The sequence below is a fragment of the Sphingomonas sp. PP-CE-1G-424 genome, assembly GCF_004341085.1.
Lineage (GTDB): Bacteria > Pseudomonadota > Alphaproteobacteria > Sphingomonadales > Sphingomonadaceae > Sphingomonas.
In genome coordinates this window covers 1,081,814-1,124,674 of the sequence record NZ_SLXW01000002.1, presented here as the reverse complement: position 1 = coordinate 1,124,674, position 42,861 = coordinate 1,081,814, and the positions used below count along the sequence as shown (strand labels likewise).

At 65.6% G+C, this 42,861-nt stretch carries 36 protein-coding genes, 1 tRNA gene and 1 pseudogene; 9 read left to right on the top strand and 29 right to left on the bottom strand.

Annotated features, from left to right (window positions below):
- Window positions 1-242: 242 nt before the first annotated feature.
- The 4 genes from C8J43_RS10345 to C8J43_RS10330 form a co-directional block, all read right to left on the bottom strand.
- The gene (locus C8J43_RS10345; protein ID WP_133030763.1) at window positions 243-632 is read right to left on the bottom strand and encodes a reverse transcriptase-like protein; all 390 of its coding nucleotides are present in this window, start codon (window positions 630-632) and stop codon (window positions 243-245) included.
- Window positions 632-1,807, bottom strand: a complete 1,176-nt coding sequence (locus C8J43_RS10340; RefSeq protein WP_243645498.1) for a YihY/virulence factor BrkB family protein — start codon at window positions 1,805-1,807, stop codon at window positions 632-634. Before C8J43_RS10340 ends, C8J43_RS10345 begins: the two co-directional genes overlap by 1 nt.
- Window positions 1,808-1,924: 117 nt before the next feature.
- Entirely contained in the window at window positions 1,925-4,423 is a 2,499-nt protein-coding gene (locus tag C8J43_RS10335; RefSeq protein ID WP_207893355.1) for an FtsX-like permease family protein, read from the bottom strand.
- Window positions 4,420-5,094: an ATP-binding cassette domain-containing protein gene (locus C8J43_RS10330; RefSeq protein WP_133030843.1), complete on the bottom strand. Its 675-nt coding sequence runs from the start codon at window positions 5,092-5,094 to the stop codon at window positions 4,420-4,422. Before C8J43_RS10330 ends, C8J43_RS10335 begins: the two co-directional genes overlap by 4 nt.
- Before the next feature lie 255 nt (window positions 5,095-5,349).
- Between C8J43_RS10330 and C8J43_RS10325 the strand changes: the two genes are divergently transcribed.
- A complete protein-coding gene (locus C8J43_RS10325; RefSeq protein ID WP_347812505.1) occupies window positions 5,350-5,907 on the top strand; it encodes an arylesterase in 558 nt (185 codons plus the stop codon).
- Here the strand turns inward: C8J43_RS10325 and C8J43_RS10320 are convergent.
- From C8J43_RS10320 to C8J43_RS10300, 5 genes are all read right to left on the bottom strand, one after another.
- Window positions 5,904-6,353, bottom strand: a complete 450-nt coding sequence (locus tag C8J43_RS10320) for a MaoC family dehydratase (protein ID WP_133030760.1) — start codon at window positions 6,351-6,353, stop codon at window positions 5,904-5,906. The genes C8J43_RS10325 and C8J43_RS10320 overlap by 4 nt on opposite strands.
- Window positions 6,353-8,191 (bottom strand): acetyl/propionyl/methylcrotonyl-CoA carboxylase subunit alpha, encoded by a 1,839-nt coding sequence (locus C8J43_RS10315; protein WP_133030759.1) that lies wholly within the window; start codon window positions 8,189-8,191, stop codon window positions 6,353-6,355. Before C8J43_RS10315 ends, C8J43_RS10320 begins: the two co-directional genes overlap by 1 nt.
- Window positions 8,192-8,350: 159 nt before the next feature.
- Window positions 8,351-8,833 carry a nuclear transport factor 2 family protein gene (locus C8J43_RS10310; protein WP_133030758.1) on the bottom strand — a complete coding sequence of 161 codons (483 nt, stop codon included), beginning with the start codon at window positions 8,831-8,833 and terminating at the stop codon, window positions 8,351-8,353.
- A 4-nt stretch (window positions 8,834-8,837) separates the two neighbouring features.
- Window positions 8,838-10,439 carry a carboxyl transferase domain-containing protein gene (locus C8J43_RS10305; protein WP_133030757.1) on the bottom strand — a complete coding sequence of 534 codons (1,602 nt, stop codon included), beginning with the start codon at window positions 10,437-10,439 and terminating at the stop codon, window positions 8,838-8,840.
- A gap of 148 nt (window positions 10,440-10,587) precedes the next feature.
- Window positions 10,588-11,754: an isovaleryl-CoA dehydrogenase gene (locus C8J43_RS10300; RefSeq protein WP_133030756.1), complete on the bottom strand. Its 1,167-nt coding sequence runs from the start codon at window positions 11,752-11,754 to the stop codon at window positions 10,588-10,590.
- Between the two features lie 166 nt (window positions 11,755-11,920).
- On the opposite strand from C8J43_RS10300, the gene C8J43_RS10295 reads away from it, so the two are divergent.
- A complete protein-coding gene (locus tag C8J43_RS10295) occupies window positions 11,921-12,649 on the top strand; it encodes a Crp/Fnr family transcriptional regulator (RefSeq protein WP_162237258.1) in 729 nt (242 codons plus the stop codon).
- Window positions 12,650-12,652: 3 nt separating this feature from the next.
- On the opposite strand, the gene C8J43_RS10290 is transcribed toward C8J43_RS10295, so the two are convergent.
- From C8J43_RS10290 to C8J43_RS10280, 3 genes are all read right to left on the bottom strand, one after another.
- Entirely contained in the window at window positions 12,653-12,988 is a 336-nt protein-coding gene (locus C8J43_RS10290; RefSeq protein WP_121904609.1) for a hypothetical protein, read from the bottom strand.
- A gap of 90 nt (window positions 12,989-13,078) precedes the next feature.
- On the bottom strand, window positions 13,079-13,894 hold the full coding sequence (locus C8J43_RS10285; protein ID WP_133030755.1) for a transglutaminase family protein: 816 nt from the start codon (window positions 13,892-13,894) through the stop codon (window positions 13,079-13,081).
- A gap of 26 nt (window positions 13,895-13,920) precedes the next feature.
- Window positions 13,921-14,838 carry a transglutaminase family protein gene (locus C8J43_RS10280; RefSeq protein WP_133030754.1) on the bottom strand — a complete coding sequence of 306 codons (918 nt, stop codon included), beginning with the start codon at window positions 14,836-14,838 and terminating at the stop codon, window positions 13,921-13,923.
- Between the two features lie 16 nt (window positions 14,839-14,854).
- Between C8J43_RS10280 and C8J43_RS10275 the strand changes: the two genes are divergently transcribed.
- A complete protein-coding gene (locus C8J43_RS10275; protein ID WP_133030753.1) occupies window positions 14,855-15,682 on the top strand; it encodes an N-formylglutamate amidohydrolase in 828 nt (275 codons plus the stop codon).
- Between the two features lie 271 nt (window positions 15,683-15,953).
- Window positions 15,954-18,119, top strand: coding sequence for a TonB-dependent receptor (locus C8J43_RS10270; protein ID WP_133030752.1), 2,166 nt, complete (start codon window positions 15,954-15,956; stop codon window positions 18,117-18,119).
- A 64-nt stretch (window positions 18,120-18,183) separates the two neighbouring features.
- On the opposite strand, the gene treY is transcribed toward C8J43_RS10270, so the two are convergent.
- Genes treY through glgX form a run of 4 tightly spaced genes read right to left on the bottom strand, consistent with a single transcriptional unit; the run spans window position 18,184 to window position 26,397 of the window.
- On the bottom strand, window positions 18,184-20,625 hold the full coding sequence (treY, locus tag C8J43_RS10265; RefSeq protein ID WP_133030751.1) for a malto-oligosyltrehalose synthase: 2,442 nt from the start codon (window positions 20,623-20,625) through the stop codon (window positions 18,184-18,186).
- Window positions 20,622-22,598 carry a 4-alpha-glucanotransferase gene (gene malQ / locus C8J43_RS10260; protein WP_133030750.1) on the bottom strand — a complete coding sequence of 659 codons (1,977 nt, stop codon included), beginning with the start codon at window positions 22,596-22,598 and terminating at the stop codon, window positions 20,622-20,624. The genes treY and malQ overlap by 4 nt, the downstream gene beginning before the upstream one ends.
- Complete coding sequence (gene treZ / locus C8J43_RS10255) at window positions 22,595-24,298, bottom strand: malto-oligosyltrehalose trehalohydrolase (protein WP_133030749.1); 1,704 nt, start codon at window positions 24,296-24,298, stop codon at window positions 22,595-22,597. Before treZ ends, malQ begins: the two co-directional genes overlap by 4 nt.
- Entirely contained in the window at window positions 24,295-26,397 is a 2,103-nt protein-coding gene (gene glgX / locus C8J43_RS10250; protein WP_133030748.1) for a glycogen debranching protein GlgX, read from the bottom strand. Before glgX ends, treZ begins: the two co-directional genes overlap by 4 nt.
- 181 nt (window positions 26,398-26,578) lie before the next feature.
- Between glgX and C8J43_RS10245 the strand changes: the two genes are divergently transcribed.
- Window positions 26,579-27,682, top strand: a complete 1,104-nt coding sequence (locus tag C8J43_RS10245; RefSeq protein ID WP_133030747.1) for an NADH:flavin oxidoreductase/NADH oxidase — start codon at window positions 26,579-26,581, stop codon at window positions 27,680-27,682.
- A 96-nt stretch (window positions 27,683-27,778) separates the two neighbouring features.
- Here C8J43_RS10245 and C8J43_RS10240 read toward each other — a convergent pair whose 3' ends face one another.
- On the bottom strand, window positions 27,779-29,683 hold the full coding sequence (locus C8J43_RS10240) for a glycoside hydrolase family 15 protein (RefSeq protein WP_133030746.1): 1,905 nt from the start codon (window positions 29,681-29,683) through the stop codon (window positions 27,779-27,781).
- Window positions 29,676-30,467: an SDR family oxidoreductase gene (locus C8J43_RS10235; protein ID WP_133030745.1), complete on the bottom strand. Its 792-nt coding sequence runs from the start codon at window positions 30,465-30,467 to the stop codon at window positions 29,676-29,678. Before C8J43_RS10235 ends, C8J43_RS10240 begins: the two co-directional genes overlap by 8 nt.
- Before the next feature lie 263 nt (window positions 30,468-30,730).
- On the opposite strand from C8J43_RS10235, the pseudogene C8J43_RS22310 reads away from it, so the two are divergent.
- Window positions 30,731-31,159: pseudogene (locus C8J43_RS22310) on the top strand (glycosyltransferase); the annotation flags it as partial.
- A gap of 501 nt (window positions 31,160-31,660) precedes the next feature.
- On the opposite strand, the gene C8J43_RS10225 reads toward C8J43_RS22310, so the two are convergent.
- Genes C8J43_RS10225 through C8J43_RS10215 form a run of 3 tightly spaced genes read right to left on the bottom strand, consistent with a single transcriptional unit; the run spans window position 31,661 to window position 34,078 of the window.
- A complete protein-coding gene (locus C8J43_RS10225) occupies window positions 31,661-32,251 on the bottom strand; it encodes an SAM-dependent methyltransferase (RefSeq protein ID WP_133030743.1) in 591 nt (196 codons plus the stop codon).
- Entirely contained in the window at window positions 32,241-32,993 is a 753-nt protein-coding gene (locus tag C8J43_RS10220; RefSeq protein WP_243645496.1) for a PIG-L family deacetylase, read from the bottom strand. The genes C8J43_RS10225 and C8J43_RS10220 overlap by 11 nt, the downstream gene beginning before the upstream one ends.
- Entirely contained in the window at window positions 32,984-34,078 is a 1,095-nt protein-coding gene (locus C8J43_RS10215; protein WP_133030742.1) for an acyl-CoA dehydrogenase family protein, read from the bottom strand. The genes C8J43_RS10220 and C8J43_RS10215 overlap by 10 nt, the downstream gene beginning before the upstream one ends.
- Window positions 34,079-34,253: 175 nt before the next feature.
- Between C8J43_RS10215 and C8J43_RS21895 the strand changes: the two genes are divergently transcribed.
- Complete coding sequence (locus C8J43_RS21895; RefSeq protein ID WP_165899589.1) at window positions 34,254-34,409, top strand: hypothetical protein; 156 nt, start codon at window positions 34,254-34,256, stop codon at window positions 34,407-34,409.
- 7 nt (window positions 34,410-34,416) lie between these two features.
- Here the strand turns inward: C8J43_RS21895 and C8J43_RS10210 are convergent, their stop codons facing one another.
- The gene (locus C8J43_RS10210) at window positions 34,417-34,680 is read right to left on the bottom strand and encodes a hypothetical protein (RefSeq protein WP_121903916.1); all 264 of its coding nucleotides are present in this window, start codon (window positions 34,678-34,680) and stop codon (window positions 34,417-34,419) included.
- A 118-nt stretch (window positions 34,681-34,798) separates the two neighbouring features.
- Here C8J43_RS10210 and C8J43_RS10205 point away from each other — a divergent pair.
- A tRNA-Ser gene (locus C8J43_RS10205) sits at window positions 34,799-34,888 on the top strand.
- A gap of 39 nt (window positions 34,889-34,927) precedes the next feature.
- On the opposite strand, the gene C8J43_RS10200 is transcribed toward C8J43_RS10205, so the two are convergent.
- The 4 genes from C8J43_RS10200 to C8J43_RS10185 form a co-directional block, all read right to left on the bottom strand.
- Complete coding sequence (locus C8J43_RS10200) at window positions 34,928-35,359, bottom strand: DUF1178 family protein (protein ID WP_133030741.1); 432 nt, start codon at window positions 35,357-35,359, stop codon at window positions 34,928-34,930.
- A complete protein-coding gene (locus C8J43_RS10195) occupies window positions 35,356-36,183 on the bottom strand; it encodes a carbon-nitrogen hydrolase family protein (protein WP_133030740.1) in 828 nt (275 codons plus the stop codon). The genes C8J43_RS10200 and C8J43_RS10195 overlap by 4 nt, the downstream gene beginning before the upstream one ends.
- On the bottom strand, window positions 36,183-36,437 hold the full coding sequence (gene grxC, locus C8J43_RS10190; RefSeq protein WP_056050631.1) for a glutaredoxin 3: 255 nt from the start codon (window positions 36,435-36,437) through the stop codon (window positions 36,183-36,185). Before grxC ends, C8J43_RS10195 begins: the two co-directional genes overlap by 1 nt.
- Window positions 36,438-36,510: 73 nt before the next feature.
- A complete protein-coding gene (locus C8J43_RS10185) occupies window positions 36,511-37,230 on the bottom strand; it encodes a ComF family protein (RefSeq protein WP_133030739.1) in 720 nt (239 codons plus the stop codon).
- A gap of 90 nt (window positions 37,231-37,320) precedes the next feature.
- On the opposite strand from C8J43_RS10185, the gene C8J43_RS10180 reads away from it, so the two are divergent.
- Entirely contained in the window at window positions 37,321-38,157 is an 837-nt protein-coding gene (locus C8J43_RS10180) for a class I SAM-dependent methyltransferase (protein ID WP_243645495.1), read from the top strand.
- Here the strand turns inward: C8J43_RS10180 and C8J43_RS10175 are convergent.
- The 3 genes from C8J43_RS10175 to C8J43_RS10165 all read right to left on the bottom strand — a co-directional run bounded on the left by C8J43_RS10175 (window position 38,154) and on the right by C8J43_RS10165 (window position 42,440).
- Window positions 38,154-38,546, bottom strand: coding sequence for a response regulator (locus C8J43_RS10175; RefSeq protein ID WP_133030737.1), 393 nt, complete (start codon window positions 38,544-38,546; stop codon window positions 38,154-38,156). The two genes, C8J43_RS10180 and C8J43_RS10175, sit on opposite strands and share 4 nt — an antisense overlap.
- Window positions 38,547-38,610: 64 nt before the next feature.
- Window positions 38,611-40,941 (bottom strand): ATP-binding protein, encoded by a 2,331-nt coding sequence (locus C8J43_RS10170; RefSeq protein WP_165899588.1) that lies wholly within the window; start codon window positions 40,939-40,941, stop codon window positions 38,611-38,613.
- Window positions 40,942-41,087: 146 nt separating this feature from the next.
- Complete coding sequence (locus C8J43_RS10165; RefSeq protein WP_207893354.1) at window positions 41,088-42,440, bottom strand: EAL domain-containing protein; 1,353 nt, start codon at window positions 42,438-42,440, stop codon at window positions 41,088-41,090.
- Window positions 42,441-42,861: the final 421 nt, after the last annotated feature.

Here is a 42,861-nt window from a genome sequence, read left to right as displayed (position 1 = left end):
TCTTAACCTACAATGTCAAAGAGCCGACAAAAATACCGACACTCGCATAACCCTCCTCTCGGAAAGCTTGGAGCATCTGGTTTTTTGCGACCGCTGCGTCCAGACCGTGTGGCCGTTCGCTGCGGTGACACCCCTCTAGGGCCAGCCCACAAACCCGTCAAACACTATTTTACAGTTTTTGGTCGGTTTCCGGAAAAACGGTGCTTGAGGCCCCTGTGACGCTTGGCGGGGCGGTATCAGCCTCACCGGGGGTGCAGCTTGGCCAACGCTATGCCTGCGAGGTTCTGGGCTCGACCGATATGCCGGATGCGGAGCTGCTCGAACCCGACGGCTAGCTCCGTGAACCGAGCCCGGTGTGCTTCGAGCTCAGCCGAGCGACACCGCGCCGTTCGATTGGCTTGGGTCACGACCAGCGTGGAATCGCCGAGCAGCGTGATATCGCGGTCGCCGTTTCGTGCTGCGATCTCCAATGCCTGGATCGCAGCCAGCCATTCGGCGTCGCTGTTACTGCCGTTACCGAGATCGTGCTGGTAGTGCGCTACCCCCTTCCGGACTACCGCGCATTCGATGGGGCCAGGGTTTGGCCGGCAACCGCCATCGAAGAACAGCTTGATCGACCGCCCATATGTCATCAGGCCTTGGCTCGCGTTTTCGCTGCCACCTCGTCAGACGCACGTCGCTTCGAGTGCGCCAGCGCTGCGCCAACAGCGATCAGACAAAGACCCGCAACCGGCGAACCGCGACGGATCGACCTCAGACCGCCGAACGCCAGAAGCGATGCTGGTAGCCCTGCCTGCACGCCACTGAAATGGACTGCGGCCAAGGCCCCTACCCTGTCCCGCTCCTCGGGCTGAACAACTGGCTTCGGGTCAATGTCTGTCGCAGCCGTATCTGCGACGGTCGCACCTCGCGTTCCCATCGGTGTAGCCTCACCGGTCGTCGTGTCGCTCGTCGTTTGGTGCTCCAGTTCCGAATTCAGCTCTGCGCCGAGCAGGAAAACATAGGCCGAGAGCCACAGCCATGTGAGGAGCACGATGACCGCGCTCAGTGAGCCATAGGTCGCGCCGTAATTTCCAAAGCGCGAGACATAGATGCCGAACCCGATCGTCGCGCCCAGCCATATGACCGTCGCAGCCAAAGATCCGGGCGTCAGCCACGCCCATTTGGCTTTGTGACGATTGGGGCCGAACCGATACAGGCACGCCGCCGCCGTCACGCCCAGCGAGGCGAGCACGCCGTAACTGACAAGGCGGATCGCCAGCAGCAGGATTTCCGGCGCGCCAGGTATCAGGCTGTCGAGTAGCGCAAAAGCCGCGGTCGACAGGGCGGCAACCAATGCCAGCATCACCGCCCCACCAGTGATCGCGAAGGCCAGCAGGTTCAACACGATGAACCCCCGCGTTTCCTTCTCTTCATAGGCGATGTTGAGCGCGGTGACGATCGACGAGGCACCCTTGGTGCCGCCGTACAAGGCGATCCCCAGCGCGATGACGAGGCCGAACCCCTTCTTGCCTTCCGACGTGCCGACGACGGTCGCCAGCTGATCGCCGATCACGCGGGCCGCATCATCGGGGAGGACGTTGAAAAGAGCACGGATGTTGGCGACGACGGTCGCGGTATCGGCAACCAAGCCATAGATCAGGACGACCGACGCCAGCAACGGGACGATCGCCGCGAACCCGTAGAACGCGGTCCCCGCGGCGATGAGCCCGATATTATCGTCCGCTGCCTCGGCCCAGGTGCGCTTCAGGACCTTCCACCATTCGCCTGCCGACATCGACCAGGGGCTGGTGGCAGTATTCGGCAAAGCGGTCGTATCGGCCAGAGTCTTGGTCCTCGGAAAGAATGGTGATGCGAGGATCACCCCGCATCAGCCCAACGCCACGGGTCTGGAAACGTGCCGCATGTCCGTACGCATTCATTTCTAAAGCTCGCGAAGCGCGCGTGCGGGGCGCGCGCCGAGAATTGGCCACGTGCCGATCAGTCCGATCGCCATCGTCAGCCCGGCACCCCCGACCAGCGTCGCAAAGACCGTTGCGTGATCTGGCAGCCATTCGAACGTGAACAGCTGGGTCACGACATACCACGCGCCGCCGAGCCCCAGCAGCAAAGCAAGCAGCGACAGCACGATGCTCAAAAACGCGTATTCGAGCGCCTGGACCGCGAGCACCTGCCGCCGCGTGGCGCCGAGGGTGCGCAGGATCACGCCGTCGTAGGTGCGCGCCTCGCGTGCGGCGGCGATCGCACCGATCAGCACGGCGATACCGGCCAGGATCGCGACCGATGCCGCCGCGGTGATCGCAGTCGCCATCTGCGAGACGATCGCGCGAACCTGCCCCAGCACACCGCGCACCTCGATCACCGAGACCGACGGGAAGCGGGGCAGCAACGCACGCATCACCCTCGCCTCCTGCCCGGGCGCGAGATCGATCGTCGCCGCGAGATTGTGCGGAGCGTCCTCGATCGCGTTGGGCGAGAAGACCATCACGAAGTTGAAGCCAAGCGTATCCCAGCTGATCCTCCGGAACGATGCGATCGTCGCGGTTCGCTCCACCCCGAGCAACGTATAGCTGAGCGGATCGCCGATCTTCAGGTCGAGCACTTTCGCCAGCCGCTCGTCGATCGAGACGAGCGGCGGCCCGTGGTAGGTTCGCGGCCACCACCGACCCGCAGTTAGTTCGCTCCCTTCAGGAAGCGTCTCGGAATAGGTCAGACCGCGCTCGCCGCGCAGCGCCCAGGCGCCCTCGGGCAACGTCTTGAGATCCGCAACCCGCGTCGTGCCATAGCCGGTGATCGTGCCGCGCATCGCCGGCACCGTTCGGATCACCGGGTGGGTGGCGATAGCTTCGACAACCCGGCGAAACTCGGCCTCGCGATCGGGCGGGACGTCGAGCGCGAACAGCGCGGGCGCGCGCTGCGGCACGGTCCGCTCTATGTTCGCATCGATGCTGGTGCGGATTCCGGCCAGCAGGACGAACAGCGTCAACCCCAGACCGAGCGCGACGACCAACGTCCCGGTCCTCGCACCGGGCCGGTGCAGACCGGCAACCGCCAAGCGGAGTAACGGGCGCCGCGATCGAGGCAGCAGCGCGGCGCCGCGACGGATGCTCCGCCCGAACAACGCCAGAATAGCGAGCACGCCCGCCACCGCAGCGAGGAAGCCGGCACTCAAACCGGGCTGTTCAGCGGTCAGCAGCGCAAGCGCGACGATCGCCGCACCGGCGCCGAGCACCCAGGGAAGTGTCCGACGAAGTGGTACGCGGCGCTCGCCGGGAAGCCCGCGCAGCAACCCGGCGGCAGGGATACGCCCCGCCTCGATCAAGGGCGGTGCGGTAAAGGCCAGCGCGATCAGCATGCCGTACGCCGCAGCAAGCGCGAGCGGCGCGACCTGAACGGCGAACCGTGGCGCGACGGGCAGGACGTCGCCGGCAAGCCAGACGATCAACGGCACGGTCACGATCCCGGCGACCAGCCCCGCGGCGATCCCCATCGCCGCGACTACCGCGACCTGCAGGATATAGATCCGCGCGATGATCCCCGAGGTGGCGCCGAGCACTTTCAGCGCGGCGATGCTGCTGCGACGCGCGGTCAGGTAGGACGACACGCCGTTGCCGACGCCGATCCCGGCGATGACCAGCGCGGAGAGACCGACGAGCAGCAGGAACTGGCCCATCCGGTCGACGAAGCGCTCGGCGCCGGGTGCGGCGCGGTCGCGAGTCTTGGTTTCCCAGCCGCCGGTCGCGAACGCCGCCTTGAAGCGGTCGGTGACGGTTTGCGGCGACGCGCCTTCGGGCAACCGGACGCGGTACTTGCTTTCGTACAGACTGCCGGGCTGGACGAGACCGGTCCGTGTGATCCCCGCGAGCGAGACGATCGCCACTGGGCCGAGCGTGAACCCCTCCCCCAACCGGTCCGGCTCGCTCGTGACGATCCCACCGACGGTGAACGCTGCGGTGCCGAGCCTGACTTTGGCGCCGGGCGCTATCCCGAGGCGCTCCGCCAGCGCGGGCACGACGAGTACGGTCGTCGCGTCGAGCGGTTTAGCCGATCGGCCACCGTGCAAAGCCAGCGTGCCATAGAGCGGATACGCGGTGTCGACACCTTTCAGCTCGATCGGCACGCTGTTGGTGCCGCGCACCGCCATCGCCTGCATCCGCACCGTTTCCGACACGACACCGAGCCGCGCCATCCCTGCGCGTTCGGCCGGCGTCGCGGCGCGCTGCGAGGCCGCGAATTCCACGTCGCCGCCGAGAATCGCGCTACCGCGGGAGGCGAGTTCGGCGTCGATCGCCTGGGTCAGGCTGCCGATCGCGGCGAGCGCCCCGACGCCGAGAAACAGGCACGCGAGCAACAGCCGCAGCCCGCGAAACCGCAGGTCGAGTTCGCGCTGCGCAAGCCGCCACGCCAGCCGCCAGTCGTTCACCGCAAGCGATCCGCGACGATACGCCCGTCGCCCAGCTCGACGATCCGGTCGCAGCGCGCCGCGAGCGCGGGATCATGCGTGATGACGATCAGCGTCGCGCCGGTCGCCGCACGACGATCGAACAACAGGTCCATGATCGACGCCCCGGTCGCGGTGTCGAGATTGCCGGTCGGCTCGTCGGCGAACACGATATCGGGCCTCGGCCCGAGCGCGCGGGCGATCGCTACGCGCTGCTGCTCCCCGCCCGACAATTGAGTCGGATAATGGCCGATACGGTGTGATAGGCCGACCGCGGTCAGTTCGGCTTCCGCGCGCGCGAACGCGTCGGGCATGCCGGCCAGTTCCATTGGCACCGCGACGTTTTCCAGCGCGGTCATCGTCGGCAGCAGATGGAAGGCCTGGAGGACGATGCCGATCCGCCCGCGTCTCGCGCGCGACAACGCATCCTCGTCGAGCGCCCCGAAATCGAGCCCCGCGACCCGCACGCTGCCGCCGCTCGCCTGTTCGAGTCCGGACAGGATCGCCATCAGCGACGACTTGCCCGATCCCGACGGTCCGAGCAGCGCGATGCTGGTCCCGCGCGCGATATCGAGGTCGATGCCCTTCAAGATCGTCGTCGCCGCAGTTGCCGCGCCGAGCGTCAGGGTGACATCGCGAATGGTGATCACCATGTCGTCTGCGGCGTCGTCTGCGGCATGATCGGGCACGGCGTCGTGCGCATTGTGAGTCATGGGTGGTTGGAGATCTTCAAATTGGAGCGAAATCGAAAAAGCAGGCGTCGGACACTGTATGGGGTCAGCGCGGTCCTTCTCCAAGCCGGGCTGCTTGCCGGATGCGATCGAAGCGACACGACACCCGCCCCCTCACCTCCCACCAATGCCGTCGCGCCAGCCGTTGCAACGCCAGCGCCGAAAGGTCCGCCGAAGTTGATCCTTGCATTCGGGGACAGCCTGTACGCGGGGTATGGGCTCGATCGCGGGCAGAGTTTGCCGGATGCAGTACAAGAGCGACTGCGGCGTGACGGGATCAATGCGACGATCGTCAACGCGGGCGTGTCGGGGGATACGAGCGCAGCGGGGCGTCAGCGGTTCGCGTTCGCGCTCGACAATATGGCGCGCAAACCCGATCTCGTGCTGATCGGGCTGGGCGGGAACGACGTGCTGCGCCAGATCTCGCCTGCCGAGACGCGGGCGAACATGACCGCGATGCTCGACGAGGCAAAGCGTCGCAGTATCCCCGTGATGCTGACGGGAATGATGGCGCCGCCCAATCTCGGCCCGGACTTCGCCAGTCAGTTCAACGCGATCTGGCCGGACTTGGCCAAGCGGTACGATGTTGCGCTCTATCCGTTCATTCTGGACGGGGTGATCGGCAATGCGCAGTTGATGCAGGTCGATCATGTTCATCCCAATCCGGGTGGGGTCGCCAAGATCGCAGCAAAGGTAACGCCGGTGGTCGAGACTGCGCTCGGGAAAGCCAGTTAACCCTCGCGTTTGAGTAGCGCTGTTCGCAAGCATTGGCAGACGATCTCGTCGCGCTGGTTGATCAGGCGGTGGGTGAAGGTGACGATGCCCGCCTCGGGACGCGACTTGCTCGGCTTAAGCTCTGTAACCTCCGTCTCGGCACGCATCGTGTCGCCGATGAAGACGGGTTTCGGATGTATCAGCTTGTCGTAGCCGAGGTTCGCGACGAGCGTGCCGAGCGTCGTCTCGCCGACCGACAGCCCGACCATCAGCGCGAAGGTGAAAGTGCCGTTGACGAGGATCCGGCCGAACTCGCTCGCCTTGGCCGCCTCGATATCGAGGTGGAGCGGCTGCGGGTTGTGAGTCATCGTCGAGAACAGGAGGTTGTCCGTCTCGGTCACGGTGCGGCGGATCTCGTGCTCGATCCGGTCGCCGATGCTCCACTCGTCGTAATAGCGTCCGGCCATCAGCTATCCTTCTCGATGCGGACGAGCATGGTGCCCTCGGTCACCTGCCCGCCCTCGATTGCGTTGAGGTCCGCGACGATGCCGTCGAACGGCGCGGTCAGGGAGTGTTCCATCTTCATCGCCTCAAGCGTGACGAGCTTCTGGCCCTTCGCGACGGTATCGCCGGCCGCGACGTCGACCGCGATGATGCGGCCGGGCATCGGCGACAGGATCGCACCATCGGCCGCTCCGCCTGCAACGACTCCGGATGCGCGCCAAGGCTTGAGCTGCCAGGTCTGGCCGGCTTCGGAGATCAGAACGTCTTCGAACACCGACGTCGTTCCGGCCTGTCCGTCGAGATCGACCTCGACCGGTTCGCCGTCCAGCAGGAACGTCGCGCTACGACGCGGCGCGGCGTTGAGACGGAAGCCGGCGATCGGATCGGCGGAGACGAGCGCGCCTGCGGCATCGGCCAACGCCTCTTCGGTCGGGTGCGTCGGCGGCATGAGCGCGTCGCCTTCGCGGGCGATCAGCCCGGTGTCGAGCGTGCCCGCGACGAAGTCGGGATGGTCTAGCGCCTCGACGAGGAACCCTGCGTTGGAGCGGACCGGCCAGACGACCGCGCCGTCGAGCGCATACGCGAGGGCTTCGCGGGCAGTCTCGCGGTCTTCGCCCCAGGCGATGACCTTGGCGATCATCGGGTCGTAGAAGGGCGAGATTTCAGCGCCCTCCTCTACCCCCGTATCGACGCGGGCCGAGGTGCCGAGATCGAAGCGTTCGAGCGTTCCGATCGACGGCAGGAACCCCTTGGCTGGATCCTCGGCATAGAGCCGCGCTTCCATCGCCCAGCCGTCGATCGCCAGCTCGTCTTGGCGCTTGGGCAAGGGCTGGCCAGACGCGACGCGGAGTTGCCATTCGACGAGGTCCTGGCCGGTGATCTCTTCGGTCACCGGGTGCTCGACCTGCAACCGCGTGTTCATTTCCATGAACCAGATGCGGTCGGCGCGGAGGCCTTCGCTGGCGTCGGCGATGAACTCGATCGTGCCGGCGCCGACGTAATCGACTGCCTTGGCGGCTTTGACCGCGGCGGCGCAGATCGCTTCGCGCGTGGCGGCGTCCATGCCGGGTGCGGGCGCTTCCTCGATCACCTTCTGGTGGCGGCGCTGGAGCGAGCAGTCGCGTTCGAACAGGTGGACGACGTTGCCGTGGCTGTCGCCGAAAACTTGCACCTCGATATGGCGCGGCGAGAGGATGTATTTCTCGATCAGCACGTCGGTGTTGCCGAACAACGAGGCCGCCTCGCGCTGGCAGGAGACGAGGGAGTCGGCGAAGTCGGCGGCGGTGTCGACGCGGCGCATGCCCTTGCCGCCGCCGCCGGCGACTGCCTTGATCAGTACGGGATAGCCGATCGCGTCGGCCTCCGTCTTCAGACGGTCGGGGGACTGGTCCTCACCGAGATAGCCCGGCGTAACGGGCACGCCGGCGGCGATCATGCGCTGTTTGGCCGCGTCCTTCAGGCCCATCGCGCGGATGCTGTCGGGGTTGGGGCCGACCCAGATCAGGCCGGCGTCGAGCACGGCCTGGGCGAAGTCGGCATTCTCGGACAGGAAGCCGTAGCCGGGGTGGATAGCCTGCGCGCCGGTCGCCTTCGCGGCGGCGATGAAGCGGTCGCCGACGAGGTAGCTTTCGCGCGCCGGGGAGGCGCCGATGTGCACGGCTTCGTCGGCCTGGCGGACGTGGAGCGCGTTCGCGTCGGCGTCCGAATAGACCGCGATCGTGCGGATGCCGAGCGCCCTTGCGGTACGGATGATGCGGCAGGCGATCTCGCCGCGGTTGGCGATCAGGAGCGATTCGATCATCGGTTTAGCCGAGTGAAGTATAGAAAGTGTAGACGCCCACGCGATGTGCACTTCGCGTTCGAAACGGCGGCGCGGGGTCGGGTTTCGGCGGACGGGATCGGCTGTTTCAGCATGGCGATCCCGGCATAGGCCGATGCGGGCGGTGTAGGACAGAGCATGTCAGTTCGCGCAGCCGGTGGTGCGCTTCGACCAGGTGAGGTTGGCGATCTTCCAGCGGCCGGCTTCGCGGACCATGTCGAAATGGTCGATGCCACAATGCGAGACCTTGCCGTCGATCGTGAAGACGTAGGGCGACCAGACCATCGCGATATCGCCGTCGATGTCGACCGCGGGATCGGTCAGCCGTTCGGCGTAGCGTTCGGGGCCGGGCTTGATCATGGCCGCGAACTCGGGCCAGCCCATGCGACGGACGGTGCGCGTGCCGTCGGGCTTTTCCTCGGCGACGGTGGCGCCGCCGTCGGGGCGGACCTGGGCGAGGATCGCCTGGCCGTCACGCGCGGCCAGCGCGGCGAAAAGCGCATCGATCGGGACCATGACGCCGGCGTCTTCGGTCAGGGGCGCCGGCGGCAGTCCGGTGCCCTTGACGATTGGCTGGACCGGGGTGACCTGACCGGCGGCGAGGAGAAGTGACAGCAGGATCATCGGGTTACATCCTGAACACGCCGAACGCGGGGCGTTCGGGGATGGGAGCGTTGAGCGTCGCGGCGAAGGCCAGGCCCAGCACGTCTCGCGTTTGGGCGGGATCGATGATGCCGTCGTCCCACAGGCGCGCGGTGGCGTACCAGGGGTTGCCCTCGTCCTCGTATTTCTGACGGACGGGCGCCTTGAAAGCTTCGGCCTGCTCGGGCGTCCAGCTGTCCGCGTCGCGGTGGACGGTGGCGAGGACGGAGGCCGCCTGTTCGCCGCCCATCACGCTGATCCGGCTATTGGGCCAGGTAAATAGGAAGCGCGGCGAATAGGCGCGGCCGCACATGCCGTAATTGCCCGCGCCGAAGCTGCCGCCGATCAATACCGTGATCTTCGGGACAGTCGCGGTGGCAACGGCGGTGACAAGCTTTGCGCCATGTTTTGCAATGCCTTCCGCCTCGTACTTGCCGCCGACCATGAAGCCGGAGATGTTCTGAAGGAACAGCAGCGGGACCTTCCGCTGGCAAGCGAGTTCGATGAAGTGCGCGCCCTTCTGCGCGCTCTCGCTGAACAGCACGCCGTTGTTGGCGAGGATCGCGACCGGGATGCCCCAGATGTGCGCGAACCCGCAGACGAGCGAGGTGCCGTAGAGTGCCTTGAACTCGTGGAACTCGCTGCCGTCGACGAGGCGCGCAATGACTTCGTGGACGTCGTAGGGCGCGCGGACGTCGCTGGGGACGATGCCGTACAGCTCTTCGGGGGCGAACTTCGGCGGCCGGGACTGCTGGAGGTTCACCGCGGTCTGCGCCTGCGGTTGCAGCGTGGAGACGATGTCGCGGACGATCGTCAACGCGTGCTCGTCGTTCTCGGCAACGTGATCGACCACGCCCGAGCGGCGGCCATGCGTGTCGGCGCCCCCCAGTTCCTCGGCGGAGATGACCTCGCCGGTCGCGGCCTTCACCAGCGGTGGGCCGGCGAGGAAGATCGTCCCCTGCCCGCGAACGATGATCGTCTCGTCGGACATCGCGGGCACGTACGCGCCACCCGCGGTGCAGCTGCCCATGACGCAGGCGATCTGCGGGATGCCGAGCGCGGACATGGTCGCCTGGTTGAAGAATATCCGGCCGAAGTGATCGCGGTCGGGAAATACCTCGGCCTGGTGCGGCAGGTTGGCGCCGCCGCTGTCGACGAGGTAGATGCAGGGGAGCCGGTTTTCCTGCGCGATCTCCTGCGCGCGGAGGTGTTTCTTGACGGTGAGCGGGTAGTAGGTGCCGCCCTTCACCGTCGCGTCGTTGCAGACGATCATGCACTGGCGACCGGAGACGCGGCCGATGCCGATGATCAGGCCGGCGCCGGGGACTTCATCATCGTATAGGCCGTTGGCGACGAGTTGGCCGATCTCGAGGAACGGCGAGCCGGGGTCGAGCAGGCGTTCGACGCGGTCGCGTGGGAGAAGCTTGCCTCGCGCGGTGTGGCGCTCGCGGGACTTGGCGTTACCGCCTAGCGCGGTTCGGGCGACGTCCTCGCGGAGGGTCTCGGCAAGCGCGCGGTTGTGGGTCGCGTTGGCGCAGAAGGTCTCGCTGTCGGGGGACAGGGCGGAGGTGAGGACGGGGGCGGTCATGCCAATCCTCCCCGGCACGGGGAGGGGGACCGTTCGTCCGCTTGGACGAAGGGTGGAGGGGGGCTTCCGCCAGCGTTACGTGCGGGGTGAGCCCCCCCCACCGCTACGCGGTCCCCCTCCCCGTGCCGGGGAGGATTTGCGGTGGCCATTACTGTGCCACCTTGGGAGCAGCCCCGATAAGTTCTCTGCCGATCAGCATGCGGCGAATCTCGTTCGTCCCCGCGCCGATGTCGAGCAACTTCGCGTCGCGCATGAACCGCTCGACCGGCCAGTCCTTGGTGTAGCCGGCCCCGCCGAGCGCCTGGATCGACTCGAGCGACACCTTCACCGCGCTCTCACTCGCCAACAGGATCGCGCCCGCCGCGTCGAACCGAGTCGTCTTGCCGGCATCGCACGATTTGGCGACCGCATAGACGTACGCGCGCGCCGAACTGAGCGCGACGTACATGTCGGCGACCTTCGCCTGGATCAGCTGGAACTGGCCGATCGGCGTGCCGAACTGCTTCCGCTCGCGGACGTACGGGATCACGACGTCGAGGCACGCCTGCATGATGCCGAGCTGGATACCCGCGAGCACCGCGCGCTCGTAGTCGAGGCCCGACATCAAGACGCTGACGCCGCCATTCTCGGGGCCCATGACGTTCTCGGCCGGGACCTCGCAATCGGTAAAGACGAGTTCGGCGGTGGGCGACCCGCGCATACCCATCTTGTCGATCTTCTGGCCGATCGCGAAGCCCGGCATATCCTTCTCGATCAGGAACGCGGTGATCCCGCGCGAACCTTCGCCGGTCTTCGCATAGACTACGAGGGTATCGGCGTACGTCGCGTTGGTGATCCAGAATTTCGTGCCGTTGAGGACGTACCCCGCGTCGGTCTTGACCGCCTTGAGCTTCATCGAGACGACGTCGGAGCCGGCCCCCGCCTCGGACATGGCGAGGCTGCCGACATGCTCGCCCGACACTAGCTTGGGCAGGTACTTCGCCTTTTGCTCGGGATTGCCCCAGCGGCGGATCTGGTTGACGCACAGATTCGAATGCGCGCCGTAGCTGAGCCCGATCGACGCGGATGCGCGGCTGACTTCCTCGACCGCGACGACATGCTCGAGATAGCCGAGGCCGAGGCCGCCAAACTCCTCCTCGACGGTGATGCCGTGCAGCCCGAGTTCGCCCATCGCAGGCCACAGTTCGCGCGGGAACCAGTCGTCCGCGTCGATCTTCGCCGCCAGCGGCGCGATCTTGTCCGCGGCGAACCGCTGCGTGGACTCGCGGATCATGTCCGCAGATTCGCCCAGCGCGAAATCGAAATCGTTCAGCATGCCATCTCCGTGTCGCCTCACTTGCCGAGGCTTGTTGCGCGGCGACTAGCACAGCGTTTCCTTGCGCGAAACCAGCGGTGAAACGGTCATCCCCCCTTCCCGCTGGGCGATGTTCGTGCGAACGATATTTGCTCATGGGGCGTGGACGTAAGGCACGAAGATGCAATTGAGCGGTTTGATCGCGCGGCTGGGTCGACATCTCGACCTGACCGAGGCGGAGCGGGACGCGATCCTGCAGGCTGAAAAGGGCGAGCGACGCCTGAAGGCCGGCGATGTGCTGATGGCGGAGGGTGGCGAAAGCCATGCTCTGTACGTCGTGCGTCAGGGCTGGCTGCATTCGTCGACCAAGCTGATCACCGGCGGGCGGCAGATCCTGCGGTTCCATTATGCAGGCGATCTGATCGGGACATCCAGCATGGCGTGGTCGCAGGCGGCGGCGACGCTGACCGCGATCTCCGACTGTATCGTCATCGAGATGCCGAAGAATGCCCTGGGCCAGCTGTTCCGAGCACAACCGCGGATCGCCGGGCTGCTCTATGCGATCGCCGCGGCCGAGAACGTCGCGATGAGCGACCGGCTGACAACGATCGGCCGGATGGGGGCTAGCGAGCGGCTGTCGACGCTGCTGCTCGATATCATGGCGCGGCTGCGGGTGACCGCCGGGGGAATCGTCGACTCGTTCGACCTGCCGCTGACGCAGACCGATATCGGCGATGCGCTCGGGTTGACCAAGGTCCACGTCAACCGCACGATCCGCGCGCTGGAGAAGTCCGGCGTGATCGAGCGGACCGGCCGGCGGGTCAAGATCGTCGACGAGAAGGCGCTCGTCGCAGCGACCGGGTTCGTCGATCGCTACGGCGAGATCGAGACGGCGTGGTTGCCCGCCGCCGCTTGAAATTCAGGTGCGATCGACCACGAACAGCGTGACCCGGTCGTACTTGATGTCGCCAGGATTGAAGATCGCATCGGGGACGAACGGGCGATCGATGACCTCGATATCCTTCAACCCGGCGAGCTTGAACGTGCCGAGCTTGATCTCCTTGGGCGGCTGACCGTCGCGCTCGAGCGTGATCGCATCGACGAACACGTCGTCATGCTTGGTGTAGAGGATGTGCGGGGCGAGCGTGCAGACCATCCGGTTATACGTCGCGGTAATGCACTGGCGCAGCGCGATCGCCTGCAACAGCAGGGCGTTCGCGTTGGCGGGCGAGGACTGGTCAGGGGTCGAGGTCATGTTGTGCATCGCAGCATAAGTTTGGGGGATCGGAGCCGTTAGGCCGAACGCGGCGCTCGCGACAAGACCTAACTTGCCGCAAGCGCCGGTTTAGCCCGCCGCTTCGACCTCGTCGGTGTGCACGTCGAAGCCGACCAGACGCGCCGGACCGAAGCTGGTGGTGAGCGCGGTATCGGTCGCATCCCTGCCCCGTGCCATCAGTATCCGGCCTATCCGCGGACGGTTGTGGCGCGCGTCGAGCGTGTGCCAGGTGCCACCGAGATACACGTCGAACCAAGCCGAGAAATCCATCGGCGCGTCCACCGGCGGGATGCCGATATCGCCGAGATAGCCGGTGCAGTAGCGTGCGGGGATGTTCATGCAGCGGCACAGCGTGATCGCAAGATGCGCGAAATCGCGGCACACGCCCTGACGCTCCTGATACACGTCCCAGGCGGTCTTGGTCGGGCGCGCGAAGTGATAGCCGAACTCGACATGGTCGTGCGCGAAGTCGACGATCGCCTGCACGCGTTGCCAGCCGGCGGGGACGTGGCCGAACAGCGACCACGCGGTCTCGGACAGCCGGTCGGTCTCGCAGTATCGGCTGCCAAGCAGGTAGATGAGGACGTCGTCGGGCAGATCCTCGACCGCGTGCTGGACTGCATCGGGGGAGACGGGGTCCGGCAGGCCGCTGTCCTCGATCGTGAAGTCGCACGACAGCGTCAGACCGCCCTTGGGGACGGTAAAGCGCGAGCAAACGTTGCCGAACGCATCGAGATAATCATAGGTCGGCACGTCGGGATCGGCCGCGAGCCGGTGCGGCGTCACCAGATCATTGTTGCGCGACGGATGCAGGCTCAGCATCGCCATCATCGGCGTCGCGACGTCGGTTTCGAAACGAATGTCGTAGCCGGCTCTGATCAGCATCGATGTCCCCCTTGGATGCCCTGGTGTCATGCGGATTGCGATGATGGATGCTGGTGACGCGCGACCTCCGCGTCCTCGTCGACGGTGATGTCGACCGACACGCTCATGTCGAGGAAGCTGCCGGGAAAGCCGCTCCAGGTCCCCGAGACCGGAACCGCCTGGTAGATGTCGCGGGCGATCGCGACACGGACTAGGCCGCGATTGCCAACGATGCCGTTGGTCGGATCGAACTCGACCCAGCCCGAGCCAGGCAGATACACGCGGACCCAGGCATGCGTGTTGCCGCCGCCGGTGCGATGCTCCCGACGTGTAGGGTTGTAGACATAGCCCGACACGAACCGCGCCGCGAAACCGAGCGCGCGGACCGCCTCGATCATCAGCATCGCATAGTCGCGGCACGTACCCTTGCGCGTCGTCAGCGTCTCGATCGGCGACTGCGTGCCCTTCTCCGGACGCTGGACATAGGTGAATTCGCGTTTGATCGCGGCGGTCATCTCCGACAGCATCGCCAGCGTATCGGTCTTCCCGCCGGTGCCGACGAAACGCCGCGCCCAGCTGTCGATCTGGCGTTGCGGGTCGTGATGCTGGCGCTCGATCGAGCGCAGCAAATCGGGCATTTCCTCCGACGAATAGGTGAACGGATACTGTCGGGCATAGCGCTCGATATCGACCCGCTGCAGTTCCGCCGGGCTGTGGTCAAGGCGGACGGTGCTGTCGATCACAAGATCCTTCGCGCGCTTGGCGAAGGTGGCGATCGCGACCGAATTGCCGAACACATCGTGCAGCCAGCGCACATCGGAAGGCTCGGGGATGATCGTCAGCGTGGCGTCGATCAGGTGCTGATCGTAGCTTTCGCGCGGTCGGACCATGATCCGGTGCTCACCGAACGCAACCGGTTGGCGATACGAGTATTTGGTTACATGAGAGAGCGTTAGAGATGGCATCGAGGATCCACGTCGCATGAACAGCACTGCCAGCCAAACGCTGCTTGGGACCGAAGATGCCGCACCGGTTATGGTGGTCAACCCCAAAGGTGCGTCATCGTTCCTGTTGATCGGCGATCACGCCGGAAATGCCGTGCCGAAGCGGTTGAACGCGCTGGGCCTGACCGATGTAGATCTGGCGCGGCATATAGGCTGGGACATCGGCATCGGCGAACTCGGCGCGATGTTGGCGGAAAAGCTCGACGCGGTGTTCGTCCGCCAGACCTATTCGCGGCTGGTGATCGACTGCAACCGCAACGAGACCCAGCCTGACCTGATCGCGGACATCAGCGACGCGACGGTCGTTCCGGGCAATGCCGGCCTGCGCGACGCGGACCGTGCGGCGCGGCTGGCGGAGATTCATGCGCCGTATCAGGCGGCGATCGCGGCCGAGCTGGCGCGGCGCGATGCGGCGGGGATGCGGACGATACTGGTCGCGCTCCATAGCTTCACGCCCGCGATGCGCGGTGCATTGCGCGACCAGGCACGACCATGGCAGATCGGTATCCTCTACGACGACGGCGACACGTGTTTCGCACAGGCGCTGCTCGATGTGTTGCGCGCCGAGGCCGACCTGACGGTGGGCGACAACGAGCCGTACCGGATGGATCTGATCGATTACACCATCCCACGCCACGCCTATCCGGCGCGACGGCCTTATGCGGAGATTGAGATCCGGCAGGACCTGCTCGGCTCGACCGAGGGCTGCGTGGCATGGGCGGATCGACTGGCGCGGTTGCTCTTGGTCGCGGCCGATGCGAGTGCGGCGAGTCGACATCCCGCAAGTGTTATTGGCGTTCGCTGAATGAACCAGTGGCGAAGCAGAAACGCCCGCCACCCCGTCATCCTGACGAAAGTCAGGACCCAGGGTCACGCGAGATCCGCTGCTTGATTCTGGATTCTGACGTTCCTCAGCAGGACGTCGGGTGAGCGCTCCCCCGCTTTCACGGCGGGTCCGTGTTGCATTGCGGTAACAGCCAGTCACCGATGTACCGGCCTTCCCCAATTCCAACTTGATATGATGTATCATATAGTTTTAATCGTCGGTTCATTCAGGGACGACACGGGGAAATTTAATGAAGACGATGCTGTTCGGCGCCACCGCCCTGGCCGCCCTCCTAGCCGCACAGGCGCACGCGCAGACGACCGCCGCGGATCCTGCGACGCCAGCCCCCGCCCCGGCATCGGTCGGATCGACCAACCAGCGCGACATCATCGTCACCGCGCCGATCCAGACCAGCGAGCGCGACGTGTTGCAGGGCACCACCGTCCTCACCGGCCAGGAACTCACGCGCCAGCTGCGCCCGTCGATCGGCGAGACGCTCGCGCGCCAGCCCGGCGTGTCGGCCTCTTCGTTCGGCCCGAGCGCCTCACGGCCGATCCTGCGTGGCTTCCAGGGTGACCGGATCCGCGTGCTGACCGACGGGATCGGCTCGATCGACGTCTCGAACACCTCGGTCGATCACGCGGTCATCATCGACCCGCTGCTCGCCGAGCGCATCGAGATTCTCCGCGGCCCCAGCGCGCTGCTGTACGGCACGTCGGCGGTCGGCGGCGTCGTCAACGTCATCGACACGCGCATCCCGCGGTCGGTGCCCGAGAACGGCTACCGCGTGAACGGCATCGCCAACTATGGTTCGGCCGCCAACGAGCGCTCCGGAGGGATGGCCGGCGACGTCGCAGTCGGCTCGCATCTCGTGCTCCACGCCGATGGCTCGTACCTGAAGTCGGGCGACCTGCGGACCGGCGGCTACATCCTGTCGCGCGACGCCCGCGCACAAGCCTTGGCGACGGCGGCCACCACACCCGTTGATCCCAACGACGCCGAGTCGATCGACTATGCCGCATCGGCACGGTTGAAGGGCAAGCTGCCCAACACGCAGGCCGAGACGTGGACCGCGGGCGCCGGCGCGTCGATCATTACCGACAACGGCAATCTCGGCATTTCGTACAGCCACTATGACAGCCTGTACGGCGTGCCGGTCCGCTACGCCACGCAACCCGGCCAGGAGCAGGAGGCGCCCCGCCTCGACGTCGTCCAGAACCGCGTCGACCTGCGCGGCGAGATCGATACCGGCGGCGACGTCATCAGCAAGATCCGCATCCGCGCCGGACAGGCGAGCTATCGCCATTTCGAGCTGGAAGAGGACAACTCCGTCGGCACCGCCTTCTACAACAAGGGCCTCGAAGGACGACTGGAGGTCATCCAGGCGAACCGTGGCGGCTGGCAGGGCGCGTCTGGCGTGCAGTTCTACAACCGCATCTTCAACGTGGTCGGCGACGAGGCCTTCCTGCCGAAGAACGAGACCAACCAGACCGGACTCTTCACGCTGCAACAGTATGAGTCCGGCAAGTTCCGCGCCGAGGGCGGCGTACGCTACGAGATCACCGATCTCGCTGCGCGCACGCCCGAGGACGATCTGCGCTTCTTCCGTGGCAGCCAGAGCTATCATTCGGTTTCGGGTTCGCTCGGTGCCTCCTACGCGCTGACCGACAGCATTCGCGTTGGCCTGAACGGCTCGCGGACCGAGCGTGCGCCATCTGCCGAAGAACTGTTCGCGAATGGCGCGCATGCCGGGACGCAGGCCTACGAACTCGGCAACCCGGACTTCCGGCTTGAGAAGTCGTGGGGCCTCGAAGGCACGCTGCACGCGCATGGCGACGGCTTCAGCTTCGACGCGTCGGCCTATTACAACTGGTTCTCGAACTACATCTCCGAGAACCAGGTCGCGTCGTCGGTCTGCCAGACGGCGGCCGATCCGTCGGGCCGCGTCGTCGACCTGCCCTGCTTCCAGTATCAGCAGGCCGACGCGCGCTATTACGGGTTCGAGGCGGACGCATCTGTGAAGGTCGCGCAGATCGGCGGCTATGCGGTCAATGCCGACGTGCTCGGCGATTACGTCCACGCCAACATCGTCGACCAGGGTCCGGTCCCGCGCATCCCGCCGATGCGCGTGCTCGGCGGAATCGAGGCGCAGGGCGACCGGATCAACGGGCGCGTCGAGGTCGAGCACGTGTTCGACCAGAACCGCATCGCCGCGTTCGAGACGAAGACCAGCGCGTACACGATGGTCAACGCCTCGATCGGCCTCAGCCCGTTCGGCAAGGATTCGAAGACGACGTTGCTGTTGAGCGCGAACAATCTGTTCGACGTGAACGCACGCCGCGCGACGAGCTTCCTAAAGGACTTCGCACCGCTCGCCGGCCGCGATTTTCGCGCAACGCTCCGCTTCGGGCTCTAGGCGAGCGGTAAAAGGAGGTTGGCGTCACTCGCTCGATCCCAACCTCCCAGTCTCGCGATCGGCGCTAACGCTGCTGCGAAGACAGCATCTCGACCGATAGCGCGTGTTCGCCGAGCAGATCGGCGAGCAGTTCGCCGGATGCGAGCGCGGTGTCGCCCCACCAATGGCGCGCGTCGATCCCTTCGAGATGGCACTCGGCGCAGCGCATCGGGACGACGCAGCGCAGGCTTACCTCCCTGCCAACCCGCCGGAACGCGATGGCTTGATCCGCGCGAATGCCGGTCAAGCCGACAGGCTCGTAGGCGCCTTCCGAGAACACGTCGGGATGCTCTCGGCGCAGCGCGAGAAGCCGCTTGATCAGCGCCATCTTCGCCGGCGCCTTCGAGGCCGACCAATCCCGAAGGCGCGCATAGTCGATCGGGCGGCGATTGTCGGGGTCGACCAGGCTCAGATCGGCCATTTCGGTACCCTGATACAGATCGGGGACGCCGGGCACGGCGTAGCGCAGTGCAACCTGAGCGAGGCTATTGGCAGCGGCCGCAGGCGCGATCCGGCCCACGAACGCAACGATATCGTCGAGGAACGCGGGAGACCGTGCGGGATCGAGCAAAACGCGCGCGAGGTCATGGTAACGAGTTTCGTAGGCCTCGTCCGGCGCCTCCCAGGACGAACGAAGCTTGGCCTCGCGCAACGCCTTTTGCTGCCACGCGACGATCCGCTCGGCGTAGCCGGACAGGCCGTCGGCATGCGATGCGGCAAGGCCTTCCGGCCATGCGCCGAACAGCGTCTGGAGCAGCATATAGGTGTCGGCGGGATCGACGCCGCCCGCATACGGAGCAGCTAATTCGAACCAATGCTCCGCGCGCGTGCGCCAGAGATCGGGGAGTTCGCTCAGCACCGCGAGCCGCGCGCGGACGTCCTCGCCGCGCTTGTGGTCGTGCGTCGCGGTCGCGAGCATGGCGGATGGCCAGTCCCGCGCCCGCTCGATCATCGCGGCGTGGAAGGCGTCGATATCGAGCGACAGGCGCGCGGCGTCGAAGCCGACGTCATTGCGCGACAGCAGGCGCCCGTAGCGGTAGAAGGTGGTGTCCTCGACCGCCTTGGCAGCGATCGGCGCGGAGAGTTGCTGGAACTGCCGCACGGCGTCGGCTACGAGTGCGGGGTCGCCTGGGCCATCGCCTGCCAGCCAGGACAGGATTTGGTCGACTACGGGGCCCTCGCCGGGGGGGACGAACTCAGCAACGCGCTGACAGACGATTTCGCGGATCTCGGCGTCTGCTGCGGGTGCGGCATCGCCCGTGCCGTAGGTCCGGTAGACCGGAAAGACCCAGAGCAGGCGTTCGATCGCGCGGTGCAGCATGCCCGTTGTCAGACCATCACACTCGACGGCCGTGCGAGCGAGCGTGGCGAACGCCTCGACGCACCGGCGGTGCTGCGCGTCGAACTGCCAGGCGAGCAGTTCCTGCCGCGCACGCAGTTCCTCGGGTGCGAAGTCGGCGGAGCGACCGCTTATGTCTGCCCAGAGCTTGCCGAGCGGGTCAGCGCCGGCGGGGGCATGGAGCAAGGCCGTGACCTGCTCCATGAAGTCATAGCCGCTGGTACCATCGACGCCCCAGTCGGTGCTGAGCGGTTCGCCGTCGGCAAGGATCTTCTCGATGACGATGTAGGCAGGCCCTGCCGGCGCATCGGCGGGACGTTCGATCGCGTCGAGACGCGCCCGGAGTTGTTGGCAATAGCCGGCTGGGTCGGTCAGGCCATCGACATGATCGACGCGGACGCCATCGATGAGGCCCTCGGCGTAGAGGCGGAAATACAGTGCGTGCGTCGCCTCGAACACGATGGGGTCTTCGGCGCGAAGGCCGGCGAGGTCGTTGATCGTGAAGAACCGCCGCCAGTTGAGTTCGTCGTTCGCGACGCGCCATGACGCCAGGCGGTAATGCTGGCGGTCGATCAGTGCGGCGATGTCGTCCGTCGCTGCGGTGGCCTGGTCCTCGTCGCGGATAGGCAGGCGATGTTCGCCGTACGCTTCGAGGACGTAGCGGCCGTCTACCTGTTCCACCTTCAGCGTGCCGCTGGTCAGTGTTTCGGCGAGCGGGTCACCGAGAATCGGGAGGACAAGCTTCTCGCGCCAGTCGATGTCGAAGTAGCGCGAGAATTCGCTGCCTTCACCATGCGTTAGGACGTTTTTCCACCACGCATTCTCCCCTCCAGCAACGCCCATGTGGTTCGGAACGATGTCGATGATGACGCCCATGTCTAGCGCGCGAAGGGCTGCAACGAGGCTTCGGAACGCGTCCTCGCCGCCGAGTTCGGGGTTGATGCGGGTCGGGTCGACGACGTCGTAGCCGTGGGTGGACCCGCTTCGCGCGGTGGTAATCGGCGAGGCGTAGAGGTGGCTGATCCCGAGGTCGTCGAGATAGGGCACCAGCGCTTCGGCATCGGCGAAGGTGAAGTCCTTGTGGAACTGGAAGCGGTAGGTTGCGCGCGGCGTTGTAGGCGGGATCATGCGGGTCTCGTGGCGTTGAGCGTGTCGATGCGGGCGGCGACTTCGGGGCTGGCGAGCAGCGCCTCGGTCGTGTCGGGCATGCGGCGGCGCCAGTTGGGGTGTTCGTCGATCGTGCCGGGGAGGTTGGGTTGCTCGACCAGTCCGATGAGGTCTTCGATCGGGATGATGGCGAGCGCGCAGGGCGTGCTGGCGACGTGCGCGATGGCGGCGTCGACGACCGAGTCGGTGTCTTCGGGGGTGGGCTGTTCGGTGCCGGTGTCGAACGCAGACCAGAGCGCGACGCGGTCCTCGGCGCGAGCGGCGAGGTCCGTGGGTTTGTCGACGGCGTCGGACTTGCGTCCGAGGTCCCACGTCCAATCGATATCGCGGCCGCTCCACCAGCCTGCGACGGTGGCGAGATCGTGCGTACCGGTCATCGCCACCGCGTCGGGCGACCATCTGGCGGGGGGGACGAAGCCGTCCGCGTCGCGCTCGAACCAGAGGACGCGCATGCCGAGCATGGCACGGGCGTCCATCGCCTCGCGGAACCCGTCGGGTACGGTACCCAGGTCTTCGCCGATGACGATTGCTTTGGCACGCTGCGATTCCATCGCGACGATCCGCATCAGGTCGTTGAACGGCATGTCGAGATACGCGCCTCCCGCTGCTGACGCGCCTTCGGGGACGACCCAGAGGCGACGGAGGCCGAACGCGTGGTCGATGCGGATGCCGCCGGCATGCGCGAGCGCTGAGCGGATCGTCGCGATGAAGGGAGCGAAGGCAGTATCGCGCAACGCTTGCGGATCGAACCCCGTGATGCCCCAGCTTTGCCCGTCGGGGCCCAGCGGATCGGGCGGCGCGCCGATCGAGAGGCCGGTGAGCAAGTCGCTGCGCCGGCTCCAGCCGTGGCTGCCTCCGGAGTCCATGCCGACGGCGAGATCGGCAATGAGGCCGATCGCCATGCCGGAGTCCTTGGCGGCCGTCTGCGCGGCGTCGAGATCGCGCCGTGCTAGCCATTGGAGGAAGATGTAGAACGTGACGTCGTCCGCATGCTCCGCGACGAAGCGGCGGACGGTAGGGCTGGTAGGATCGTGATATTCGACGGGCCATTGCTGCCAGCCGCGTGCGCCCCTGGTCGCGAGGAAATGCGCGTGGAGGGCGTCGAACTCGGCATGGCGTTCGAGGTCGTCGCCACCTTGACGCCTGAACGTGGTCAGGGTTTCTTCATTCTGTGAAAGCACTTGATCGAAGCTCTTGCGTAGTCGCGCGAGCTTTTCGGGGATCGCGGCGTGCCAGTCGATCAGTTCGGGGAGGCCGCGGTTGTCGGACTTTGCGCCGAATGCCGCCGGGTCGCCGTACAGGCCGTTGAGGAATTGCCGGCTCGAGGGTGCGTAGGGGCTGTATCGGCTGGCGTCGGCGGGGAACAATGCGTGCGTCGGGCTGATCGCGACAGCATCGGCGCCGCGTTGGCCGAAGGCTTGGGCGGCATCGGTTAGCGAAACGAAGTCGCCGAACGCTTTCGACACGTCGGTGCGGAGGCTCGGGATCTGGACGGCGGGCGCCCAGAGTTTGCGGCCCGGTAGCGCGTCGGCGATCGTGTAGCAGCGGCGCGGCGCGACGAGAATTTCCACAACTTCGCCATTGATTTCAAGCTTGTGGTAGCCGCTCTTTCTTATCGGGCTCAACTCGCCGTTATCGACTGTGACGGAGCGCGTCGTACCGTCTTCGAACGTAAATTCGGCTTTGCCCGATACCTTCGATGTCAGCCGGATCGGGTCTTCCACATCGACGGACAAGAAACGGACACCCTGCGCGTTTCGCGCTTCGATCGCGGCGAGGCTTTCGGCGATCTGCTTGTCGCTCCCGGACGGATGGCCGAGACGATCCAGAATCGCCTGTAGCGCACCGTTGGAGACGGTCTGGCGACGACCCGCTGCGTCCTGCCATTCGGGTTGCAGGCCGGCGGCGACAGCGAGTGTTCGGAGGCCGCTCATCGGTCCAGCCAGACTGCCACGCTGGCAGATTGGCCGGGCTCGCCATCCGCGAAGATTGGCGAAGCCTCTAGTAGAGGAAAATCAACGACATCGTCGCCGAGATTGAGCGCAATTGTCAGGATTGCGCCGTCGCCCATCCGCCAGCGCGCAACGACCGCCCCCTCGCCAATCGCCTCGGCACCGATTGCGGCCGTATCGCGCAGGCGGGGGATGATCTGTTCGTGGCGGATCTTGAGCAGGGTGCGGTACAGGTCCTGCCACTCGGCCGCCTCGGCGCCGGGCCGTGCTCGCGATTGGAGAAAGGTTTCGTGCGCGTTGGGGTCTGGGATCGCCTTGCGTGCTTCGGGATCGGCGAAGGCTGCGAACTTGGCGAACTCTTTCCGTCGGCCTTCGCGCACCGCGTCCGCCAGTTCATCGTGGAAGTCGGTGAAGAATAGGAACGGGCTTTCGCTGCCGTGCTCGTCGCCGATGAAGAGCAGCGGGATTTGCGGGCCCAGCAGCAGCAGCACGGTGGCGGCGCGGAGCTTCTGGCGGTCGGCGAGCAGCGTCAGGCGTTCGCCCATCGCCCGGTTGCCGATCTGGTCGTGGTTCTGGAGGAATGCGACGAACGCGGTCGGCGAGAGGTGCGCACTGGGCTTGCCGCGCGGCTTGCCGTCATGGTTGGGGGAGCCTTCGCCTTGGTAGATAAAGCCTTCGCCGAGGCAGCGCGCGAGGCGTTCGGCGGGGCGGTCGGCGAAGTCGGCGTAATAGGCGCTGGTCTCGCCGGTGAGGAGGACGTGGAGGACGTTGTGGAAGTCGTCGTTCCATTGCGCATCGAACGCGGCGGGGTGGAGTCGGTCGGCGTCGTTGCCTTCGTTCTCGAGGACGAGGTGGACGTGGCGACCTGTGGTCTTCTCGCGCAGTTCGGCGGCCATCGCGTCGAGGAAGGCGTCGTTCTCGATCGCGTGGACCGCGTCGAAGCGAAGGCCGTCGAAGCGGTACTCGTTCAGCCACATCAGCGCGTTGTCGACGAAATAGCGGTGGACCGGCGCCTGGTCGACCGCGACCGCACCGCCCCAGGGAGTGTCGACCTCGGGGTGGAAGAAGCCCTTTGCATAGGCGCCGAGGTAGTTTCCGTCGGGGCCGAAGTGATTGTAGACCACGTCGAGGAACACGGCCAAACCGAGTTCGTGCGCGCGGTCGACCAGCGCCTTCAAATCATCGGGCGTCCCGTAGCTTTCGGCGGGGGCGTAGGGGAGCACGCCGTCATAGCCCCAGTTGCGGGTGCCGCCGAACGCGTTGACGGGCATGAGTTCGATCGCGGTGATGCCGAGTTCGGCGATCGCCGGGAGGTGATCTGCGACGCCTGCGAAGCCGCCGAGCGTGCCGACATGGACCTCCTGGATGACCACCTCTTCCCACGGTCGGCCGCGCCAGTCCGGAGTGCGCCAGTCATAGGCTTGGTCGAAAACCACGCTCCAGCCATGGACGCCGCCGTCCTGTGCACGCGAAGCCGGGTCAGGAACGGTCAGCTCGTCCGCAAGCCGGAATCGATACCGAGCACCGGCGCCGACCGGAGCTCTAGCGCTGAACCAACCCTCCGGTTCGGGGGTCATTGGGACCGCGTCGCCATCGGCGATCTCAAGCGTCACCGCATCGCGGTCAGGTGCCCAGAGACGGAAGACCGTCCCGTCCCCGGAAAGCGTCGGTCCCCAGTTCATGCCGCTGCAATCGTCCACGAGAGTAGTGCCGCACCCTGTGGGGGAAGCTCGTAGCTGTCCTTGATCGGTGTGGTGCCCTGCTCCGGCTTGCTGCTGTCGATCAGCACGGTGCGCTCGACCTCTGCAGGCGGCGGCATGTGGAAGGTCAGCGGACCTTCCGAGGCGTTGAGCAGGAGAGAGATGACCTGCACTTCGCCCGATTCCTGCTCGCACGCGCGGCGCATCACCAGCGCGCGGCCGTTGGTGTTCTCCCAGTCTTCGGGCGTGAGTTGCAGGCCACGCTCATCCCACCATTCGATGTCCTTCAGCCCTTCCGCGGGCGTGTCCTCGCCGTAGAGGAAGTTGCCGGCACGGAGCATCGGGTAGTCGCGGCGGAGGGCGATCAGGCGCGCGGTGAAGTCGATCAGGGCATCGCCCTCGGGCGACTTGGCCTTGTTCCAGTCGAGCCAGCTGATCTCGTTGTCCTGGCAGTACGCGTTGTTGTTGCCGTTCTGCGTGCGACCGAACTCGTCGCCCGCCACCAGCATCGGCGTGCCGAGCGAGGCGAACAGCGTGGTCAGCATCGAGCGCATCACGCGCGACCGGGTCTCCAGGATCGCGGGGTCTTCGGTCGGGCCTTCGACGCCCCAGTTGCGCGAGCAGTTGTTCGAGTGGCCGTCGTTATTGTCCTCGCCGTTCGCCTCGTTGTGGCGCTCCTCGTAGGCGACGGTGTCGGCGAGCGTGTAGCCGTCGTGCGCGCCGAGCAGGTTGACGCTCGCCCAGGGGCGGCGCGCGCGGCGGTCGAACAGGTCGGCCGAGCCGGTCAGGCGCGCGGCGAGATCGGCGCGCTGCGCGTGGTCACCGCGCCAGAATTTCCGCACGGTGTCGCGGTACTTGTCGTTCCACTCGGCGAAACCGGGGGGGAAGTTGCCGAGCTGATAGCCGCCGGGGCCGATGTCCCACGGTTCGGTGATGAGCTTCAGCCTGCCAAGCACGGGATCCTGGCGGAGCACGTCGAAGAAGCCTGCGCCGGGATCGAAGCCGGTATCCGTACGGCCGAGCGTCAGCCCGAGATCGAAGCGGAAACCGTCGATGCCGAAGCTGGTCGCCCAGTAGCGCAGCGAGTCGGCAACCATCTGGATCACGCGCGCCTTGGTGAGGTTCAGCGTGTTGCCGGTGCCGGTGTCGTTGATCGAATAGCGGGGGTCGTCCTTGACGAGGCGGTAATAGCTCGCGTTGTCCAGACCGCGCCAGGAGAGCGTCGGGCCTTGTTCGGAGCCTTCGCAGGTGTGGTTGTAGACGACGTCGAGGATCACCTCGATCCCGGCAGCATGCAGCCGGCGGATCGAGCGGCGAAGTTCGTCGTGGCTGTCGGTCGCGAAGAACGAACGCTCCGGCGTGAAGAAATTGAGGGTGTTGTAGCCCCAGTAATTGCGCAGGCCCTTTTCCTGGAGGAAGCGGTCCTGAATGTAGGTGTGGATCGGCAGCAGCTCGATCGCGGTGACGCCGAGGCGTTTCAGGTGATCGATGACCTTGGGGTTGCCAAGCGCCGCGAAGGTGCCGCGCTCGGAGGGCTGGACCTCCTCGAACAGCTTGGTCAGGCCCTTGGTATGCGCCTCGTAGATCACCGTCTCGGACCAGGGCGTGTTCGGACGCACGTCGCGCGACCAGTCGAAATGGCTGTCGGTCACGACCCCCTTCGGCATCGTCAGCGCGCTGTCGCGCTTGTCGAAGCTCAGGTCCGCGCGCGGCGACTTGACCTGGTATCCGTACATCGCGTCGGTCCAGCGAAGTTCGCCGATCATTTGCTTGGCGTACGGATCGAGCAGCAGCTTGTTCGGGTTGAAGCGGTGGCCTTCCTCGGGCGCGTACCGGCCATGCGCGCGGTAGCCATAGACAAGGCCGGGCTGTGCGTCGGGGAGGTAGCCGTGCCAGACTTCGTCGGTCCATTCAGGCAGCGGATAGCGCTTCAGCTCGCGCCGGCCGGTCTCATCATAGACGCACAGTTCGATCTTCTCGGCATTAGCGGAATAGACCGCGAAGTTGACGCCGAGGCCGTCGAAGGTCGCGCCGAGGGGATAGGCCGAGCCGGCGTCGAGCGTGTCGGGCAGTAGATGCAATGCGAGGACCCTTTTCGTGTCGTAATGGTCGCTGCGGGCGCGGCTTTATCGCGGTGCAGCATTCCTTGCCGTGAAACCCGCCCGCCCGTTCCTATGTTCCGCAGGCAGCAGCGAGTTTTCGCGGCACTCTTCTACGTATCAAGGACATGCACATGCCTTACACCATCCGATCGATCCTCGCATGAGCGGCCCGAAACTGTTCGAGCCGCTCAAGGTCGGCAACCTGACGCTCGCCAACCGGATCGTGATCGCGCCGATGTGCCAATATTCGGCGACCAACGGCTGCATGAACGACTGGCACCAGATCCATCTGGGGCAACTTGCCCTGTCGGGCGCGGCGCTGCTGACGATCGAGGCAAGCGCGGTGCTGCCCGAGGGGCGGATCACGCATGGCGACGTCGGGCTGTACGACGACGCGACCGAGGCGGCGATGGCGGGGGTGATCGAGAGCGTGCGGCGCTGGTCCGACATGCCGATCGCGATCCAGTTGTCGCATGCCGGGCGCAAGGCCTCGTGCGAGGTACCTTGGAAGGGTGGGCTCCAGATCGCACCCGGTGAGCCGAACGGGTGGCAGACCGAGGGGCCTTCGACGGTGCCGTTCCTGCCGGAAGATAACGCGCCGGTCGCGCTCGACGCCGAGGGGCTGGCGCGGGTCCGCGATGCATTCGTGGCGGCGACGGTGCGCGCGGCGCGGCTCGGGATCGACGCGGTGCAGTTGCATGCGGCGCATGGGTATCTGCTGCACGAGTTCCTGTCGCCGGTGTCGAACCGGCGCGAGGATGAGTATGGCGGCAGTCTCGATAACCGGATGCGGTTCCCGCTTGAGGTGTATGACGCCGTCCGCGCTGCGTTCCCGGCGGAGCGCGCGGTGACGATGCGCGTGTCGGGGACCGACTGGGCCGAGGGCGGCTGGGACTCCGACCAGACCGTGGCGTTCGCCAAGGCGCTGGAGGCGCGTGGGTGCAGCGCGATCCACGTGTCGAGCGGTGGGATCACGCCCGCGCAGCAGATCCCGGTCGGGCCGAGCTATCAGGTGCCGCTGGCGCGGGCGGTGAAGCACGCGGTGTCGATCCCGGTCGTCGCGGTCGGGCTGATCACCGATTTCGAGCAGGCCGAGGCGATTATCGGGACGGGCGATGCGGACATGATCGCGCTGGCGCGGACGATCCTCTACGATCCGCGGTGGCCTTGGCATGCGGCCGCGCATCTTGGCGGTAACGTGAAGGCGCCGAAGCAGTATCTGCGGTCGCAGCCTCGGCAGTATAAGGATCTGTTCGAGAGCTGATCACACCGTCCGTGTAGCGACACCGTTCCCGTGCTGACTGAGGGAACGGCGCCAACCTACTGCATCTGCTGCATTACTGTCGGCCAAGCTCCGCGCTCAACCCCAGGCGCGGGGACCGCCGTCGTCGAGCGCACGGTCGAGATAGAAGGCGGCGCTGATCAGCGCAAGGTGGCTGAATCCTTGCGGGAAATTGCCCAGGAACGTGCCGTCCTGCGCGATCTCCTCGGCGAACAGGCCGAGATGGTTGCCGTGCGCGAGCAGCTTTTCGAAATTGAACCGCGCCTCGTCGAGACGGCCGGCACGCGCGAGGCATTCGACATACCAGAACGAGCAGGCGACGAAGGTCCCCTCCTGCCCCGGCAGCCCGTCGTCGATCTTGTAGCGATAGACCTGGCCGTCGTCGGACAGGTCCGCGCCGATCGCATCGAGCGTCGCCAGCCATTTGGGATCGGTCGGGCCGACGAATCTTACCAACGGCATCATCAGCAGCGCGCCGTCGACCGACCTGTCCGCCGGCGTATCCCCCGTCGCACGGACGAAGCGCCCCAGCGTCTCGTCCCAGAAGTTCGTCCAGATATCGTCGTGGATCGCGGTCCGCGTTTCCGCCCAGCGCACCAGCGGCGCGGGCAGAGAACGCTTCTGCGCCAGCCGTACCGCGCGATCGACGGCCACCCAGCTCATCAGCCGCGAGTGGAGATAATGCTTGGTTGGCCCGCGCACCTCCCAGATCCCGGAATCGGGGGTCTGCCACGTCTCGCAGACCTGATCGACGACCCGGATGATGTTCTGCCAGCTGTCATGCGACGGCGGCTCGCCATATTTGCTGCCCAGATAGACGGCGTCGAGCAGCGCGCCGTAGATGTCGTGCTGGACCTGAATATTGGCATCGTTGCCGACCACGATCGGGCCGGCGCCTTCGAACCCGCCGAGCTCGAGCTTGCGTTCGGATGCCACCGGGCCGCCGTCGAGCGCGAACATCACGCCGATGCTGCCGTCCGTGCACTCAGACGTGCGGTCCATCGCCCAGTGGAGGAAGTCGACCGCCTCGCCCTGATAGCCGAGCCGGAGCAGCGCGTACACGGTGAAGGATGAATCGCGGATCCAGGTCGCGCGATAATCCCAGTTGCGGACGCCGCCCGCTGCCTCGGGCAGGCCGAACGTCGCCGCCGCCGCGATCGATCCGTGCTTGCGCGAGGTCAGCAGCTTCAACAGCATCGCCGACCGCTCGACCGTCTCGCGCCATCGGCCGCGGTACATCGATTGCCGGCTCCAGCTCCGCCAATAGGCGATATCCTTGTCGACGACCGCTTCGAGCGCGGACGCGCCCAGCGACACGTCGTCGGGGTTGCTGAGGACCAGCGACACGGTCTCGTCTTCGGCAAGCTCGATCTCGGCGACGAGGTCTTGGCCGTTGGCGACGAGCGTCCCCTTGCCGTGCAATGCCAGCGCGAGCCCGGTTTCATGATCGAACCGGCCGCGTGAAACGCCGGGTGCGCTCCCGTTCTCGTCGGCGGTGAACGACGCGGTGACGAAGGCGGCGCGGCCTACCGCGCCGTAATCGAACCGCGGTGCGCAGCGGATGCGGACCGTCGCGCGGCCCCGCGTGCACGTGATCCGACGAACCAGTCGCGGCGGGACCTCGTTTCGATTGTCACCGACCGGCATCAGGTCGACGAGATCGACGCTTGCCTGCGTCCCCATCCAGCGGGTCATGAGGATGTTGGTCTCCGGTACGTACATCTGGACGACCCGCGCGCCATCGAGATCGGGCTCGATCGAGAAATGGCCCCCCTTTCCGGCATCGAGCAGGCGCGCGAACACCGACGGACTGTCGAGGCACGGCCAGCACAGATAGTCGATCGTGCCCGCGGTATCGACAAGCGCGATCGTCTCCAGATTGCCGATCGCTCCGTGGTCGGCGATCTGCGAGGCCTCGGGTGAGCCCGACACGTTTCGATCCGACGCACGGCCGCCCGTGACCGGCTTGGCGGCATCAGCCATTATCGCGGAAGCCTGGGTACAGCGACATCGCGCCGTCGATCGTGAGCGTCGATCCGACGATATAGTCGGCAGCGTCAGACACCAGGAACAGCGCGGCGCGCGCGACATCGTCGGGATCTCCGACCCGACCATAGGGGATCAGTTCGAGCAGCTTGTCCTGATCGGCCGTCGCATCCGCGTTGATCGCGGTGGCGATCGCGCCGGGAGCGATGCCGTTCACGCGGATACGGTCGCCTGCCACTTCCTGCGCGAGCGTCCGCATCAGCATGCCGCTGCCCCCCTTCGAGGCGGCGTAGTTGGCATGACCCGCCCATGGAATGACCTCGTGCACCGAACTCATAAAGAGGATCTTGCCGATCGCCCGGCTGACGCCGCGGTCGCCCTGCTGGCGAAACCGGCGTACGGCCTCGCGCGTCACCAGGAACTGGCCGGTCAGGTTGACGTCGATGACCTGCTTCCACTCCTCGAGTGTCATCTCCGCATAGGCCGCGTCCTTCTGCATGCCCGCATTGGCGAAGACGATGTCGACGCCGCCGAACCGCTCGACGGTTTCGTCGAACATCCGGATCACCGCGGCCTCGTCCGACGTGTCCGCCGCGCACGCGAAAGCCTTGCCGCCGGCCTGGATGATCTGATCGACGACCTCGCGCGCCTTGTCCTCGCTGCTGTTGTAGTTGACCGCGACGGCTGCACCGGCGGCGGCGAAGGCGATCGCGGCGGCGCGCCCCAGTCCCGAGCTCGCGCCGGTGATGATCGCGGCCTGGCCGGTCAGGTCGATGTGCATGATGGGTCTTTCGTAGGAAACAGTCCTCGCCCAACGCACCGGGTGGCAACTCTTTCCAATCGCGGACAATCTAGCTGATCCTGATCAATCGCGCTGAAACGGACGCAACTGAAACGTATCGCCATGCTTTATGACATCGACACAATGGTGGGGCAGCGTGTGACCAAGACTTTCGGTTCAGGGATGCGCGACTGCCGCAGTATCGGTTTAACGGCTGACCGACGAGGTCAAGGCTGGCTGCTTGCGATAACGGCCGCATCATTTTGAAAACTGTCTCTTTACCGTCATTTACGGGGTCAGTTGCGCGACAGCGTCGTATCGCGATCGCTATCCCGATCAAAAACGAAGAGGAGCATCTGCCCGCCTGCCTCGCTGCGATCGATCGCGCAGCCGAGGTGTTCGGCGGCCGGGTCACGATCGTCGCGCTGTTGAACGACTGTACGGACGGTACGCTGGAACTCCTCACGCAGTGGCGACCACGATTTGCCGAGCTTTCCTGGCATGCCGTGTCGCTACTTGCCGGCTTTCGTCACGCGGGTTGGGCGCGACGCTTGGCCTGGGATGCCGCGGCCGGTCTGCTGGACACCGACGACGACCTTTTGCTGTCGACGGACGCCGATACCAACGTCGCGCCCGACTGGATCGTCCGCACGGTGGCGCATATCGACGGTGGCTATGATGCCGTCGCCGGGCGGGCGCTGACGCTGCGCGGCGACCGCGAGCATCTCGGCACCACGGCGCGGCGACGTCTGGACATGATCGGCCGCTATTACACCGCACTCGATTACCTGCGCGCCGACGCGGAAGCCTCGCCGCACGATCCCTGGCCTCGGCACTTCTACGAGGGCGGCGCGAGCATCGCCCTGTCGCGGCGGCTGTACCGCCGGATCGGCGGGGCCCCCACCCCGCCGGTCGCCGAGGATCGCGCGCTGTTCGAGCGTATCAGGCAGTACGGCGGCGGCATTCGCCACGCACTCGACGTGAGGGTGTTCACTTCATGCCGCACTGCAGGCCGCGCGCCCGGTGGCATGGCGGACGCAGTCGCCCGCTGGATCGATCAGCCGGAGCACGCGCCGCTCCACGAAACCTACGCGGTGGCCGCCGCGCTCGCCCCTGATCGCGCGACCCGCCGCGACCAACTCAGCTTTGCGACCCTGCCTGCAGCGATCGCCGAAGCACAGCGCCTGATCCGGTTAGCCCGCCGCGCCAAACCGCCAAAGGTCGAGCCGATACGCGTCGTACCGGTCGCTGCGGACGACGGTGACCGCTTCGCCGAGGGCGACCTGGAGTTCGGCGACCGCGTCGTCCCCGCTTTTGGGATAATCGGTTTCGCCGATCCAGTGCACCAGCAGAACGTGCCCGCCGGGTAAGACCGCAGTCCGCAAATAGTCCGCTAGCCGGCTGATATCGGCGCTGTCCCAGTAATAGACGACCTCCGACAGCAGCACGAGATCGAAGGCCCCGTCGGGGGCTTCGGCGGGCAGGCGGCGACGTTTGACGCGGACGTTCGACTGCGCCCCACACCGTGCGCGCGCGGCGGTGAGGGCGGTGTCGGACACGTCGACCGCCAGGAGAGAGTCGCAGCGCTGCGCCAGGCGCGTCGTCAGGACGCCGTTCGCGCACCCGACTTCCAGCGCGTTGGCGAACCGATCGCCGGGCAACGCGGCGAGCGTCGCGTCATATTTCGCGGCTTCGTAGGCGCTGGTCTCGAAATGCCAGGGATCGCCCCGATCCTTGTAGAGCGCTTCGAAATAGGCGGGTTCGATCGAGTGTTCACGACGCAAGGCGGGTCTCCAGCAGCACGGTATTGGGGCGATCGATCAAGCGCAGCATCGCTCGCGGGAGGCGGAAATTCTCCCGCGCGCCGACGATGCGGCCGCCGCGCTGGCTCCGGTGGCACGCCATCGCGCGGCGTTGATTGGGCCGGCCAGCCTTGCTGTCGATCGCCAAGGCACGAACCCCGCGCAGGCGCTGGGTCAGCGCATCGACCGTCCAGCCCCAGACCAGATAGTCGTAGAGCCGGCAGCGAAGCCGCGCTGCGGCCGCCACCGCCAGCGCCGCCGCGGCCTCGTGATCGCAGTGCGGGTCGCCCGACCACGTCACCGCAATCTGCCGGATGCCGCGTCGCCTGCACCACACCACCAGTCGGTCGACGCTGCGGGCGAACACCGGGTCGCCCGGTTTTGCCGGCGTCGCATCGGGCCAGTCGAGATGCAGCACGTCGGCCACGCCGCCGAGGATACGCACCGCCGCCTGCGCTTCGCGGCGGCGCAGACCTGCGATCCGCTGCGCGCTCCAGCCGGGTGCATCGGGGTGCGATCCGGACCCATCGGTTAGGAACGCAGTGTGCACTCGGCCCCCGGCGGCGCTGACCGCGGCGATAAGCGCACCACAGCCGAGCGTCTCGTCGTCGGGATGCGGTGCGAGCACGAGCCAGGGCCCGTGTCGCGCCGCGTCCTTCGCCGAGATTCGCCGGGCACGCCGCGTCAGCGCACGCCATGCGTCCCCGCCGGGCGCTACCACCACCGATCGTCGCCCCAGCAATCCTCCTCGAGCCACGCCGCCGCCGCCCGGTCGCGCGCCTGATCGGGTACCGGCTGACGCAGGTACAGCCCCAGATCGCGCGTGATCCGGTCGATCCGGCTTTTGGCGAAGAACGACGCGGTGCCGACCGACCGTGCGGCCGCCTCCATCGTCCGCAACCCCGCCTCCTCGACGATGCCGCGGGTCATGAGCACGAACGGGATCGCTTCCGCCGCCTGCGTTTCGGCAAGATGCGCGGCGCGCCGAACCCACAGGCCTGCGCTGCGCGTCTCGGTGAGACAGGTAGCGAACCGCGCACGCTGGATCGGATCGTCGGACTTGCCGGTGGCGACGAGATGATCGCGCAAATGCCGCACCAATGCCTCGACCGCCCCGAGCTGCACCGCGGTGAAGCGCCACGCGCCGGCACTGAACCTCGGTTCGCGCTCGTAATCGTTGGCCGCACCGATCACGCCCTCACGACCGATCGCCATATCGGAAAAGTCGAACGCGCCGCTGCACGTCCCGCGCATTCCGCGAACCTGCCAACCGGCGTTATCGGCGCGGGCGGTTTGGCCAGCGATCGGCACGAGAACCAGTTGCTTGCCGCCGGTTTCGTCGCGCGCGGTCACGAGGATGCGGTCGAGATGCCCCGCCCCGGTTGCGAAGCTCTTCGCGCCATCGAGAAGCCACCGATCGTCGCCAACCTTGCGAATCGCGAGACCGGGGGTTGGCTCGGTGTTCCAGACACCGAACGTGCGTCCCGCCTCGAGATCGGTGTCCAGCGTCGCCCGTTGCTCCGCATCGCCATAGGTCGCGATCAACTGGACCGCGTTGACATGCCCCTCATACACCCGCCCAAGACTGAGATCCGCCCCCCCAATCGCGCGCAGCACGTCGAGCAGCGCATCGGTCGAGCCCCCCGGCGTCACAGCTTTAAACGCACGTAACGCCCCCGCCTCGAACAGCGCATGGAGCCGCTCGGCAGGAAAATCTTCGTGCGTGTTCTCCTGGTCCCACGATGCCGCGAGGTGGCGGACGGCTTCGAGGACGGACCAGCCTGATGGATATTGCGTCAGTGGATACATCCCGGACCATCCGGCTGCGGGAGCGCACCGGTCACGAACAGACAACGTCGGACGCGCGCGAGCGTTGCGAGTCGCCGTCCGCCGCCGTTCAAACAGTTACGCAGAGGTAAAACGCATGCCAACCATCGGTTAACGCTTGGCCGGCATACTCGCACCATCGGATAGGACGAGATCGATGGCAAGCACACAGGACGTCTTCACGCTGGTCGGCAAGCGCATGCGCGGCACTCTTGGTGAGCAAGGTCATCGGAGTCGTCCCGTCGAGATGCCGCCGATCGCCGAACTCATCTGCCGGATCGATCGCGCACTGCAGGATCGCCGCGCCGCCTGACCCGGCTTTAGTCGGATCGGTCCGCGACGGCGATCGCAGACGCGTACATCGCAGCCGCCCGACGCTCGCGTAGATCCTCGAATGCATCGCGCGGGTCCGGCGCGTCGCCGGTCGAGCGCAACACCGCCCACAAGGCGAAGCGTCGGCCCGGTTCGCGCTCGGTTCCGAATGCGATGGCGACCTTCTCCCGTCCGTCGTCGATCGCGATTTGATCAAGCGCATCGATATCGGCGGTGCCGAAGAAATGTCGTAGTACCGCGTCGAGATCCATTTCGCTTCCTGTAGCCCGCGTAGCCGAAACGCAACCGGTCCCGGCACGGTGCCGCGGCTCGAAACGGTTGCGATCGCGCCTCCTACCGCTTAGACGCCCGCCCATACACGCGTATCCCGGACGGGTGGCCGAGTGGTTTAAGGCAACGGTCTTGAAAACCGTCGTAGGGGCAACTCTACCGTGGGTTCGAATCCCACCCCGTCCGCCAATTTACGTTGCTCGCCGGCGCAAATTCCGAAACCGGCGATCAGTTAGTTCGGTCCGGCGGTACGATCGGTAAGGGCAGCGCGGCGATCGGGACGCCCTCTTCGGCCAGAGCCTTGGCCTCGGCGAGGCTAGCCCGCCCGTGGATGGTAGCGTGCTTTTCCTCGCCGAGATGCATGGCGCGGGCGCGATCGGCGAAGGCTGTACCGACCCATTGCGATGATTCAAGAGCCTTGGCCTGCTGTTTCGCCAGCGTCGCCAGGGCGGACTTGATCGCGTCGGGGCTCGGGATCGAGGCCTTGCTGCTGCCTTTTGCCGGGATCGCAGGGGCCATGAGCGCCTTGATGATCGTGCTGTCGTCGCAAATCGGGCAATGGACCTGCCCCGCTTCGCGCTGCGTTTCATACGCAATGCTGGAGCCAAACCAGGCTTCGAAGACATGGCCCCCGCCGCACTTCAGATCGAAGACGATCACGGCACGACCGTGACGGGGGGGATGGCACGACGGTGCGCGATCGCCGGGATGCGCGATCGGACGTCGCGCAGTCGGTCGGCGTCGATCTCGGCAAAACTCAACCCGGACGCCTCACCCATGTCGAGTAAAACATCGCCCCAAGGATCGATGACGAGCGAATGGCCGTAGGTCGTGCGTCCGTCGGCATGCTCACCGGTCTGCGCCGCGGCGACGACGAACGCCCCCGCCTCGATCGCGCGGGCGCGCAGCAGGATGTCCCAATGCGCCGCGCCAGTTGGTCGCGTGAAGGCGGCGGGGACGGACAATATAGTGGCGCCTGCGTCGCTCAAGGCGCGATACAGATCGGCGAACCGAAGATCGTAACAGATCGATGGACCGACCATCCCGACGGGCGTGTCGATCACGGTCGCGGCGTCGCCCGCGATATAGGCGGCGGATTCGCGCCAGCTCTCGCCGGTCGGCAGATCGACGTCGAACAGATGCAGCTTGTCGTAACGCACTCGGATCGTGCCGGTATCGTCGATCACGAACCCGCGATTAGCGAGCCTGCCGTCGGAGCGGCGAACCGCCAACGAGCCCAGATGCACCCATATGCCTGCATCGGCGGCAGCGGCGCAAACCGCTGCGAGCACGCGGTCCTCGGCCTCGCTTACGATCGAAGCGCCCGCCCGGACCCGATCGCGGTCGATCAGGCCGGACATCTCGGGCGTGAACAGCATCGCGGCGCCCTCGGCCGCCGCCCTATCGATCGCATCGACCAGCGTCGCCGCGTTGACGACCGGATCGGTACCGCTCGTCATCTGGAGAACGCCGATCCTCGCCATCAGGCCAGCAGAGCGTCGAGACCGCCCTTTGCGTCGAGCGCCGCAAGGTCGTCCGATCCGCCGATATGCTTGCCGTCGATAAAGACCTGCGGCATCGTGTTGCGACCGCCCGAGCGCTCGACCATCTCGGCTTTCTTCGGGCCGCCCATCGTCACGTCGAACTGCTCGGGTTCGACGCCCTTCGAGGCGAGAAGTTTCAGCGCGCGCGTGCAGTACGGGCAGAACGCCTTGGTATAGATTTCTACTTTTGCCATGCGCCGGAGATGTGGTTTCCGCCGAGCGCTGTCAACTCGGCGCCGGTAAATTGGACGGTCAATTCGGCGTGGATCAATCGCTGGCCGTCGGAGACAGCACGCGCGCCCAGCACAATATCGTGACGGATCGCGCGCCCGCCTTGAGCAAGACGCGCGTACAGCCGTCCGTGGTCGCGCCGCTGGTATACACGTCGTCGACGAGCACGACCGACCGCCCCCGAACCCGATCGGGCGCGCAAACGGCGAATGCACCCGCGACCGCCTTCGCGCGCGCTTTCCCTCCCAGTCCCCGCAGCACGAGCGTCCGCCGCGTCCGGACGAGCACATCGCAATCATGGGTGACGCTGGATAATGCCGCCACCGATCGGGCGATCAGCGCCGCTTGGTTGAACCCCCGCGACCAGATCCGCCATCGGTACAGCGGCACCGGCACGAGCAGGTCGGCATCATCGGGCATCAGGCGATTCATATGCCGCGCCATCGTCTCGGCAAAAGCGATCCGGCCGCCATATTTGAGCCGCAGCACGAGGCTGCTTGCGATGGGTCCGTAGGCGACCGCGGCGCGGACACCGGCATGCCGTGGCGGCTCGGCGAGGCATGGTGCGCAGACGACGCCCTCGCCGCGATCGAAGGCGAACGGGCGGTTGCACGCCACGCACCAGGGCGGTCCGAGAAACCGCAGGCTGCTCCAGCAGATCGCGCAGAACCGATGATCCTCGGCGACGGGTGTCCCGCAGCCGCCACAGCGCGGCGGCAACGCGAGGCCGATGATCCGGCGAAACGGTCTGGTCATGCCGTATCTCTCCCCGCCCTGAGACCCGCTCCCGTCTGGCTTCCCTGCGAGACCTTGTCGTGGAAGCCCGACCACGGCACAAGCGCGGTCGTGTCAGACAGCCCTCCCGAAATCTTCGACCGCGCCGCGCGTCGCCTGCGTCGCGACCGCGCCGCCCCCGATTATGCCGATCATGCATTTCTTCGCGATACGATGCTCGACGGAATCGCCGAGCGGCTCGACGCGGTCACCCGCCCGTTCACCGACATCCTCGACCTAGGGTGTTTCGATGGCGCATTCTCGCCGCCGCCGGGCGCCCGCGTGGTGCGGTGCGACGCGGGCTTCGCATTTGCCGCACGAACCGGCGGGGTACAGGCCGACGAGGATCGCCTGCCGTTCGCCGACGCGACGTTCGATCTGGTGGTCAGCGCCGGCGTGCTCGACCAGGTCAACGACCTGCCAGGCGCGCTTGCTCTCATCCGACGCGTGCTGCGTCCGGACGGGCTGTTTCTCGGCGCGTTCGTCGGCGCGGGGAGCTTGCACGCGCTCCGTGCGGCGTTGCGGATCGGCGAGAGCGAACGCCCCGCGGCGCGTCTTCATCCACAGATCGACGTGCGGTCGGCAGGGGACCTGCTGATGCGCGCCGGCTTCGCGTTGCCGGTAGCCGATGTCGAGACGCTCGATGTCCGCTACGCCGATCTGAGCCGCGTGTTCGCCGATCTGCGCGGCATGGCGGCGAACAATATGCTCGCGCAACGCCAGCCCCTGACACGCGACGTCCTCGCCCGGACGTTCGCCGCATTTGCGGACGCTGCCGACGATACGGGAAGAACGCGGGAGACCTTCCAGATCGTCTTCCTGACCGGCTGGTCGCCCGATCCCTCGCAACCCAAGCCCGCTAGACGCGGCAGCGCGACGGCATCGCTGGGCGACGCGCTCAACCGCTAGGCGATCAGCCCGTCGCCCTCCGCGGCGCGCGCTAGGATGCGTCCCATCGCATCGAACAGCGCATCCATCGCGACCGGCTTGAAGATCACGTCGTCCGCTCCCGCGGCAAGGCATCGCTGGCGCAGGTCGGGCGCGATATCCGCCGTGACGACGATGATCGGCACGACCGCCTTTGCATCACCTCGGGCGCGGATATGCCGAATCGCGGTTATCCCATCCATGCCGGGCATTCGCAGATCGACCAGCACGATCGCGAACTCGTCGTCATCGAGGATCTTCAAGCCGATTTCGGCGCTCTCCGCTTCGACCATCGTCGCCCCGGCGACGTCGAGCATGTCTTTGACAACACGCCGGTTCATCCGGTCGTCTTCGATGAAAAGGACGTTCACGAGGTAGGTCGCGAGGGGCGTTTGAAAGGAGGCGAAAGGACCGTCATGCCGCTACGTCTACGCGTCATGCAGCGTGAGATACAAGGTCAGGAATTGAGTGGTTTTTTAAAACTGATCCATGTAAAACTGCCGCGATAAGATCGGCCCCGCTGACCGGCTTTGCCACGACGCGCGTGATCCCTGTCGCGAGCAATTCCTCGCGTTCCCGATCAGCCGAAATGGGCCAGAGCAACGTCGTTTCAACACATGCCGATGCGGCTGCGTAGGCGATCCGCGTCAGCGCTGCGATATGATCGCCCTGCCCTCGTACCGTCGCGTCGTCGATCAGCACGCGCGCGACATTACCCAGATCAAGTCTTGCGATGGCTTCGTCGACCGACGTCGCGCACCCGACCGGACCACAACGCGGCGTGAGCAACGTCGTGAACATGCTGCGGGTGATCGGGTTGCGATCGAGCACCAGCGTTACCGTGCCCTCAACGGCGCAGCGTTCGGTGATCGCGATAGGTTCGGCGCGGATCAAGGGGAGCGTCAACGTGAACGTCGCGCCGCGACCGATCGCGCTGCCGACCGACACCTCGCCGCCCATCGCACGCGCCAGATTGCGGCAGATCGAGAGACCGAGCCCGGTACCGCCGAATTGCCGCGTCGTGCCCGCATCGGCCTGTTTGAACGATTCGAATATCTCCTCGAACTTGTCCGGCGAGATGCCGATACCCGAATCCGTGACGGCAATGCGGAGCCGATCGTCGGTCGCGACGTCGATCGTCAGCGCCACTGCGCCCGCCGTCGTGAACTTGAGCGCGTTCGACAGCAGGTTGAACACGATCTGTCGGACTCGCGCAGCATCACCCATGATCATGTCCGGACAGCCGTCCAGGTCGACGACGAACGACAATCCCTTGGCACGGGCCTGCTCGTCCCACATCCGGGTCGCGTCGATCACCGTCGCGCGAAGATCGAACGGCGCGGACTCGATCGTCAAATTCCCCGTCTCCATCTTGGCGACGTCGAGAATGTCATCGACCAGAGCGCGCATCCTGACACCGGCGCCGTGGACGATGTCGAGGCGGTCGCGGATCGCGGTCCCGAGCGCCCGATCCGCGAGCATCACCTGCGTCATGCCGAGAATACCGTTGAGCGGCGTCCGTATCTCATGGCTCGTGGTCGCCAGGAACTCGGTCTTGGCGGCAAGCGCTTTGCCGAGCGCATCATTGGTCACGGCGAGGTCGTCGTTCGCCGCCCGCACACGGTCGCGGCTGCGGCGAATCGTGACCAGCCCGACCGCCAGCATTGCGATCACCACCGCCACCGCGGCCGATGCACCGATAAACATATAGCGCTGGGTCTGCGCATGCGCGCGTTCAAACGCGATGCTCCGTTGCAGTTCGGTCGCCTTGAGCTGGCTTATCTTTAGTTCCTGGTTAGCGAAGTCGAACCGTGCCGCCATAAGCGCAGTCTTGGTGTCCGTCGCCAGTTTGGTTGCGTCGTCATCCATTCGCTTAAGGGCTTGAAGTTGCCCCAAGGCGCCCTTCGCATCGCCGATCATGCTATAAATGTCGTACGCAGTCTGGTGGACATCTCTGTAGGTCATGTCGGTGTCCGTTGGACTAAGGCCGACCAAGGATCTGACCATCAACGCGCGCGCCTGCACGATATCGCCGCGCTGCAATGAGATTTGCGCATCCGTTGCCAACAATCTGCTTCGAAGTCCCAGATCGCTTGTGTCTGCCACCTTGCGCGCAAATACCAACGCTTGTTCGGCCCGAGACAGATTACCGATCTTGAGCTGGATCCATGCGATATTGATATAGATCTGCTCGAGCAGGTTCCGACTTCCAAGAATCTTTGCGATAGACAGGGCCTTGGCAAGCTCGTCTCGCGCCTCCGGGTAGCGGCGCAGTAACGCAAGGGAGAGCGCTCGGTTATTATGGATCGAAAGAGAAAGGTTCACGTCAGACTGGTATATGTCCAGCGCTTGCTGGAAGTATTTCAGCGCAGTTTGCTGCTCGCGGGCTTGATCGTACAGCGAAGCGATGAAGACGAGAGCACGCGCCTGCCCGCGGGGATCGTTGAGCTTCCGATATATCTCGAACGCTCCTTGATAATCCCGCAATGCGTCGCCCATTCGCACCCGATTGCTGTCCAACCAGCCCAAGGACAGCAGAAGATCGCCGTGAAGCTTTGATTTGGGTTGGTGCCGTGCGACTTGGGCGATTGCGCTCTCGATAGGAGCTTCCGCCATGTCCGATTTGTTGGTCCGCAGATACGCTTCGCCCTGAAGCCATTGCGCCGTAGCGATCGCAACGCTGCGGTCATCGACCTGCGCAATCCGTGAACCAAGACGCTCGGCCTCTATCGCTTTGATCAACGCCTGCTGAGGATTAATGAGCATTGCGGCTTTCGCCTCAGCGACAGCGTCTGCATAGCCCTCATTTGCCTCCCTCGCTGGCGACGGCGGCGTTGCCATTGCCGGCGAGGGCGCCCCCCCCAAAAGCACTACCACCATGATTAGGGCGAGACTTCGAAGAATGCGGGAGATCAGGCGCGCTTCCACACGGTCGCCAGTCGATTGAATGGCGCCCGGACGTCGGTGGCCAGCGCCAGCGCCTTGCCGTCGTCGAGAAAATGGATCAGCGCATCGATATTGATCGGACGACTGATCAGGAATCCCTGGATCATGTCACACCCCATCACCGACAGGAGCGCCATCGCCGCGGGCGTCTCCACGCCTTCCGCGACGACTTCCATTTCCAGCGCATGCGCGAGATCGATGGTCGAGCGAACGATCAGCGGGTCGCGGTTCGAACTCGTCAATTGCGTGACGAAAAGCTTGTCGATCTTCAATTCTCGCGCCGGCAATTGCTTGAGATACGCCAGTGAAGACAACCCCGCCCCGTAGTCGTCGATTGCGATGACGATGCCGATCTCGGCAAAGACCTTGAGGTTCGCGATCGCGCTTTCGGGATCGCGAATGACCGACGTTTCGGTGATCTCGAACCCGAGTTGTGCACCGCTCTGCTCGACCAACGAACATGCCTGCCTGACGAACCACGCATCTGCCAGGAGCACGCCCGAGATATTGATGAACACCCGTAGATCGTGCCCGGCCCGCGACAATATCTTCTGGTCCTCGATCGATCGACGGATCGTCCACAGGGTCAGCGCGACGATATCGTGGGTTTCTTCAGCCAATGGAATGAAGTCGCCCGGCAACACCAGTCCGCGGGTCGGATGGTTCCAACGGACAAGGGCTTCCACGCTGGTGATCTGCTGCCGCCGGAGGTGCACCTTCGGCTGATACTGCAGAAAAAGCTCTTCGTTTTCGATCGCGACGGGCAAGTCCCGGACGAGTTGAGCCCGATCGATTGCCTCCGTGCTTCCAGCCACGTCGAGCGCGACTGGGGTGCGCTCGATACGCGCCTCCGCCAAAGCCTGTTCCGCTGCCTCGATCAGGTGAACCTCGTCGCGATGCGGGGCCGCCGCGGCACCACCGAGGCGTGCCTGGATATCGTGGGTCTCGCCGTCGATATCGAATGGACGTTCGAACGCACCTTCCAGCGCGGCGATCGCGACATCGAGCGCAAGCCGAGCCCCACTCTCAAACGCGATTTCCAGAATTTCGCGACCGACCGCAACGATGCGCCCGTCCGGCAGAGCTTCGCGCACCCGTGCGCCGAAATCGACGATCAACGTCTCCGAACGGGCTTTGCCGAGGTGGCGTCGCAGCGCTGCAAAGTTGGCGATTTCTGCCAGGATCAGGAACCGCCAACCGTTCAGCGCCCGATCGCAGATCCCGTCCTGCCGGAGTTCGCCGAGCAACACCGGATCGACCAGCCGCGCATCGGGTTGCGTCGGGCTGCACTCGATCTGCGAGTACGGATGTTCGCTCATCCGGCCGTGCTATCGGCGAGCCCTAAACATACCCTTAACTGCAAACGACGCACACGTATAATGTATGGTTAACAGACTATAAAGATGATTGTTTAACGCCGCATTAGTGATATGTTGTACGGGCACCGGTAACGGTGCCCATAAGGGAGCATAAACATGCTGAAGATCATTGCCTCTGTACTCGGAATCACCATCCGTCCTTGGTGAATAACGTTTGTCGGTCCGGATACAGATTCGCCACCAGTTGGCGCGTCAGGTTTCCGGACCGACATTTAACCGTTATTAGTCAATGGCTACCGGGTTTTGATAAGGGCTGTCCAAGCGTGTCCTTGATAAAACATTCGAACGTTACTTCAAATAAAACCTCATTGGCTGCAAATTGCACCAATTCCGTTTTCCTATTATTACATTGCCGAACAGC

Excerpts from the sequence above, each read along its gene's own strand:
- C8J43_RS10345 (WP_133030763.1), bottom strand. The coding sequence starts at position 632 with ATGACATATGGGCGGTCGATCAAGCTGTTCTTCGATGGCGGTTGCCGG.
- C8J43_RS10330 (WP_133030843.1), bottom strand. The coding sequence starts at position 5,094 with ATGGTGATCACCATTCGCGATGTCACCCTGACGCTCGGCGCGGCAACT.
- C8J43_RS10320 (WP_133030760.1), bottom strand. The coding sequence starts at position 6,353 with ATGGCCGGACGCTATTACGACGAGTGGAGCATCGGCGACCGGATCGAG.
- C8J43_RS10315 (WP_133030759.1), bottom strand. The coding sequence starts at position 8,191 with ATGATCGAATCGCTCCTGATCGCCAACCGCGGCGAGATCGCCTGCCGC.
- C8J43_RS10310 (WP_133030758.1), bottom strand. The coding sequence starts at position 8,833 with ATGATCCTGCTGTCACTTCTCCTCGCCGCCGGTCAGGTCACCCCGGTC.
- C8J43_RS10305 (WP_133030757.1), bottom strand. The coding sequence starts at position 10,439 with ATGACCGCCCCCGTCCTCACCTCCGCCCTGTCCCCCGACAGCGAGACC.
- C8J43_RS10300 (WP_133030756.1), bottom strand. The coding sequence starts at position 11,754 with ATGCTGAACGATTTCGATTTCGCGCTGGGCGAATCTGCGGACATGATC.
- C8J43_RS10290 (WP_121904609.1), bottom strand. The coding sequence starts at position 12,988 with ATGACCTCGACCCCTGACCAGTCCTCGCCCGCCAACGCGAACGCCCTG.
- C8J43_RS10285 (WP_133030755.1), bottom strand. The coding sequence starts at position 13,894 with ATGCTGATCAGAGCCGGCTACGACATTCGTTTCGAAACCGACGTCGCG.
- C8J43_RS10280 (WP_133030754.1), bottom strand. The coding sequence starts at position 14,838 with ATGCCATCTCTAACGCTCTCTCATGTAACCAAATACTCGTATCGCCAA.
- C8J43_RS10275 (WP_133030753.1), top strand. The coding sequence starts at position 14,855 with ATGAACAGCACTGCCAGCCAAACGCTGCTTGGGACCGAAGATGCCGCA.
- C8J43_RS10270 (WP_133030752.1), top strand. The coding sequence starts at position 15,954 with ATGAAGACGATGCTGTTCGGCGCCACCGCCCTGGCCGCCCTCCTAGCC.
- treY (WP_133030751.1), bottom strand. The coding sequence starts at position 20,625 with ATGATCCCGCCTACAACGCCGCGCGCAACCTACCGCTTCCAGTTCCAC.
- malQ (WP_133030750.1), bottom strand. The coding sequence starts at position 22,598 with ATGAGCGGCCTCCGAACACTCGCTGTCGCCGCCGGCCTGCAACCCGAA.
- treZ (WP_133030749.1), bottom strand. The coding sequence starts at position 24,298 with ATGAACTGGGGACCGACGCTTTCCGGGGACGGGACGGTCTTCCGTCTC.
- C8J43_RS10245 (WP_133030747.1), top strand. The coding sequence starts at position 26,579 with ATGAGCGGCCCGAAACTGTTCGAGCCGCTCAAGGTCGGCAACCTGACG.
- C8J43_RS10240 (WP_133030746.1), bottom strand. The coding sequence starts at position 29,683 with ATGGCTGATGCCGCCAAGCCGGTCACGGGCGGCCGTGCGTCGGATCGA.
- C8J43_RS10235 (WP_133030745.1), bottom strand. The coding sequence starts at position 30,467 with ATGCACATCGACCTGACCGGCCAGGCCGCGATCATCACCGGCGCGAGC.
- C8J43_RS10215 (WP_133030742.1), bottom strand. The coding sequence starts at position 34,078 with ATGTATCCACTGACGCAATATCCATCAGGCTGGTCCGTCCTCGAAGCC.
- C8J43_RS21895 (WP_165899589.1), top strand. The coding sequence starts at position 34,254 with ATGGCAAGCACACAGGACGTCTTCACGCTGGTCGGCAAGCGCATGCGC.
- C8J43_RS10210 (WP_121903916.1), bottom strand. The coding sequence starts at position 34,680 with ATGGATCTCGACGCGGTACTACGACATTTCTTCGGCACCGCCGATATC.
- C8J43_RS10195 (WP_133030740.1), bottom strand. The coding sequence starts at position 36,183 with ATGGCGAGGATCGGCGTTCTCCAGATGACGAGCGGTACCGATCCGGTC.
- grxC (WP_056050631.1), bottom strand. The coding sequence starts at position 36,437 with ATGGCAAAAGTAGAAATCTATACCAAGGCGTTCTGCCCGTACTGCACG.
- C8J43_RS10185 (WP_133030739.1), bottom strand. The coding sequence starts at position 37,230 with ATGACCAGACCGTTTCGCCGGATCATCGGCCTCGCGTTGCCGCCGCGC.
- C8J43_RS10170 (WP_165899588.1), bottom strand. The coding sequence starts at position 40,941 with ATGCTCATTAATCCTCAGCAGGCGTTGATCAAAGCGATAGAGGCCGAG.
- C8J43_RS10165 (WP_207893354.1), bottom strand. The coding sequence starts at position 42,440 with ATGAGCGAACATCCGTACTCGCAGATCGAGTGCAGCCCGACGCAACCC.